The organism is Planktothricoides raciborskii GIHE-MW2, from assembly GCF_040564635.1.
Classification (GTDB): domain Bacteria; phylum Cyanobacteriota; class Cyanobacteriia; order Cyanobacteriales; family Laspinemataceae; genus Planktothricoides; species Planktothricoides raciborskii.
On sequence record NZ_CP159837.1, the window covers coordinates 2,529,983 to 2,587,527 of the forward strand.

The window sequence follows — 57,545 nt, forward strand, 5'->3', positions numbered from 1 at the left end:
CCATGACCCCAATTGTAGGCATGGCGAGCTACTCCTGCATGGCGAGCAAGTTGTTGCTGTTGGGTTTGATTGATTTTAAGTTGTGTTTTAAACCCTAATAACATGGAGTCATAATTCCGACGCGCTTAACCAGATCCAATCTTACCACAACTAATGACCAGATTGAGCATTCAGTTTCTAAAAATATTGCTCGATGCTCTGGAAATTTCTGACGATTTGAGTAAGTTTGGGTAAGATTGGGTAAGTTTTCGGCTTCTGTAGTTAACCCTCTCAATACTCAAAGCGATTGGAGTAGCGCTTCGGGGCTTCCCTTGAAGAACGCTTTTTTCTCCGTCAGGAAGCGAGTTGACTAGATCGCCCACTTGGGAGTATGATTATTCAATACTTAGTAATCACTTAGTCGTCAACCTAAAATAGACTCTTAGGTCTTAAGCATAAATTAGCAATACTAAAACAATATTAACAATAGTTGAAAGATTGATGTGCCAACAATTGTCTTTAATCGACTGTATAGTTGCAGGGAATAAACTAGAAATTACTCCAAAAGTTAGAGGATTTCAGCTTCACTTTAGTCATCCTAATGGACAACTTTATCAAGGCGACTCAATTGACTGGTTGAGTTCCCTTGATTCTGAATCTGTAGACTTAATTTTTGCCGATCCTCCGTATAATATCAAAAAGGCAGAATGGGATAATTTTGCCAGTCAAGAAAAGTATATTGATTGGTCAATGCAATGGATTTCACAAGCCGCCCGAATTTTAAAACCTCATGGAACTATGTATGTCTGTGGTTTTTCGGAAATTTTGGCAGACATAAAACATCCAGCGATGAATTTTTTTAAATCTTGTCGTTGGTTAGTCTGGCATTATAAAAATAAAGCTAATCTGGGTAACGACTGGGGGCGATCGCATGAAAGTTTACTCCACCTGAGAAAAACTAAAAAAGTGCAACTAAACATAGATGAGATTCGGATTCCCTATGGAGAACATACTCTGAAGTATCCAGTGCATCCACAAGCTAAAACCAGTCAATATGGGCAAGGAACAAAGCGGAAAAATTTATGGACTCCTCATCCAAAAGGGGCAAAGCCCAAAGATGTCATTGAGGTTCCTACAACCTGTAATGGAATGGGTGAATCAACCCCTCATCCGACGCAAAAACCCGAGGAACTGGTCAGAAAATTTGTCCTGGCTTCTTCTCATAAGGGTGATACTGTGCTAGATCCTTTTTCGGGTTCTGGAACAACTTTAGTAGTTGCAGAGCAATTAAATCGCAAATGGCTCGGTTGCGAGCTTGATGAAAAATACAATGAATTGGCGATCGATAGACTAAATCATGTCAAAAGAATGACTGTAGAAGATTGGATTCAGTTCGATCGCAAAGTAGCTGAACGTCGGGAGAAAATTCGATGAATATAATGGACATAGTAGAGTGGGTTATTGACAAAGAAAACTTTTGTAAAATTGAAGATTACATAGACTTTACAAAAGATTACTTAGAGTTTGTTAAAGAAGGGTTACAGGCTGTGATTGTTTCTCAAAACGAAAATCACTACGAATTTTATCAGTATGATCGTCAGGCTGATTTTAGAATTACTCGTCCGTTGAACTCTTCCTTAATGTATAGTGCTAATGAAGAATCAGAAATTAATGAGTTTTTGGAAATCATAAAAAATATCAGGGATATCCCAAAAAATGACTTTTACAGACGCAAAGTTATCATTCGTTCAATTTACACATTTCAACAATGTATTGGAGCGGCACTTGATGCACTTCCGGTAGGCCAGTCTAATAGAGCCAGGAAAATTAATGGTGATTTATTTGAGAGATTAATTCAACTCTTAATAAAAAGAGTTGGGGTTCATTGTCGCACGGGAACCATCCAAGTTCCTGTTAAAATTGATGGTCAAACAGTATTTAATATGCAATACCAGCACGATCTACTGATTAACGCTCTGGAAAATCCCCAGGAATTAAGAGCGATTGGTTCAGTAAAAACCTCTAGCAAAGATCGGATTGGTAAGATATTTGTAGATAAATTACTTTATTCTAAACTAACAGGTACATCTCTACCTCATATTGCTATTTTTCTGAATGATGTTCAAAGAAAAAAAACTTCTGAAGAAAATGAATATGGGATAAATTCTACTTTTTTATCTGGGCATTTCAAAGGTTACACCGTTAACTTAAACCCTTTAGATGGGGTTTACTACTGTGATATTAGACCTAATATGCAAACAGAACCAATACTCAAAGAACATATTAAAACAATCGATCACTTTTTTTGCTCCGATCTTTGGTTGTTAGTTCAATAGAGCCAAACCATTCGCTAACATTGAGTAGGAATAGCAATATTTACTCAGAGGAACAAGAAGAATAAAAATAACAATAAAAAACCCGGTTTCTTGAAGAAACCGGGTTTTTCTCGATAATAAACTGGGTTTCTATCTATTCAGAATAGGCGTCCATTGGTACGCAAGAACAGACAAAGTTGCGATCGCCAAAAGCATTATCAATCCGACCCACGGACGGCCAGAACTTATGGTCTTTAGTCCAAGGGGCGGGATAAGCAGCGGCTTCCCGGCTATAGGGATGATTCCATTCACTGACCATCAATGATTCCGCCGTATGGGGGGCATTTTTCAGGGAGTTATCGGCAGCATCCATTTCCCCGGCTTCAATGGCGGCAATTTCTCCACGAATGGCAATCATGGCATCACAAAAGCGATCTAATTCTTCCTTAGATTCACTTTCGGTCGGTTCCACCATCATGGTTCCGCCAACAGGCCAAGAGACGGTGGGGGCATGAAACCCATAATCCATCAGCCGTTTAGCGATATCATCTACTTCAATATCCGCAGTTTTCTTCACCCCGCGCAAATCTAAGATACATTCGTGGGCGACTAAGCCATTTTTGCCTTTATATAAAACGGGATAATGCGCCTCTAAACGACGGGCGATATAGTTGGCATTGAGGATGGCTACTTTGGTGGCTTCGGTTAAGCCATCAGCGCCCATCATGGCGATATACATCCAAGAAATTGGCAGAATGCTGGCACTGCCCCAGGGGGCGGCGGAAATTGCCCCAATGCTTTCTTTGCCGCCTAAGTCCACTACGGAATGACCGGGCAAAAATGGCACTAAATGAGACATGACCCCAATCGGTCCCATCCCTGGGCCGCCGCCACCGTGAGGAATACAGAAGGTTTTGTGTAAGTTGAGGTGGCAAACATCGGCGCCAATGTCTCCGGGACGGCATAGACCCACTTGGGCGTTCATGTTGGCCCCGTCCATATATACTTGACCGCCGTGGCTATGGATAATTTCGCAGATGTCTTTAATCTGTTCTTCAAAGACTCCGTGGGTGGAGGGATATGTCACCATGAGGGCCGAAAGGGTTTGGCTGTATTTTTCGGCTTTGGCTGTTAAGTCGTCAATATCTATGTTGCCATCTTTGTCGCAAGCCACGGGGACGACGGTCATGCCGCACATCACTGCGCTGGCTGGGTTGGTGCCATGGGCGGAGGTGGGAATTAAGCAAACAGTGCGATCGCTTTCTCCCCGTTGTTGGTGATACTGGCGAATCACCTGTAAACCGGCATATTCCCCTTGAGAACCGGCATTCGGCTGCAAGGAAATGCCATCAAAGCCGGTGATTTCCGCTAACCATTCTTCCAGTTGTTGGAACATGATTTGATAGCCTTGGGTTTGCGATCGCGGCGCAAAGGGGTGTAACTTGCCAAATTCTGGCCAAGTCACCGGCACCATTTCCGCTGTAGCGTTCAGTTTCATGGTGCAAGACCCTAAAGGAATCATCGAACTGTTGAGGGACAAATCTTTGGTTTCCAGGCGATGAATATAACGCAACATCTCGGTTTCCGAGTGATAGCGGTTAAACACCGGATCGGTTAAATATTGGCTTTGACGGGCAAAGGGGGCAGCAAATTGCACCTTCACTGACCCTTGCAGTTCTTCCAGGGTGAAAGGTAATTCTTCACTTTCGGCAAAAATTTGCCATAAGTTGAGCAAGTCGGCGGCGGTAGTGCATTCATCTAAACTAATGCCCACGGAAGTTTCATCAAAGAACCGCAGGTTAATTTGTCGAAATCTTGCCGCTTCTTTAATTTTGGATAAGTTGCCTTCTGGACAGTTTACCCGCAAAGTATCAAAGAACGGTTCCGAGGCGATCTCATATCCCAACCGCTGCAAACCTTCCGCCAACAAAACCGTCATCGTATGGACATTTTGGGCAATCCGCTTCAGTCCTGCGGGGCCATGATACACCGCATACATAGAAGCCATCACCGCCAGCAAAACTTGGGCGGTACAAATATTACTGGTAGCTTTATCCCGGCGGATATGTTGTTCGCGGGTTTGCAGGGCCAACCGTAAAGCAGGCTTACCTTGAGCATCTTTAGAAACCCCCACAATGCGACCGGGAATTTGCCGTTTATAGGCGTCCCGCGTGGCAAAATAGGCGGCATGGGGGCCACCATACCCCATCGGCACCCCAAAGCGTTGGGTATTGCCCACTGCAATATCCGCGCCAAATTCCCCAGGAGGCGTAAGTAGGCACAAGCTTAATAAATCCGCAGCCACAGTCACCAAAGCTTTGGCATCATGGGCTTTGGCTACAATGTCCCGATAATCATAAATGGCGCCATCGGTGGCTGGATATTGTAATAACACCCCAAACACCGAGTCATCAAAGGTAAATGTATCGTGATGACCCACTACCACATTAATTCCCAGGGGAATGGCACGAGTTTGCACCACTTCAATGGTTTGGGGATGGCAGTCCTGGGAGACTAAAAAGGTGTGGGCGGCTTTCTTTTTACATAGACCATAACTCATGGTCATGGCTTCTGCTGCCGCCGTGCCTTCATCCAGGAGGGAAGCATTGGCAATTTCCAAGCCGGTGAGGTCGATGATCGTGGTCTGGAAATTGAGCAAGGCTTCGAGGCGCCCCTGGGCAATTTCCGCTTGATAGGGAGTGTAAGCGGTGTACCAGCCTGGGTTTTCCAGGATATTCCGTTGAATCACTGGCGGGGTGATGCAGTCATGGTAGCCCATGCCAATAAATGAGCGGAATACCTGATTTTTACTGGATATTTCTTTTAAGTGAGCTAATGCGCTGGATTCGCTGCCAGCTTCGGGTAACTTAAGAGATTTTTGTAGCCGGATGACCTGGGGGACGGCGCGATCGATCAGTTCATCCAAACTGGCAAATCCCAGGAAATCTAGCATGGATTTAATGGCCGCTGCATTGGGGCCAATGTGCCGTTTGGCAAAGCTATCAAAGGCTTCAGCGACTAATTCGGCGCGATCGCTGCTAGAAGAGTTGAGGGTTTGATCCACAGGGGGTTGTAAAGTTGTTGGCATTTTAGCGATTCAGTAGGTTGGTTTAGCAGGGTTCTTGAATTATCAGTCACTTAAGTGAATAAAATGCATTGCATTTTTGTGAGATAAGGGGAGAGATTGTCACCGTCAATGGACAGGCGATCGCCTTTGGACTGATTTGGGACTTAAGCACCTAGGCAATCAGGGGACGGGGGGATTGCCCATACCTCAATTTACCCAGTTTTACATATCTCTTTATTTTGTAACAATTCTTGACCAGATGAGTGGGGCAATATCCCAAGCGGCTTTCGTGATCGCGATCGGTGGTGACAATTTTTTATGTTGAAAAGAGATGTTTCATGGGTGATAAGCTTTTGGATGACATATAATCAATCTCTGTCAGAAGAGGCAAAAAAATGACCCAACCTAAGCATTACTGGGGATTCGACGAGACTGACGGTGTTGCCAAAGACACTACAGGCAACGCCAACGGCACCTTAACTAACGCCATCCGTGTTCCTAACGGTCGTGTCAGCGGCGGCGGAGTGGTTCAGATCAATGGTTCCAACAATTCATTTGTCAGCTTTGGTGGTGGTGTCGGTCAGTTTGGCACCAGCAACTTTACGGTGGCGCTGTGGTTGAAAACTACTGAACAGCATCGGTATTTTGATTTAGTCGGAAATCGCACAGCGGGCTCCCACGGGAATTTCTTCTGCCTGCGGATGACCGGCAAACATGAATCTGCACCTGCCGGTCGGGTATCTGCGGAAGTCGATCAAGATGGCAATGGCGCAAATTATATCGGGGTCGAAGCCAGCACCACCGGGTTAAACGATGGCAATTGGCATCATGTGGCGGCAGTTCGCCAAGGCACATCCCTGAAACTATATATTGACGGCAAATTGTCTGGTCAAGGAACATCGGGTGGTGTTGCTAATATCGCTAATGGCAACTCATTCAAACTCGGTCAGTCATATATGGGCGAAAGCAAGTTCGCGCCGAATGCCCAATATGATGATCTGTGCGTTTACGATGTGGCCTTATCAGACCAGGAAATATCCAATTTGTTCACGAATGGACCGATTCCGCCAACGGGGGTACAGATTAAAAGTCTCGCTAATGGTGCGGTGTTGGATGTTGCCGGTGGTCAAACCAATCCCCAAACCAATATTTTGGTATATGCCAGTAATGGTGGGGACGGCCAAAAATGGGAGATTCAAGCCAATGGCGTGATTAAGAGCAAGTTGGGTAATTATGCTCTGGATATGAAGGATATTCCCAACTTTGAATGGGCAAAAGAATTAGTGCTTAATCCGATCAATGGTAGCCCCACCCAGCAATGGACAATTGGCGCCGATGGCACGATTAAAAATAAGAGCAATGGTTTTGCGATCGCCCTCTATGATACCGGCACCTATCAGGTTGCCCTGGTTTGGTATTTGGGTGCTCCTGCCAAACCTTATGAAACATGGCAAGTGGTTTAAATCTGCTTTATAGAAGGGTTACGGTATAACTAATCAGATTCAGGTTTGATGGCGCTTTACTTTTTGGGGAAAGCGCCATTTTTACCGAGGAAGCGATCGCGGTTGAGGTGGTGAGATGCGATCAAGATGGGATAAAATTAACTAAATCTAATGAATCAACGTGAATATTAGACTTACCGTAGTGAGGAAAAAATCATGCCAGTCGATTATTTTTTTGGATCTGCCTACATTTTGCAGACTGATTTAGGGTCAATGTTGAATAATCCCACGATCGTCGGGGGTTTAGCTGTCCTAGGTTTGCTCGTAGGCGGGGGATTTTATCTGCTAAATCAAAAAAAACCCGATGCTCTCGATCCTCTGAAGGATCAAGGAAAACTCATCCAAAGTAAAGCCACGAAAATTGGTGAAGTTGCTTTAGACAAAATTGATGATGTATTGGAGCAATACCAAAAAGTATTACCCTATCTAAAAGAATTAGGGCTGAAAGTCGAGGGTTTGAGTATTGAAGCTGGGTTATTCCCCAAAATTAAAACGTCCTTAATTGCTTCCCTAAGCGCTATTGAAGTGGCAGCAGTCGAACGAGTCAAAGAACAAAATAAATCCAATCAGTTATTAGTGGCTATTCTCAATGCGGTTTTATTAGCCAAAAAATGTAACGATCGCTTGGATCAGGCTTCGATTTCTTTGTTTAAAGATATGATTGTGGATATAGAATTAGGGATTCCTCCCGCGATTTCTGTGCGGTTTAAATAAATCATATTTTGCACAGAATCCAAGCTGAATCTTAGCGGTTTAACTCCCCAAATTACCGACTGCGCCTTCCCAGTTAGCGGCAGCGCCGATTTTGTTGATCAAGCGATCGCGGTTGAGGTGGTGAGATGAGATCGCGATCGCTGACCACGAAGACCACTGACCGCTAACCTGTAAAATTTGCCAAAAACATGAAAAATTTACCACCCACATTATGAACGAAGACTTAGGCATTTTTCTGATTAGCATCGCCGTTTTGATTCTCTATCTGATTTTTTCTGCCATGACGGAGATGGGAACTAAATGGCCGTGGCGGAAATAAATTTTTTATTTTTTATTTGTTATTTGTTATTTGTTGTTGGGTAGGGATTCTTTGGTTGTTGGTTGGGGAAAATAATTAACAATTATGTTGCTTGTTGCCTGTTCTTTACTTGTTTTTTGTTTACCCCCCACACAGGAAGCTCCCCCGCGTTCGCGAAGCTCAGGCGAGGGAATCGCGCATCTGGGCAATATGCCTGATGCAAGATAGAAAGATCAGCCAAATGGCTGATGTCAAGATTGCCAATATCTAGCTAAAGTCAAGAAAAGCTTTGATCCAGGGAAATTTCAATCGATTAATTTTTTGGTTACTCACTGGAAATATAGAAAAATTTTATGCACAAACAATCAGGGTTCTTTGCATTATTAAGTTCGGCGCTCATGGCTGATGAATCTTCCACCACCGCGATCAGAGAGTCTTTATTACCCGATGAACAACAAACTTTAGCTAGATTAACGAATCAGTATCAGCGCTTATTTGAGCGATTAGATAATCTTGAGCCAGGAAATCCCACCACATTAGGGCAGTCAGATAGTTTAGCTAAACAATATGCTGCGGTATTTTCGGCTTATCAAGAAAACATTGAATGTACTAAGCATTTGTTGTCAAAGCAGCAAGACCTGGCGGGTCGATATGAAAGATTGTTGCAAAAATATGCCCAAAAACTCAATCAAAATAATTTGTCAGACAAGCAACGGTGTACTTATAAGAAATTGTACAATCAATATGCTCAGTTGTGCAAACAACATAGTCAGGCTTGTTCAGCGGTGTCAATTCATCTAAAATTATCAGATTGCTCTGAAACGAATTCGGGCATTTACTTGAATTAAAAATTTTGTAGTGGCGATGATTATCGTTCAATAATCTGTTGCTTTTTCTCAGAGATTTATCCCCATAACCTTCGCCCCTACACGCCTATCCTATTTATCGCCTATTTATATTTACCCCATCATCCTCCCCATCTTTTTGCCTTCTGTCCTCTGCCGTCTATTTCTGATGACTATCACGAAAGTTTAGCCATTAGATTAGCCGTTAAACACTTCAAAAATTTTATGGCAAAAATTTTTTAGCTTTTGGGCTACTTCGGGGGTAGGTGCAGTTGTCCCAACAAATCGCCAATTTTCAATAGTGGAAAATCGCCATTGTTGCCCTTGATGATCGTAACCAGCAGCTTCAACCCCGATCGCCCGTCGATGTTTTTCTAAGGGATCTTCATAAAACCGAATTTGCACTAAAATACTGCGACTTTGGAAAGAGTGACTGCGCCCTGGAAAATGGAAACCAATATCAATAGAATCTGGATCGACCAGTTCTTTGGTTTCGGGATCGTTCATCCAGGGTTTGAGGTCGGATCTGACATCAGGAAACTCTGACTTAAACAGATTGACCACAGCGGCAATTTTGCTGGCGAGTTCAAAGTTTTTCACTTGTTCAGCGGCGTTCACGGTTTATCCTCCGATTAACGAGACTTAAAAATCAGAAATTCGTAAAAAAATTGATAATTTCGGGGGTTCCTGGGTTGGTAATTTGTGGATTTTCAGATCGCAAGTCACCAATCGTCGATGTAGGAACTGGGAGGTTGATGTCTGTCTTGAAACAAGAAATGGTATGAGTGATAGATGGATATGTGAGGTTGGCAGTTCACTCTTATCAGCATAAGAGGTGCTGATCGCACTGTTTCTCCCAGCGAGGTACTAGGATCCACTAACATGGCAATACCCTGTCACATCATTATCGAAGGAAATTCGGCGATCATCTATGCTAGTCGCAATGGCGCCCCGGAAAAAGTTAGACGCTTGCTTCAGCCATTTCTAGCAAAATTTTGGCAAGAAAGAGAAGCGGCTGGGGAATATCACAATACTCCTGAGTGTTTGGCCGCTCAGATTATCGTCCGACTTGGCTTTGAAATCTGTGAGGATGATTACTCAAATTTGCGAATCGGCACCAATGTCTATGACCCTGATGTGGAATATCTTTATGCGATCGCCTTGGATCAAAGCGTGACTGTTTGGGTTCCCCAGGAGGAATATCGGCAAAATCCCAGCTTGGGTTTAGCCGCTTGTCGTCAATTAGAAGCAGAGGGCTGGAAATCTGAATAACAATTGCTTGACCTACAGCGCTTTCCATTCTTCACGAACCACAAACACTTGTAGGGGCGAAGCATTCCGGCAGTAGGGGCGAATGGCCATTCGCCCCTACAATGCTGAAAATATTAATCTTAGTACCGGAATGCTTCGCCCTACCGTGGTTTATTAATCTGAAAAACGCGGTAAACCAATCAAGCAATTGTTCAGAAGTGTTACTTAGGGCAGGACGCGGACACGAGCAAATTTGAGACCAGTCACTCCTTGGAGAGGTTCAACATTACCGGATTGAATTTTCGGTTCGACCCAACCCTCTCTGGATAAATAACAAAGATATTTTTGGTATTCTTCCCATTCTTTGTTCGTGGAGTAAACCAAGGTTAACATTCCCGGTTGAGTGATTCGTTCTTGCGATCGCTGATCGACCCCTTTGTCAATGCGTTTTTTGACAATCTCATAGCGAGTGTCTCGCGTTCCTCCCACATCAAACAACCGTTCCGTCTTTTCGTCGTGAAAAATATCAATGGATGTGTCTTGTACCAAAACTAAATGGGTCAGTTTCAACTGGGTATCATAATCTTGCTGAATTTTGAAAGCCGTCCGCGCACAATCACAAACTGCTTTCAACTGTTCATAACGTAAACTCCGCAAATGGAATAAACAAAAGTCCCCGTGAATCGATTTCCCCACATAAATCATGTGATCGATGCCATCAGTGCATTCAATATCACAGTAATGGGGAATAATTTTTTGCATCTTTTCTTGCCAAGATTCCCAAGTTTCCCGTAAACACTGATTAATCTGATTCACCGCTTCGTCATACCGCGCTCTGGCTTGATAAACACATTGATGTTCGTTAGCACAAGCTTCTGTATAGGCTTGCACTGCTTCAGCGGCAGGAATACCACATTCGGCAAAATAATCAAAATAAATTTCTAGATTATTTTGTAAATATTCAGTAGCGGTTACTTCTGAATCAACCGTAATCCCTTCTTTTAAATGCTCAATTTGCTCAAGTAAATCAAGGCGCATTTGTTGGACTAAATCGCTGTTTTGGTATTCACAAACTGCATCGACAATTTTAATCCCAAGGCCATATTGCGCCAGCAAATCTTTTTGAATTGCCCGATTTCGTTCTTGAGACGAGCCTCGAATATCGGAAATCCCGTAAAGCGGATAGACATTCTTAAACACAATCGGTTCGGGAGGTAAACCCCAACTTCTTCTTTCCGCTTCTTGTAAAAATCGCGCTTCTACGGAGGGATGAATATTATTAAAAGAAGTTGTTCTTTGTTGTAAAGCTTGACGCAATGCAGCGGTAAAAGGCGAAATCAGTTGTTTGGCATTGTGCAAATCCCCCTGATTAAAGTGATTCGGCTGACTACTGGTTAATACCACTAATCCCATCGGCTGCTGATGGTTTTCATCATAGTTTTCATAATTATGGCTGATGCCAATGACCAGGGGAATAAGTAATAGAGAGCGAACACCGCTTTCGAGTAGTTGGCGATCGCATTCGGTGGGAGCATCTAAACGCAGATCCGGGATCTGACAAATTTGATTGGAGTCTGCGGCTTTTTGGAAATGAGATCCCTGCAAAAATTCTAGGGAATAACTAATCACACTGAGTTCTTGAAATTCGGTTTCACTAAATAAACGAGCCGGGTCTTGTTCGGCACTGAGAAACAGAGTTTTATCCGCCAGAAATAGCGATCGCATTTCCCGATCGAGTTGGCGAAATCCTTCTGGTCTGAGAATAGATTCTCGACCTGTGAGCCTTTGGATAACTTGCTGCATCTGTTGCTCAACGGTGACATCAAAAGCTTCCCAGAGCAAAAAACCTTTAACTCGGTAATGATCTAGGTTCAGCTTTTTCATCAAACTTTCTAATTGTTCAGCGTCACTCAATTGATCTGCTATAATTTTTTCTGGGGTTACAGATGACGGCAAAAAATTACTTAACTTACTTAATTTATCGGTGAGTTGCTCCGCCACAGAAACTTTTAATCCTTGAGAATTTAGCCAGAATTTTATTAACCTCGGTTCTGGATATAAAACACTATTAACGCTGAGGGTAATAGATTCGTCTATGTAGCCCGGTTTGTGGCAAACCAGACTAATTAACTTAAAATTCTGTGATACTATTAATTTGTCTAGAGTCAAGCCTTTAGCATCTAACTTTGTAGGTGCTAAAAAGTACACTGTAAGCACCGAAAATGCACCTTTAAAATCTAATAAACAATTAGCAACTATATGACTAAAGTCAAAAATGGCGGCAACCCGGCTAAGTCTTTGGAAGATGTCAAAGCTGAGATTAAAAATCACAACTCTGATATAAAGGCAAGATACGGTGGTCGGGGTGTCTGTACGCTCAAGGTTAACGATCGCTCGATCAGCAACGCAACCTTGACTTTGATATTTACCTACCCGGTAAACCGTGATGGAATTCAGAAACCTGAACAATATAACGTAGGCATGGGTAGCGCTCACATTCCATTGCAAGTAACTAAGGCTAAAAACGCTAGTAACTTACTAACCCACGTCTTGAAAAACAATCGCTTTTCTGATAACCCTATTGCATTTTGGGACTATCTTGATTATGATGTGTTGGGAAAGGTAAAAAAAGGGATAGCACCAAAGGTTATTGGTGACTTAATAGAAGCTTACAAATTAGCTTTTATCGCTGATAATAAGGATGCTAAAAGTTCAGAAAGTAAGTGGAATAATTATCGGGGTCGTTATCTTGAAAGCTTACCTAGTGACGCTGTACTGACTTCTAAAGTGTTGATAGATTTTGTTAACTCTTTAGACGATAACAGTCAAGCGACAAAAGCAATTACAGCAGTCAAAGCATTGCTGCAATATCACGATTTAGAACGCGAGCTTGGTAACGCTTTAAACTGCCGTAAGTTCACTGGTAAGGATAAAGAAGAACGCGAGACTTACGTCCCAACGGATGACGAAATCATCTATGTCTGGGAAAATGGTTTTAGTCTTTATAAAAAAGACGGTCATAAAAAAGGTGGTAAGCAGTTACACGGTACTAAAGCCCATCAATTCGTGTTCGGTATCATGGCTACCTATGGTATTCGCGCTCATGAATTTTGGCACGTTCTAAATTGGCATAACCCGGTTAACATTTCGTCTAAAGAGTGGGTTCAAGTCGATTCTGATGATTCTGACGATTCTACTGATAGTGAGTACGGCCTAGGCCGGGTTCAAATTGAGAGCGATCGCATAATCCCCGCGTTCTTTGACCCCGACAATGAGTTCCCAGTCCTGGTTATCAGTGACGATACTAAGACCGGTAAACGATTGGCTATGCCACTGTCACCTATCGGCGATAACTGGTTAGAACGTTTTCATCTTAAGGATGAGTTGATATTGCCAGATATCAAAGAACCGTTGAAAGTAAGGAAAGATTATCAATCAAATGGTGCGGGCGCGATAATTCGTGGGCTAGGTTGTGGCGAAAAATCAACGATCGCGTGGGAATCTTTGAACGTTACCAAGTTCTCATCCCATAAGTTGCGTCACGCCTACACCCATCGGGGCCGTTGCCTAGGAGTCAATCCCTGGAAGCTTGCCCAAAGTCAAGGTCACACCTTGTCAACTGCTGAGAGTGTTTACGCTAAAAACTTAGCGAGTCAACGAACGGCTGCAATGCTAAAAGAGGAGTGGCAACGGGTTTATCAGCAGAACAAATTGCCACAATTGACTAAAGAGCAAGCTGTCAAGATATCTGAGAGTTTAAAGGCAGAAACAACAGATATTAACTTGATTGTAAGTAAGTTGCTAGAGGCTATCTACGGATAGGTAGTGATTATTTTTTTGACGAACAGAGCGCATTTGCTTTAATTGCAAAGAAGTGTCGCTTGACCCGACACACCCGACATCCTCAGTCACGGCAAGGGTTTCATCCGACATTCCACCCGACATTTCACCCGACATTTCATCCGACATGGGAATCTCGTTAATGCCCAGCATAAACATCGACTTAGCGGGTAAGCGCTCAGAATTGCGATCGCTTTTCTGTTTATCCAGGTCCAGGATGCAGCTTTGTACAGAAGTTATCCGGGGATGACTCCCCGAACATTGGCCAACAAAAAACCCCCCAAGGTAGGGGGGGCGATAGCGCATCCGCGCCGCGAAAGCGATGTTGCATCCGCAACGCTACGCGATCGCATCTCTTAAGTTTTTGGGGGTTATGCCGCGTCAGCTTTGTCTGGCACATATTCTATTAAATCCATCGGAGTGCATCCCAACGCTCTACATAAGTCGTTTAGATCATCTCCGCTCATGGTGGGCATTTTGTCCTTTTTTAATCTAGGGATGCTGGTTTCGTGTTTTCCCAACCGTACCGCTAGATCACGATTTGAGATATTGTAACGTGCCATTACCTCTCTGCACTTCCATCTCAGCATTGTAGGTTCACTCATTAACTTACTCATACTTATCATATCCCTTATGGTCTTTGTATAGTAGTTTAGCATATATCGCTAATTATTTTGACAAAAACTATTAACATTTAGAGAAAATTCATATATATTAAGAACATGGCAAGCAACAACACCCCTACCGCAAATGGTCGGGGGGGGCGCGGCTAAGAACCGCAGTTGATGCAACGCCATAAGCCAACCAAGACTCAACGCCCAAAGATAGCCTTTACACCATCGCCCCTATCCGGGAATCAACTAGATAAACCGTCCAGGGCCGCCGGATAACCAGAAAGCGGGTAAGGCAGAAAAATCCGATAAGCGGGTACGCTTGCCAAAGTTACGGGTAAGGCCGGATGAGTGCCGTACTGAGTTAGGTTATTTCCACAAAAACTTTAAAACCCGCATCAGCGCTCATTCTTGGCGGAATACGCTGACACGGGCAATCCTGCACCTAGAAAAAGGTACGTTACCTATGAATATAACACAAACCGTCACCATTCAGGTATCCCTGGGGGATGAACTTGCGTCTCTCCATGACCTGACAGTGTTTACCTATGACCAGTTAGAGGCACTACTGGAAGCTTGTAGCTCATCTCTGAGAACGGGATGCAACATTGCGGCAACGCTTGAAGAATGTGGCACTGCATCATATTTTGATGATGATTTTCTCGAGTCGGTGAATACTTTTGCCTATGACGATCCGCGCCAAGAATTAATTGAGGCGATCGTCTTTATTGCTGCCCGGTTGCATCAACTGGAAACTGATGAGGTAGCAGCATGAGCATCTTAAGTAACGCCTTCTCTTTTAACAGCACTGAGCAATATTTAGAAGCTTGGGACAAATGTGACCAGGTACTTTCTAATCTGTCTGCACTTATTTCTTATATGGAAAGTGCAGCGACTTTAACTGATTGCTCGGAATCATATTTAGCCAAAATCAGAGAATCTGAAGCAACCCTAAGAGAAGCGATGAATTTACTCTGCCAGGACTGTGAACGATTTATGAATGGCAAGGATAAATGAAAAATCATCAGATAAAGAATGCGCTTACGCTGCTAAAATTTCTTCTGAATTGGCTAAGAATTCAGTACCAATTGAAGAAAGCAGGCATTGTCCCAATTGTGGGTCAAGGGCAGTTGACTTCTCATTTTTCGGGTATTACTGTCCCGATGAAGAATTCGGCAAATATTGACCGGAAACGGAAATGAGGCGGCATAACTAACAGGGAACACCCTCAAAGCTATTGCCTAGGGTGTTCCCCTTTGATTCAAGGATTTAAGTATTATGAAAAGACTTTACGCGGCCTTTAACATCCGACAGTTAAAGGCTAAACTTTCTCATCTCAGTCGGACATCTTTCAGAATCACTCGCAACTTTTTCAAGTCCAGACTAGGCATCGTCAAGCGGGACTGGTCACGGTTAACCAAGGCTGAAATCATCCGAGTTCTAGATTATTATTACGGTTCTTTAGTGCCTGACTTAGCAAAAACCTAAGTGATTACCGTTTTCAAGTAACAAGCCCAAACAACTTTCTGAGCGTGTTGCCTAAATTACGCCGTGAGTCAGGTCAGCAGTGGCGATTAATAGAACCGGCCAAAAAGATAGATGAGTTGAGTAACTCTGGGATTTCCTTATATTTGGCTCAGTTCAAAAAAGTTTACCCCAAAAATTATCAACTGGACATCTGGGATAACCCAGAGTGTTTTCTGGTAGTTGCTGAGATAGGTACAGACCTTTATATCTATGTCTCTCAACGTCATTTTGACGTGACTGAGTTCTTGGAACAAATCAAGCAAAAGTATGCAGAGTTAGTGTTTGAACTGTCATCCCGGTTCATTTCGTTTCGCGGTGACTTTCGCGGTGACTTAGGGGTGATCGTGACCTGAAAAAGTCACCGTTGCACCTTGCCGGTGCAAAAGCTTACACCTTTGATGTGACTAGGTTTCAAGCATTTCAAGGCCACGGTGCGATCGCCAACGGTCAAGACGGGTTTTCAATGGCCTGTCTTATCTCGTTGGCTCGCTGAAGAATAGTAGCAGCAGATACAAAAAAGTTAGTTACAAACTCATTGCCAGTGCCATTAAGTAGCTCTACATAGTTTGTACCTGTATTGTCTGCTGTTAGCTTTTTGATACTCGTTTTGTACTCAACACCCATAAAAAATAGCCTCAGATAATCGTGTACATCTGTGAGGGGACTAATCCCCCGATAGACATTCGTATATCTCCATCCTTAACGCTATGACGGATAACCATCAACTTAATTGCCTCCCCGAAGAGGTCACAGAAGGCTTAACGCCTCAACAAATAGAGCAGGTAACAATGATTGCTGTTTACAATTATGAGGCTGCCCTTAAATATGCAGAATTGATTAAAACCGAAAAGTATCAAAAAAAGCTTAAGCGAATAGGGCGCTACGGCATTGACCCTTTGGTTCCTGATAGTTTCGCTAAGGGCGTGTTGCAAAGACTCCAGAATTACACTCCAGATGTCACGCAATGTTGTTGCTGTGAAGATAAGGTTCCTAAAGGTCAGAAGTTTTGTTCAGTCCAATGTAGTGACGTAACTGACAAAATACTAAGCGGCAAACAAAAGCAGGTGAAATTTCCGTTTGCAAAAAAAACGGACCATTGGCGGAAAAAAGTAGGGAGACAAGCCTTACCTTACTCTAATGAATTTTCTGATTAAAAAAAGACTGTACAATGAATTAAGTTTGCTGGAAGTGGCAATTACTGATTCATTGTACAGTCTTTTTTTTAGATGTTGACAGATTTAAGTTAAGTTGATTAGCTATTTTTTTTGAACTGATAATCTGTTAACGCTAACAAAGTTAATAGCTACAAAAAAAGCAACTATGTCTACTCAATCTATCTCTAAAGCAGAAACGATCATGAAAATTTCCCAGCCTGACAAAATTCTATTTGACTTAAGCTCAAGTAATAATTTTACCACTAAAGATGAGCTTGTCAACCTATTTAAAGGTGCTCATCCATTGATTCCAGATGATTTACTGGAATGGATGGCGGCAGATTTAAGCGCCAGCGCGATCGCCCCTGAAATCGCCTTAGCCAATTTTGAACCAGTTTGGGACAACAAAAAAATTGCACAGTTCCTAGGCTGGAAAGCTTATAAAGGGGAACCAGGTTGGCTGAGTGGTGATTCTTTGGAACGGCAATTTAAGCCCATGAAACCGCTTCTTCTGGATGGCAAACCAGCCAAGTACCTTACTTCCAAGGGCGGCTATGATGCGGCATTGCTTAAGGGGATTGACTGGGATGCGATCGCTGACGACCCCACAAAACCTATTATCATCACTGAAGGTGCCAAAAAAGCAGCAAGTTTAATCAGTCAAGGACTGATAGCTGTTTCCTTGCCCGGTGTTAATATGGGACATCTTAAAGGGGGATGCGGCACAAAGCTTGTCCCTGGTCTTGACCTTTTGGCTAGATCAGGACGACATTTTTGCATAGCTTTTGATGCGGATATCGTCAGTAAGCCAGAAGTGAGAAGCGCACTTAAAAGTCTTGCTGAAACACTCATCAACAAAGATTGCACCGTGAGTATTTGGACCTGGGATATCTCAATCGGTAAAGGTATAGATGATGTAATTGCTAACGGAAAACACAACCAAGTGAAAGAAACTCAACACGATGTCTGGTTAAAAAAACTGGAGAAGCAGTTTAACTCCGAGTCCCGGAAAGGTGACTCAAAGCGTTCTGCCGTCCGAAAAAATGACAATAATTTTGCTGATGAGATTGCCGAAGAATACCAAGGCAAACTTATCTGGGAATCTTACCCTAGCCGTTGGATGATGTATGGCAAAGAGCAGAACGGGATGTGGTCAGAAATTCACTCCGATTCTGTCAACCGCATGATCGTGTCTTATCTGGATGTCAATAATGAGGCTTACACAGATAAAAAAGTTAAATCAATTTCTGCCTTGCTAAGAATAAAACTCAGCACCGATAATTGGAAGATGTCGCCCGACCTGATCCCATATCGTGATGGAGTTTTTGACCTTAAAACCAACCAACTTAAATCCCATTCCCCTGGTTATTGTTTTACGTGGCAATTGCCCTACCCATATCAGTCTCAAAATGACAACTGGAAAAAAATTGATGAGTGGCTAGATTTCGCTACTCAAAACAACCAACGAAATAAACAAACTTTAATCGCTTACATGGCGGCCACTTTGCGTGGACGTTCAGACTTGCAAAAGTTTCTGTATTTACAGGGGCATGGTGGTAGTGGTAAAGGGACTTTTATTCGGTTGCTTGTTGACCTCATTGGTAAAAATAATATCCATTCCAGCAGCCTGAGTGACTGGAATGGCAACCGCTTTGAGACCGCCAATGCCTATCAGAAACGTCTTACGGTGTTCCCGGATGAAGACAGCAAAGTAAACAACTATGCTAAATTTCTCAAGCTGACGGGTCAGGATGATTTAAGAGCAGAGGAAAAAGGAAAAAAAGCATTTTGTTATCGATATGACGGAATGGTCGTCATGGCATCGAACAAATCTGTGTTTGTGGGGGGTGCCAGCAGTGCGATCGCGCGTCGAATGATTCTCGTTCAGTTCAATGCAAAAGTTAACCCCACTCAGGTACGTGACCTTAACGCTGACTTCCAAGATGAACTTCCTGCGCTCTCTCGTTACTTGCTGAGTCTGGATGACAGATGGATATCCCGTACTCTCAAGGGGGACAGCAGTTGTACAAAATTGATTACGTCAGATTCATGGGAAACTCAATTTAATTCTGATGGCCTAGCTGCATGGTTTGACGAGTGCGTGGTCGTAGATCAAGAAGGCCAGGAACAAATTGGCAGCAAAAAAGCTGACTCAACGAGCAGTCTGCGAGACTGCACTACGCTTTACGAGAGTTACACTTTGTATTGCTATCAAAACAACTATCAACCCAAAAACAGTCGAAATTTTAGCGCTGATTTACTTGAATTAGCGCAGTGTACCTTGGGTCTAGATATCAAAAAACAACGCAACCAATCTTACCGTGTTATTACAGGATTGCGTTTACGCAATTTCCAATCTGACACGAAAATCCCCACTTACGGCGAAATATTAGAATCTGCCAACGAAGCTCATCACCACGCCATGTCGGATGAAATGTCGGATGGAATGTCGGGTGAAATGTCGGGTGAAACCCTTGCTGTGACTGAAGATGTCGGGTGTGTCGGGTCAAGCGACACTTCTTTTCCTGGTGAAAATACGGCGGTCACAAAAACAGAGACAAGCACTTCTGATGAAACTAACTCGATCAGGAAAGAAGTGACTTTTTGCACAACATTTCTCATCCAAGAACTTGAAAAGCATGGAGTCTCATCAGAAGAAGTTCAAAGTAAGCTGACAAAGTGGTATGGAGTAAAATATCGCCCACAACTTAACATTCAGCAGTTAGTTGACTTTAGCGAGAAGTTGCGTACTTGGCTCAAAAATTTGCGATCGCATTCTTAGCAAGGGTGACTTGTATCTGGTTAAACTGGATACAGGTTACATGGTTGTTAACAGTCAAGACAAAAAAAGAAAAGTATTATCACTATTTGTGCTTAATGATGGTATCTATTGTAAACTGAATAGAAACTGATTAAGCGCAAATAGCGTGCAAGCAACTTGTTTGTTACGGGTAATTTAGATACAAAACTGACGCTAGAAGTATCAGCCAAGGTACAAAGTACGGGTAAGAAGATTTTTGAGTGCTTAGGATGTAGTCAGGGTATGGGTTTATAGTGTATTCATTGCTGGTTTGTGGCCGTCAATGGCATATCGTTGCCGGAGAAATTGATAAAGCAAATGGCGGCGATACCATTGCCGCACTTTTGCTTCTTCTAAATTGCTAAATAGATCGAATAAAGTAATTTCTTGGTGGAGAAAACCTGTGCTGGTGGAGGAAAGGCCAAAAAACCGGCAAAAATAATCATTGGCATAAGTGACGCGAAAAGTCTCTGGGGCGATCGCGGCCATCAAGACTCGACTCGCTTGCCGTAAGGTACTCAGCCACCCTAGGGCTTGCTTCCAGGCGTTGAGTTGCTCCATACCTGGGGCATCGGGGAGTTGCGAGGCTAAAGTAGGCAAAAATGCTTCCAACTCTAAAAATTCTGGATCCGCTGCGGATATTTGGTTTGTTTTCTCTGGATCGGAATCAATGGTTAGATAGCCATTTTCTGGGCTTTTCTTTTCTGGATAATTGGATGAAGAATTAGACATAGTGGGTTCCCTGAACGCTTCATGTTTGACATCAAAAGTTTTCCAAGGGTGCGATCGCGAATTGCTGACTCGATTTTTTGAGTGATTTTCCTTGACTTCACTCCCGGACTGGCGATCGCAATAATCATTCACCTGGGTAAAAACCACTGCTTTGGCAGTGATTTTTGGTAATTTTTTCTGATTCTGACTACTTTTTATCCTGATTTTGAGGGGATTGTCTAGTAGCAGTATTTATTCCCGGTAATTTTTTGCTCATATTAATAGCCTAACATTGCTGATTAAATCTGGTATGGCCATGAGGAAAATTTCGGCAGCATCTCCTAATCTCCTAATCTCCTAATCTCCTAATCTCCTATTTGCCAAAACACGGATGCCTAAATTTTCCGGCATCTCCCCTCTTGCCTCTCCCCGCTTGCCTCTCCCCTTTGGCAGCTTCTTTTTTCTCTTTTACCGAAAAATTGATAAATTCTGCCCCTTGGTCGGACGGGATCCGAAAAATTGCCTAAGTCCTATTTAAATTTTACCAAAAAAATTACCAAAAAATATTTACTGTTATGAAATACTCTCATTTAAGCGTGCTAACGGTTGGTATGTTACTGGGTCAAGATTTGATGGGTCAAGCCCGTGCAAATCCCCTTTGTCCTAGTCAAAGCCTATTGGATAATTCATCCCCTGAATTTAATCATTGTTTGCCTAATCCAGCCGCAAATTATGCCCCAGATTTAATGGCATCGATTAGTTTGCCAGAAACGCTGAATTCCCCCATCCATGCTGGTGGTTTAGACCCATCTAATGCCGAAAATACCCAATTAGTCAGTTGGTTAAATTCTCCATATTTCAGTAAAAATCAACATTTGTCTCATGGGCAGATGACTGGGTTAAGCACTTTGCTGTTGAATTTTATTTTATCCCCCATTGGGGCGATCGCGTTTTTGTGGCTGATTAAACCTTGGATTATTCAGAATATTATCAAAGAAATTCGCCAAGAAATTTCTGAATTAGGAGAATTAGAGTTACAACTGAGTAAGGCTAGTCAAAAAGCGGAAATGTTATCAAAAATTTTTCAATCTAAGTTAGAAACTTTAGCCTCCGGGTATGAGCAAGAGGTTGGTAAATTTCGCAATCAACTGAATCAGCAAGGTTTATCGGCTCAACAGTTTGAATCGATTAAATCTGACTGGTTGACCCAGTTACAACATCTAGTATTAGAAGTGTATGATGCCAGAGATAAAGCTTTAGAAAAAATTGCCAAAATTCATCCCGATACTTTAATGCAGAAACTTTCCGACCAATTTTATCAGCACTATGAAAATCGCCCACTAAACCCTCAAAGTCAGGGTTTAGTGAATTCAGGGAAAGTGAAGGTTGAAGATTATCTTCATCAAGGCAATCAACTGTCGCAGCAAGGCTATTATGCTGATGCGGTACTTGCCTATAATCAAGCGATTTCCCTGAATCCGAATCATGCTGAAGCTTGGTATAATCGGGGGCAGGCTTTGGGCTGTTTACAACAATATTCCGAAGCATTAGCGGCTTACGATCGCGCGATCGCCCTGCAACCGGAACGGGCAGACTTTTGGGTAAATCGGGGGCATATTTTAGTTAGATTACAACAGCATTCAGAAGCGATCGCCTCTTATGACAAAGCAATTGCCCTGCAACCAAATAATTCTGAATATTGGCAGCAGAAAGGCAGTTTATTAGCCCGGTTACAAAAATATGCTGAAGCCCTGACCGCTTATGAAAAAGCAAGTTTATTAGCACCTGAAAAATATGAAGTTTGGCATTTAAAAGGCAATTTATTAGCCAAGTTGCAACAAACAGAACAAGCGGCGATCGCCTACAAACAAGCGGTGATTATCGACCAGAAAAAATATGAATCTTGGTATAATTTAGGCAACGCTTTGGGTCAATTGCAGCGATATGTTGAATCCGTCAACGCTTATAATCAAGCCATTGCACTGAGAAATGATGATTATAAAGTGTGGCATAACCGAGGCTTTATGCTGGGAAAAATGCAGCAGTATGAAGCAGCGATCTCTTCATACCAAAAAGCCATCACCCTCAACCAGCAAAATTATGAATCCTGGTATAATCGGGGCAATTTATTAGAACAGTTGCACCGATATAATGAAGCGATCGCCTCCTATGATAAGGCGATCGAAATTAAACCCGACGACCCAAGACTTTGGTATAACTGCGGCAAACTATTAGAAAAATTGCAAAGATTTGAAGAAGCCGTGGCTTCTTATAAACGGGCGATTAATATTCAACCAGAACAAGCCGAAGAAGCGCGATTAAGTCTGAACTATTTAATGGCCAAACTGCACCATGAAGCCGCCGCGTAGGAGTGGGTGCGGGGGTGCAGAGGAGCGGGGGAGCAGGAGAGGAAAGAGGATAGAGGAAAGAGGATGCATAGGTGCTAATGATGCTTCTGAAAATTCTATGCATCTCTCTTATCTTTTCTATGCATCTCTTTTGTCTCTTCTATGCCTCTCTATTCGCGGGGTGGCGGGGCGAAAAGAAACCCGGTTTCTTGGTCTTTGGGGGGGGTTCAAAAACCGGGTTTATTTTCTTTGTGAATCTTTGTGTCTTTGTGGTGAAAAATCACAATTTTTTTCTCAAATACTATTGACAAACGCCAAAATTTACTTGAAAATAGTATTGCTATTATCGATATGCCGACATATATAACTAAAACGAATCGATCCATCTCCCATCCCGGAATCAACAATGCAGAAAGTTGACACTACCCAAGCAACAACTGAGATTTCTTCTTGGCTGAAATCGGCTCTAAATGGTGAAGAAATTATCATTACTCAAAACAATCAACCTATTTTGAAACTGAGTCAGTTTTCCCCAGGTACAAAAAAAGGCAACGGGGCAGCGCCAAAGGTCAAATTTGGATATCTCCAGATTTTGATGATCCCTTAGAAGATTTTCAGGAGTATATGTAGTGAAGCTCCTCATCGATACTCATATATTTCTATGGTTTATCAACGATAGCCCCAATCTTAGCCAGAATGCCATTGATTTGTTGGAATCTGATAATGAATACCCGTGCTGAGGAAATTTATTTAGCCCAAAAGACCCTTGAGTAAAAGTTTTTGCCAAATCGGTGCTAATGCTGCTTTGAACACAATATCCGCCACCACAAATCCGAAACCAAGCAACAAAAATCTTTGAGGAAACTGATGGTTTGGGACTTGTTTTTTCAGCAGACTAATTAGGTTTAAACCCCCAACAGTGAGGGCAACTCCAGTGTAGAGATACCCAATGACTCGCAACATAGACCAAATTGGCCAAGCGATCGCCCCTGAAAGCCAAGGATTCACACTCAGTTGGATCAATTGGGCCACATAAAAATTCATATAATTCAGTTGGTAAGTCCCCAAAATCAACGCCCCACTTCCACAGGTAATCAGAGACAAAATACAAAAAACCAGGTAGCTTCGCAAGTGAGTTGGTAAAAACAAACGCAGCGAACCTTCTGCCCCGGTTCCTGTCCGAATCCAATGCAACATTTCTGCGGTGGAGGAAGTGCCACTAAGAACCACTTGAGCCGCTTTTTCTGGGGCGAAAGTAGTGGCAACGGCAACCGCGACACTTTGACACAGAGCCCAAAACAACATCCAACCGATCGCGCTTCGATGGCGATCGCGCTGGACATAAAATAGCAAAATCGGATAAGAAACTGCCGCACCCAAAATTGGCATTAACCAAGGATTTCCCCATCCAAAACCGGCGATCGTGCTTAAGACTGTACCTACCGCTAGAAAAGCCGCTGTCAAAGCTGGGGTTTTGAGTGGATTGGGAAATCGAAAATGTTTTCTTGAATTCACTGAATGCTGATTCATACTTAGGGTTTGAATTGCGATTGACTTGCACTTCAACCAATACTTGCCCATATTTTTGCTTAGAATATGAGCGATCGCCTAGCTATCAACCAGTCCGTAAGAACTTGCCAGCCTAAAGCAGGGGTAAAATTATGCCCTGCTTTGCTATAATGCATCGAATAGTAAATTGTGAATTAATTCGCTCTGGACATCCAGCCATTTATCGTAAATCGACTATCCGCAAAAGCTTTAGACTGACAGTTAACGGGCAACACTTCGTGCTCGTAACCACTAAAGAAAAACACAATACTATTGTTGCGGGGTTCAATGGTGGTAAATCCTTCCCCTCGCGTCCAATAATGGTTTTCAATTTTATTATTGTACATTCTTAATTCTCCCCCAGTAAATGATTTTGGTTCTCGATAAAAGTAATAGACATAGGTAAGCTGTCGAGTCGCCGTCGGCGGGGAACTATTGTCATCATGGATTTTATAAAATTCCCCATCATTACTGGCGGTTAATTGGCTATCGATTCGGGCAATATTAAAAGGAGATAAGCCTAACTTTGGCAAAACTTCTGGCAGCAATGCATGAATTCGATTCAGCAGTGGTTGCAGGACATTTGCATCGGGAGAATAAACTACTTTAGACTTGCGATAATCACTCAGATTATTGGTAGTGGTACTGCCGACAAATTGGGATTCAGTTGATATGGCATAAGTCAAAAGTTGCTGATGTTCTTCCCCAGACAAAAAGTTATCAAACTGGAGATATTGGGCGCCTAATGCATAAGTTGAGGGGATTTCCACGTTGTGAAAATGTTTTAAAATTAAACCCGTGCTATCTAATTGCATCGGCGGAGAAGTGGCGATACTAACAATAGATTCACTGGGAATATACATGGCCGATCTCCCTTCATCTAGGGGAATTTTAAAGATGCGATTGGCGGGTTGATTTTGCGATCGCTTAATTAACGCATCAAATAGTTCACTCAACAGGGGATCGTTCGCGGAGTTGAGTGCCAAAGCACATTGATGCCCTCCAGCAAGACTCAACATTACATGAACTTTATCGATATCATTCGGTAAATTCGCTAAATTTGGCTCAGTCATAAGCTCAGTCATAAAGTTAGATATCTGAAAATTTAAATTAATACTTTACCATCAGAGTAAAGCATAAAAAGAGGATATTTGGCAACGGACACTCTAGATTATACCGGCATTAGTTCTTCCATAATCATTTGAATTTGCGCTGCATACATACCGTGAAGCTCTACTTCAGCTTCTCCCTGTGCTTGTAGTTTCTCCAAGTCTGGCACTAAAGCTTCAGCCACCTGTGCAATCTCAGGATTTTGCTTAAAGTGTTGCAACTCACGGAGAATTGATAGCAAATCGTTTAATTCCGCTTGGGTCAAAAAATAAGGCTGGCTCTCCGGTTGGGGAATAATTTTGTCTAAGCTTTTTTGTTCTTCGGCAGTCAAAGAATTCAAGATAGCTTCAATTTGCAGCGCTTGGGCGGTTTTGATTAATATTTCTGGTTTTTCTTGCCCGGTGAGAGGTTGGAGTTGTTGAATCATAAATTGAATCAATTGACTTTGTTGAGGTCTTAAATTTAGGGCAATAATTCCTTCTAAAATTAACAAGATTTGTTTAATTTCTTGGTTCGTCAAAACAGCCACATCGATTTTTGGTTCACCGATCGCCAGATCGATCTGCTCCATTTCCGCCGCGGTCAGTGATTCTAAAAGCGTTCTTAACTCCTCATGGGTTTTGGCGGCAACTTGGACGGGGAATTTTTTAGACCCGATTAACCGAGTCAGTTGTTGAATCACCGTGTTAATCAGTTCACTTTTTTGGGGTCTTAAACTTAACTTTTGAATCTGTTCGATTACTAACAATACTTGGTGAATATCTTCTAAACTGTAAGCTTGATTGGGGTTGGGTTGGAATGCCATATAGAAAAAGTTTCCGATGATGATTATTTAAGCCATTATAAGCAATTTTCAGCCATGTTTTGACAAAACCAGGTTAAATTTACCCAAAATATTAAATAATTTTGTTGGTGAATAACCCGATAAATTACTCGGATTGTACGGCTTAATATTTCGCCATGACCGACTATTTTGACTGGAATAAGTTCCCAGTTATCTGCCGAACAATCTTATTCATTGTAATTCATTGTAATTCATGGTAATTCATTGTACAGGGTTACTCACCGATAAACAACTAGGGCCTGGGGGTAAAAATCAGAGACACGGGATTCGCAAGTGAGTTTTTTGACTAGGGATTCTCTGTCTTCAGCTATCCACGATTACTGGTCAGAGATGAGTGACTTACCGGAAAATCAGCCGCAAACTAGCCGCAACCGACTGACTACTGATAGCTTTCTGCGGATGATTGTATTATGATTTGTGAGGTCAGGAATTTTTTGGCATCAGATTGACCCAGGGTCTGAAGGTTTCCCGTTGTGCGATCGCCACAAGCAAGCATTGAAATCCTAGGTATCATTGCCCATTCCTGAATTATCAATTTCAAAAAAATCATCCAGATATGACGACGAAACCGAATCCTTATGAAACCCTGGGGGTCAGTCGCAGCGCTACCCAACAAGAAATCAAAGCATCTTATCGCCAACTGGTGAAAAGATTTCACCCGGATAGTCACTGTGATACGGCGAATCACGAGGATATTATTAGAATTAATGCCGCTTATGAAATCTTAAAAGATCGACAACGCCGACAAGACTACGATCAAGAAATTCATGGTTCAAAATACCGGGAAAATTCTCGGCAAGAGCGCACAGTTTATGCTCAAAATCAGTATCGGCAGCAAAAGCAAAACGAACGAGATACTGATGCACATTTTCATCACTGGATTAAACAAGTTTATACCCCGGTTAATCAAATTATCCAGCAAATTTTATCAGCTTTGGATGATGAAATTGACCAGCTATCGGCGGATCCTTTTGATGATGAACTGATGGCAGACTTTCAAGCCTATTTAAATAGTTGTCGGCGGTTATTTAACCAGGCGCAAAAACATTTTCGCGCTATGCCCAACCCGAAAAATGTCGCGGCGATCGCCGCTAACCTTTACTATGCCCTAAATCAAGTCGGTGATGGCATTGAAGAGTTAGAATTTTTCACCCTTAACTATGATGAACACTACTTACATACTGGTCACGAGTTGATGAGAATTGCCGCTGATTTAAGCGACGACGCCCAAGAAGCAATTCGCCAACTCTTTCGCTAACTTTTTGGATTAGCAAAATCTAGCAAAATGTAGCAAAATGTAGGGTGTGTTAGGCTGGCAAGTATTTTAAGACATAAACAATTAACTCCTATCCCAGCCTAGACGCACCACATTAGGGTGTGTTCGCGGAAGTTTAAGCAAAATGTAGGGTGTGTTAGGCTGGCAAGTATTTTAAGACATAAACAATTAACTCCTATCCCAGCCTAGACGCACCACATTAGGGTGTGTTAGCAAAATGTAGCAAAATGTAGGGTGTGTTAGGCTGGCAAGTATTTTAAGATATAAACAATTAACTTCTATTCCAGCCTAGACGCACCACAGCTTCGCCCGTATGAAATGAGGATAATTTATGGGGATAAGTTATTGAATGATTATCCCGAAAACACCGAGGTAATCATTCAATATTCAAGCGGAAAGATTAAGCAACTTGAGCAATAATAGTTCGATGGCGGGGACTATTAATGGTAATCCGAGGGGCTTGGAAACCAGCGTCAATAATTGCCTGGGAAATATCCAAGGTAAAATACTCATCCATATAAGGTTCCGTACTTTTGAGTAAGGTGAAAATATATGGCGGCATTTGGGCAAAAGCTGCGGATTTGGGATTCATATCCATAATCGCCAAATGTCCACCGGGACGCAATAACCGTCGGGCTTCTTGGAAAATTTGCCGACTAGGTTCTTGGGGCAGTTCATGGAACATTAAACAAGCCGAAACTAAATCACAAGAATTTTCTGGTAAACCTGTGGATTCTGCCGCTGCATGAACCCATTTAATCGGAATATTTCGCTGTTGTGAACGATATTGCGCTACCGCAAGAAAATATTGGGATAAATCCACACCAGTGAGAGATGCTTCGGGATAAAGTTCTTGTAAGGCAAAGGCGCTCATACCCACGGAACACCCCAAATCAACAATATCGCGGGGGGCTTGGGGTAATTGGGATTTGAGAATATCGTGGTAACTTTGGCGCAGTTTGGCATCACCGTTAATCCCCGCTTCTGGCCAAATTTTCGCATGAACTGCGATCGCGGCTACTTCCACCTCACTGGCAGCTTCCCAGCTTAAATTGCCGGTTTCATAAGCATGAAACGAACAAACATAATAGTCGGGATAGACTAATTGGGGATTTTGTACTTGGGCCAATTCCGCGTCCCAGTTGCGGTTTCTCAGGGTTTCCGCTTCTTTACGCCAAGATACTCCCATTTTTTCGGCGCGATCGATCATCATTTGACGGGCTTGATGTTTGGCATAGTTCGCCAATGGTTTAATCGCGAGTAAGCCATTGACCAAGCGAGAAGCGAGTCCAGGATTTTGTGATACAGCAGTAGTCATATTTAGTATCGATCGGTGTTAGGTGATTAAGCTGTTTTTGATTGAAGTCAGTAGATAGTTTATCAGCTTATCTGCCCAGAGAGTTTTCACCACAGAGACACAGAGATCGCCGAGAAAATCCTCGTGTTCTTTGTGTCCTGGTGGTTTTAGCCGATGCTCCCAGTCACAGAAAATCACTTCTCCGTGAGCAAATGACAAAGGACAAATGACCAAAGACAATTGCTCTCAATTAATTTTCGCCTTTCTCCAAAAATGTTTAATCTTAAATTAATCTATAATTTTTTTCAAAAAATCCCAAAATATTTTAAACTATTTAACTAACTTCAAACTCTGACTCAATTCAACACAACTATGGCTAAAAACATCATCCAACAATCAGGTTTACCCAAATATATCCATCTCTGGCAAAGCACAATGAATTGGCAGCCTGATGAAGGTCATATATTAGAATTCCAAAGCTTTTATGACTTTATCCTGGAAGCCAACCAGCAGATGAATTTAACTAGAATTGTCGAACCTAAAGAGTTTTGGGAAAAACATTTGTGGGATTCTTTACGGGGAATCTCGCCCTTTTTACAAGGGGATTCCATCGCCACAGAAAATGAAATGCCGGTACAATTAATTGACATTGGTACAGGGGCAGGTTTTCCCGGTTTACCGATCGCGATCGCCCGTCCCGATTGGCAAGTCACCTTATTTGATTCCACCAATAAAAAAATTATTTTTATTAATAGTGTCATTCACCGATTAGGCATGGAAAATGCCAAAGCAATCACCGCTAGGGCTGAAGAACTGGGGCAAGAAGCGGAACACCGCTCACAATATCATGTCGCCGTCACCCGCGCCGTTGCTGAAGCCTCAGTTTGTGCCGAATATGCCCTACCACTATTAAAAATTGGCGGACTAGGAATTCTTTATCGAGGCAACTGGACTGATGCCGAAACAGACAGCCTAGAAATTGCTGTGAAAAAATTAGGTGGGGCAATTGATTTTATTGAAAAATTTGAAACCCCCTTTAGTAAAGCGATCCGTCATTGCATTTACTTACGGAAAATTGCCCCAACCCCAGAGGAATATCCCCGGACGGTGGGGCTTCCTTCTCATAAACCCCTGTAGGGAGCCGCCATCGTGCAGGGGGGCTTTCGGGGCAGAGGAGCCCGCCGTCGGCAGAGGGGCAGAGGGGAGAGTGAATAGTGAAAGGGAGGAAAGAGGATGCATAGGAAAGAGGATGCATAGGAAAGAGGAAGCATAGGAAAGATATTCTCTCCTCTCTTTTCTCTCCTCTCTTTTCTCTCTTGGCCATTCGCCCCTACGACTTTTCACTCTCCCCCGCTCCCCCGCTCCCCCGCTCCCCCACTCCCCCGCCTCCCGGCTTAACTCTGGGATAAACGTTTCACTTCTTCTCCCCCCAGTAATTCATGGGTTTCTAGCAGAAGTGCGGGAATTTTATCCCGGTGAGGACTGTTGGCTAAACATTGACTTAAATCTAATTTTTTGACTTTTTTGGCATTGGCACCGGGAAACCAATGGCCGCCATTTCCGAGCAGGTTATAACGCATTTGGCCATAAGAAATCATGTCATAAGCTAAGGCCAAATTTCTCAGCCATAAAATCACCGGAATATTAATATTTCCCGGAGTTTCTTCCGGTTTGGGCAGGCCAATTTCCCAGGTATTTAACCAGTCTTCTCCTAAACAGGCGATCGCCTCTTGTTTCAATCGTTCTAAAATTGGCGGTAAAACTTCCTGGGCTTTGTCTAACCAGGGCAAAGTTTTCAAATGTTCATCAAAATCCGTCGGTTTTGTCGGCCCAATACTCAGGGTATGCACTTGAGGGTGACTGAGACAAAAGAGATTATTAAACACAATGGGACTCAAAGGAGCGCATAAGTCCACTAATTTTTGGGGTGGTTCATAGAGTTTTCCTCCTTTATCGGAAGGACTGATAATAAATACTCCCATATCGTGTTTAGTTGCCGCCTCGATCGCTGGCCAATTCCCCTGATTAATATAATACCAATGGAGATTAACATAATCAAAACAGCCGGTTTCAATAGTTTTGACAATTACATCCGTAGGGCCATGAGTTGAAAACCCAATAAACCTAACTTTTCCCTGGGATTGCAACTTTCTGGCCACCTCTAAACATCCCCCAGGACGCATCACCTGGCCTAACAATTCATGGGTATTAATTCCATGTAGTCCTAACAAATCCACATAATCAAGTTTCAGGTTTTTTAAAGAAGTCTCAAACTTTTTGCTAAATTCTTTGGGATCTTCCAAAGAAGTCACTTTGGTTTGGACAATCATTCTATCGCGAGTAAATTTGGGTAAAATTTGCCCCAGTTGAATTTCTGAAGTGCCATAAGCCCTCGCCGTTTCAATATGATTAATTCCCACTTCTAGAGATCGTTGAATTGTCGCTTCCACAATCTCCTGATTTTTTGCCGGAATCATCAATTTTGGTACATCTTGCCAAGAATGTTGGTAGCGCATCCCTCCACAGGAAAACACTGGCATTTGCAACTCTGTGCGGCCAAACCGTCGGTATTCCATGATTATTTCTGGATCAAACAAAATAAGCAACCAGGAAAATTATAGAACATTTTCAGGTAATTTGGTTATTTTTTTAGATTATTGATGGCTGATTAATTATTTGTTTCAACTAAACTAAGATTATTTAATTAATATTTTTGTTTAAATTAAAAAATGTCAATTTTTTAATTTTTAAATTTTTAGATGATTATTTAAGATAATTTAAATATTATTTAATCAATAAATTTTTATGTTCATAAAAACTAGGCAATTTAGCCTAGTAATCTGAAATAAACATGATTCACTATGAAATCGAAGTTCAATCAACTCCAATCAACTCATTTAGCCTTGAAAGCGTTCTACTAACAAAGTAATGCCTTGGCTGCCAACCACTGAAACAGCTTCATTGGGCAATAAAACGAATTCGCTTTTGGCACAATACAATTGAGCAGGCCAAGAACTGCCTTGGCAGGCAACTCGTCCCGGTTGATTGTCGGATATTTCTTGTTCTACCCAACCAACCACAGGTTCGGCAAATAGTTGCACTTTGTCAGGGCGAAATAAGTGACTCATTACTTTTTCCTCTAATTGACGACTTACAATTTTTGAGATACCCATCCAGATGACTAAATTTGGTGATTTTTTGTTACCTAAATTAGTTATCTAAAAAATATTAATCAGCATATTCACTAAGTCATCCGGATAAATTAAATGGTCAGATTGTAAATTTTTGTGAAAAGACCAGGGGGTAATCACAGTTTTTCTGGCAGTTTTTCTGGGTTAGCAGGAAATTCACCGGCAGTGATTGTGGGTGTATCTTTATAGTACGGTCTTTACAGTACGGCAATTTTCTGCCATCGGCCTTGGACAAATATCCACAGCAAGATCGCAGACCGAACGATCCAGTCACAGGTGGAACCCATCCAAACACCGATTAAGCCGAGGTGAAAGATAAAGACAAATAAATAGGTGGCGATCATGCGGACTAAAAACCAACCGGCTAAGGAGATATAGAAGGCTGTGCGAGTATCTCCGGCACCCCGGAGGACTTGTTCGAGGACGATGCTAGTGGCCATGAATGGTTGCGCGATCGCCACTATGACTAAACAAGGCACCCCAGCAGCAACAATTTCTGGATCTTGGGAAAATACCTCTAAAATTCCCTGGGGAACGAGTAAAAACATGATGCTGCCAACACTGAGGACAGCGATCGCCAACCCCAGGGACACTTGTCCACCAATTGCGGCACTTTTGAGAGATTTCGCCCCTAATTGCTGAGAAACGATCGCCGCTGTAGCAATGCCAAACCCTTCGGCAATCTGATATTGAATTAACTCGATACTTTCGGTGACTTCATAAGTCGCCATCGCTAAATCACCCAGGGTGGCCAAAATCGCGGTAAAACCCAAATAACCCAAGCTGCGAAATAGTCTTTCACTAAAAATTGGGGCGGACAAATCCAAAACCCGACCGAGGGCAGCGAGTTCCCCACCCCGACGACGGGGAGAAATAGTCTGAAGGTGACGATAGAGAATTCTCCCCAAGACGATCGCATTAACCCCCATTGCCACTACGGTGCCGATCGCCGCACCCCGCACTCCCAACTCTGGCAAGCCAAAATGCCCGAAAATCAGGCCATAGTTGATGGCGAAGTTCACCCCATTAGCGATCGCCGCCACAAAAAAAGGGGTTTTGGTATTCCCCGAACCTTGGAGTAACGCCGCAGCCATCATCGAACTCAACTGCAACGGCATCCCCGAAAGGACAATTCTGAGATATTCGTGGGCGGCAGTTTGCACTTCCACGCTGCCGAAGGGAAACCATCCGAGTATATCGTCGAGGGCAAACCAACTGAAGATAGCGATCGCCATGCCCAGAATTAAGGAAAATAGCCAACAAACCCGCACCACCGCAGCAGCTAAAGCGGGCTTATTCGCCCCCACTGCCCGTCCCATCAAAGCGATCGCCCCCACGGACGCCCCGGAAAACGTGGTAGAAATACACCAATCCAGGGAACTACTGACTCGCATTGATGCCAATGCCGTAGTCGAATAATGGCCTAGCATAATGCGATCGAGCAAAAACACTAAGCTTTGCAACAGCAATTGGGCGATCGCGGGCATCGCCAACCGCAACACCTCCTCACCCATACTTCTCGTCAACGGGGGTTTCGCGTAATAAAACTGACTCACCTCACACTCCCAGAAAACTCTCTCAAAAAAATCTGTTGCCTTTTCAATAGACGCGATACACCCCTAAATCGCCTCAAACCTAAATCGCCGCAACCCTAAATTAATAAATAACTATTTAGTGATATCTAATTCGGGATACGAGACAAATACCTAATCCCTTGCCTAATCCCTTCTCTGTTATAGCCAAACATCTGCACTAAAATTTAGACAGCCAGCCTGAAGACAAATCATCATAAGGATCGGCCAAAATTATGACAGCAATTTTAGCGACCCAAACCAGTAACAAACCAACCACCGAATCAAACCCGGAAATCCCGGAAATCCCGGAAATCCCGGAAATCCCGGAAATAATTTATCCTAGTTCAGATGGTAAACCCGTGGCAGAAACTTACGACCATTTATATGCAATTCTGATCACCTTAGAAGTATTAAGACAATACCTCACAGGTCAACAAGCCACCGTATTAGGCAACCAATTTCTTTACTACTCCCAAGGATTTCCCAAACTACGCATCGCCCCAGATGTGATGGTAATTTTTAACGTACAACCCGGAGGCAGAGATAACTATAAAATCTGGGAAGAAGGACAAGTTCCGGCAGTAATTTTTGAAATTACTTCTCCGGGGACAAAAGATCAGGATCTAATTTCCAAAAAAGACTTGTATGCCCAATTAGAGGTGAAAGAATATTGGTTATTTGACCCCAAAGGACAATGGATTACCGAAAAATTACAGGGCTATCGGCTTCGGGGAGAAACTTATGAACTCATTACCGATAATCTGAGTGAACCATTACAACTACGGTTAGCGGTAGAAGATAAATTGATTGGTTTCTATCGCCTTGATACCGGAGAAAAATTGTTAATTCCCTCGGAATTAGCCACTGCTTTGGAAGAGGAAACCCTTGCCCGTCAGTCGGCAGAAGCCCAAGCGGAAAACGAACGCCAACGGGCGGAAACCGAGCGCCAACGGGCGGAAAACGAACGCCAACGAGCGGAAACCGAGCGCCAACGGGCGGAAAACGAACGCCAACGGGCGGCAACTGAACGCCAACAACGAGAAGAAATTGAAGCCCAATTAGCTCGCTATCGGCAACAATTTGGCGAATTACCTGAGTAAAAAAATCTGGTGGGCTAAAAGCCCACCTCCTCAGAGCGTATTTAGCGCATTCATCATAATTTATTTGGTCTGAAGGTGATGAAATTTAACCCACCCAAAACCCAATCACAAGTAATACCAATTTACCCTGATCTGGCTATAAGATATGACAGCAATTTTAGCGACCCAAACCAGTAACAAACCAACCACCGAATCAAACCCGAAAATCCCGGAAATCCCGGAAATAATTTATCCTAGTTCAGATGGTAAACCAGTGGCAGAAACTTACGACCATTTATATGCAATTCTGATCACCTTAGAAGTATTAAGACAATACCTCACAGGTCAACAAGCCACCGTATTAGGCAACCAATTTCTTTACTACTCCCAAGGATTTCCCAAACTACGCATCGCCCCAGATGTGATGGTAATTTTTAACGTACAACCCGGAGGCAGAGATAACTATAAAATCTGGGAAGAAGGACAAGTTCTGGCGGTAATTTTTGAAATTACTTCTCCGGGGACAAAAGATCAGGATCTAATTTCCAAAAAAGACTTGTATGCCCAATTAGAGGTGAAAGAATATTGGTTATTTGACCCCAAAGGACAATGGATTACCGAAAAATTACAGGGCTATCGGCTTCGGGGAGAAACTTATGAACTCATTACCGATAATCTGAGTGAACCATTACAACTACGGTTAGCGGTAGAAGATAAATTGATTGGTTTCTATCGCCTTGATACCGGAGAAAAATTGTTAATTCCCTCGGAATTAGCCACTGCCCTTGAGCAAGCCCAAGCCCAAGCAGAACAAGAACGCCAACTGGCGGAAAACGAACGCCAACGAGCGGAAACTGAACGCCAACAACGAGAAGAAATTGAAGCCCAATTAGCTCGCTATCGGCAACAATTTGGCGAATTACCTGAGTAAAAAAATCTGGTGGGCTAAAAGCCCACTTCCTCAGAGCGTATTTAGCGCATTCATCATAATTTATTTGGTCTGAAGGTGATGAAATTTAACCCACCCAAAACCCAATCACAAGTAATACCAATTTACCCTGATCTGGCTATAAGATATGACAGCAATTTTAGCGACCCAAACCAGTAACAAACCAACCACCGAATCAAACCCGGAAATCCCGGAAATCCCGGAAATCCCGGAAATCCCGGAAATAATTTATCCTAGTTCAGATGGTAAACCAGTGGCAGAAACTTACGACCATTTATATGCAATTCTGATCACCTTAGAAGTATTAAGACAATACCTCACAGGTCAACAAGCCACCGTATTAGGCAACCAATTTCTTTACTACTCCCAAGGATTTCCCAAACTACGCATCGCCCCAGATGTGATGGTAATTTTTAACGTACAACCCGGAGGCAGAGATAACTATAAAATCTGGGAAGAAGGACAAGTTCCTGCGGTAATTTTTGAAATTACTTCTCCGGGGACAAAAGATCAGGATCTAATTTCCAAAAAAGACTTGTATGCCCAATTAGAGGTGAAAGAATATTGGTTATTTGACCCCAAAGGACAATGGATTACCGAAAAATTACAGGGCTATCGGCTTCGGGGAGAAACTTATGAACTCATTACCGATAATCTGAGTGAACCATTACAACTACGGTTAGCGGTAGAAGATAAATTGATTGGTTTCTATCGCCTTGATACCGGAGAAAAATTGTTAATTCCCTCGGAATTAGCCACTGCCCTTGAGCAAGCCCAAGCCCAAGCAGAACAAGAACGCCAACGTCGCGAAGAACTCGAAGCGCAATTAGCTCGTTATCGGCAACAATTTGGCGAATTACCTGAGTAAAAAAATCTGGTGGGCTTTTTTTGCCCACCCACCCTAGGGTTTCTAGCGCATTCACCCTCACCCCAACCCCAACTAATACCCCCAACTAACACCAATATAAGGATCGGCCAAAATTATGACAGCAATTTTAGCAACCCAACCCAGTACCAAACCCAGTACCCAACCAACCACCGAATCAACCAGCAAATCAACCCCGGAAATCCCGGAAATAATTTATCCTAGTTCAGATGGTAAACCCGTGGCAGAAACTTACGACCATTTATATGCAATTCTGATCACCTTAGAAGTATTAAGACAATACCTCACAGGTCAACAAGCCACCGTATTAGGCAACCAATTTCTTTACTACTCCCAAGGATTTCCCAAACTACGCATCGCCCCAGATGTGATGGTAATTTTTGACGTACAACCCGGAGGCAGAGATAACTATAAAATTTGGGAAGAAGGGCAAGTTCCGGCGGTAATTTTTGAAATTACTTCCCCAGGAACAAAAGATCAGGATCTAATTTCCAAAAAAGACTTGTATGCCCAATTAGAGGTGAAAGAATATTGGTTATTTGACCCCAAAGGACAATGGATTACCGAAAAATTACAGGGCTATCGGCTTCGGGGAGAAACTTATGAACTCATTACCGATAATCTGAGTGAACTGTTAAAACTACGGTTAGCGGTAGAAGATAAATTGATTGGTTTCTATCGCCTTGATACCGGAGAAAAATTGTTAATTCCCTCGGAATTAGCCACTGCTTTGGAAGAGGAAACCCTTGCCCGTCAGTCTGCGGAAGCCCAAGCAGAACAAGAACGCAAACGAGCGGAAGCCGAACATCAACGAGCAGAAACTGAACGCCAACGGCGGGAAGAAATTGAAGCCGAATTAGCTCGCTATCGGCAACAATTTGGCGAGTTGCCGGAATGAAAATCCTGAATTAAAAATTGGCAGAGTGGGTTATTCCCACTCTGCCATTACATCTACAACTTAATCATGGATTTAGCCGATCGCGTAAATGCTAGATTGCCATTTCCAAACCAGATCCGAACATATAGTTGAAAGCATCAACCTTTGAGACCTGATCGATCGCAGCAACGCCGTAGTATTGAATCAGTTTATCGGTGTTAGCCGCGATATAGGCTTCCAAGTCCACCTTATCATAAGGCAGATGGCCAGCTTCCAACCCAGCACTCAACATATACTCTAGGGTTTCGGTATAGCTCACTTCTTCCAGGGAGGTAGCGTCATAGTAGGTCAGCAAGTCCTGAGCCGAGGCGGAGCCTTCGGCACGAAAAGCTTCAAAATCAATCAGTGCCGATGGGTTGAGACCTTTCTCTAAGCCTACGCCAGTCACATAATCGTAGAGTTCGGCATTGTCCACCTCGCCGTTGCCGTCAATGTCAATGATGGCCTTATCAGCTTCCAGTTCTGCCGCGTAGTTAGTGCTATACCACTCCAGGTCGATCTCGGGGGACGCATTCAACCCGGCATCGATACCACCTGTGACCATATAGCTGAAAGTGCTTTCTGCGGTGAGGGTCTGGGATATTTGTAGTGACTTCTGTATCCTCAAACAGTTGAGGATTTAATAATACCTGAGCGAATTCTTTAGTCGCCATTAAAAACTCTCCTTCCTATTTTGAACTATTTATGAAATAACCAGTCTGGTAACTTTTTATAATAAATGCCAGGTTTTCCGGATTTATTTGCTTGTTTACGCTGATTTTTGACAAGCGGCACCCCTGGTAAAATATTATATCTTGTTTAGGCAAAATTATATTATATTTTTTATGTATAAAAGTATAGTTTTTTAAATGAGCGATCGCTGATGTAAATGTCCGGCAATCTTGGCTAATCGTTTTGCTATGCCAGGGTAATAAAATTGGGATCGCATATCTATCCCATAGAAGCCATAAACATAACGTTATAATAAGTAGGTGGGCAGAAATAAATGCAGACCATATCAGAGGAAAGAGGATGCACAGGAAAGAGGATGCTAATGAAAATTCTCTATTCTCTTTCCTCTCTCCTATGAACCTTCCTACAAGCGGGAATCCAAGGATTTACGGTGGGGAACGAAAAGTGCAATTAATTATGTTACCCTAATTATTTAGACAATTTATTTTGATTAGTTAAAAAAAATTGCCTAAAATAATTTAGGCCAGCCTAAATAAGTTGGTTGCTGATAAATGCGCTTCAATGTATTGATATCTCGCGGGGAAATTTGCGGCGAATTTCTCACTTGAGCCAAATACATGACATCGGTTTCTAGGGGACTATGCCCCCAAATGCCCAAGGCATGACCGAGTTCATGTTTTGCCGCTGATTGAATATAAGAACCTGTTTGCGTGGGACTCAGTAAAATTGTAAATTTATGAGCTAAACTTTCTGGTAAATTATCTGGTAAATTATCTGTTGAATTATCTGATTTTTGCTGAGATATATGATATAATTGATAATTAGCTTCCGCCGATCGCGCTGGCAGAATTTCCCCGGTTTCTGAAAGTCTTAGACCGGGGCGGCGCCGCCAAATAGCGATATCGGCGGTTTCTGGATCGTCAATGATTTTTAAGGGAAAATAAACGCTCCATTCGGCAACGGCTTGGGAGACAAAAGTCACCCAGGTTTGCAGACTTTTGCCTTCAAAAGTTTCTAACTCTTCCAGTGTTGGGGTTTGAATATAGACGGTGACGGGAAATTTCGACCAAATCAGATAGCCTACGGATGAAATCGGAGCAATTTCTGAGAAATAATCGCCGCTGGAGTCTTGCCACTGCTGCAATGTTTCTGGCAAAGGATGCGGTTTGGGCAGGATATTTTCTGCGTCTGATGCTGCATCTGATGCAGTTTTTGGTAAATTGTTTATTAGGTTGGTTTGAATGGGTGAATTGTTGAATGAATTTTTGGCGATGATGGGATGATTTGTCAATATTACAGACAAAAAAGTTACCCAAGTTAAAATGAGCAAAGTTAGGTGTTTGGGCAATTTTTGGGGTAATTTAGACTTTTTCACAATTAGACTGAAGGTTAAACGAGGTTTGAACGATGTTTGGCCGTTGAATTAGATTAGTCTTATTTTCACCCCTAGGGATACATTTCCCCGTGATATTTGTTGGCAACTGGAGTGAGTTTTATTCCCATCCAGGGATGATAGGGATCTAAGCGCAGAGGTGACAAGGCGAAAGCCCATGTCCTATTCTAATTAGGGCATCAATAAAAAAATACCCCCTCACCCAGATGGCAAAGGGGAAATCTTTTTTCTGGAACTGCCCAGTTTTGTCACCAAGGGGGTCGTTGACTAACTCCTTGGCCTTGGGCCAGTAAAGCGATCGCTTTAACCAAGCCAACCGGCACTGAGAATAATCGTCAAACCCATAAACAGGATGGCAAAGGTCCAAGTAACCCGGTTTAAGGTAGTTTCGGCGCTTTTGGTACTGGTAAAAAGTTGGGCTTGTCCGCCAATTCCACCAATGCCATCACCTTTGGGGCTATGTAGCAGAACCAAGACCACCAGCCCAAATGCCGAAATAGTCCAAATCACTTCTAGAAGAGAGTTAACCGTCATGGAGAAAACCTAACGAAATTTATGTTTATGAAAACCCGGGGCGATCGCATTATACGATTATGGGAAGATTATGGGGAAGCGATCGCATGATCCCCGGCTCGATCAATCAACCTAGACAGATAAGGGGACAGGTTGACGTGGGAGCAAAATTTGCACCTCAGCTGCGGCAATTAAAGAGCGACCTGTCATTTCTGGCGGTTGGGGGATTTGCAAAATATCCAGGATGGTCGGGGCAATATCTGCCAGACAGCCGTTTTCCCGGAGTTTGACTTGATTGCCATGTCCAGAGATTTTCACCCCTTCCCCTTCGATCAGGATTAAAGGCACGGGATTGGTGGTGTGCGCTGTCCAGGGTTGACCAGTTTCATCACACATTAACTCCGCATTGCCGTGGTCAGCAGTAATCAGTACCGTACCGCCCACTTTGCCGATCGCCTCTAGTAGCCTTCCCAGACAGCGGTCTACGGTTTCCACCGCTTTAATCGCCGCATCCATCATGCCCGTGTGACCCACCATATCTGGGTTGGCATAGTTCATCACCACTAAGGAATAGATGCCTTTTTGCAGGGCAGCGATCGCGGTATCGGTGACTTCTTCGGCGGACATTTCCGGCTGCTGGTCATAAGTGGCGACCATTGGCGACGGAATTAACTCGCGGTCTTCCCCCTCAAAGGGTTCTTCCAGACCGCCATTAAAGAAATAAGTCACATGAGCATATTTTTCCGTTTCCGCCGTGCGTAGCTGACGCAGACCGCGATCGGCAATCACTTGGCCTAAAATATTGTTCAAGTTCTGCGGTTCAAAGGCGACCATCACCGGCAAATCTTGATCGTATTGGGTGAAGGTGACAAATGATAGGGGTTGAATTTGCTCCCGTTCAAAGCCGTTAAAATTAGGGCTCATAAACGCCCAAGACAGTTGTCTGGAGCGATCGGGCCGGAAGTTATAGAAAATAATTCCGTCTCCCGGTTCTACTGCCCCATTGGTAATCCGGGTGGGGTTGATAAACTCATCGGTGATATCTTGGGCGTAAGATGCTTTGAGGACTTCAGCCGCTGACATTCCATTGCCAGACCCATCAATGGTTAACAGATCGTAAGCCCGTTTGACCCGATCCCAACGGCGATCGCGATCCATTGCATAATAACGACCCGTAATTGTGGCAATTTTACCGACACCAATCTCCGCGATCGCCCGATCGATTTGTTCTATATATGAAACCCCAGAATTAGGCAGGGTATCTCGACCATCGGTAATCGCATGAATGCAGACATCAGAAATGTTTTCCGCTTTGGCTAGTCGGAGCAATCCGAACAGGTGGCTCAAATGAGAATGCACACCGCCATCGGAACATAAGCCAATTAAATGCAGTTTGCCTTGGCGCGATCGCACTTCAGCGCATAATTTCACCAATGCGGGGTTTTCTAGCAGAGAACCATCCTCTACCGCATCGGTAATCCGCATTAACTCTTGCTTAACGACTCTTCCCGCACCGATATTGATATGACCCACTTCGGAATTTCCCATTTGACCAGCGGGCAAACCCACTGCTTTTCCCGAAGTATGAATTAAGGTTCGGGGATAGGTTTCCCAAAGGCTATCCATCACCGGAGTATGACCAGTGGCAATAGCGTTTCCATCATTTGATTCGCGGTAGCCCCAGCCATCTAAAATAATTAGCACTACCGGCGATCGAAATCCTTTTGGCATAATCAAGTCACCTTTCGGTTGAATTCTTGCTCATTAATGATAACAAAATCCGCGACCTTTCTCGGTTACAAACAGCAATCCGCCGCGAAATCTCTAATTCTGCCAGCGATCTAACACCGTCCAGGACAGAAAATCTCAAAATATTAATCAAAATATTAAATTGATTTATTGGAAACTATATAGTAATTTATAATACCATTATTAATTATACCATAATTATCCTCATATAGCAATGGTTTTTATCAAGAAACCATCACAGTTTGGTTAATAATCGATCGCCCGCGATTATTTTAGTATAATAATATCGTTAACAAATGAAAAAAATAGTCACAGAGCATTATGAAAGTATCTCGACCTAATAGCCAACCCCTATCTCCAGCGGAATTAACAGACCTAGATAAGCTGAAACGGCTGATTGAAAAAGCCACTGCTGATGGACTGGTTTCTGAAGATGAAATGAACTCAATTAAAACCTTTATGGCGTCTGATGGAAAAGTCACACCCGAAGAGTTAGATTTATGTCAACAATTAATTTGGCGTAAAATTCAATCGGGGGAATTAGAATATGAATGGGAATCAACTTAAATAGCCAGCCAATCGCCACGGATTTTCATCCGTGGTGACATTAATTAATTAAACATTGATCGCTACGTCTCGTAAAAAATAAAAGCGATCGCTCTTTTGGCCATGATTCCCAGGAATCCGGCCTAGATATCCGGCAAAATAAGAAGAAAGTTCTAGTAAAATTTGGTATAATTGTTGTTGGTCTAAATCTTCGGGAGGATTTGAGTAGGGATAAGCCCCATAAATCGTCTCTAGCCCAATAAATTTAGCATTGGTTTTGTTGAGATGATTTTTCACCAGTTGGACTATATGCGATCGCACCTTAAGTTGTTGTTTCACTTGATCGATATATTGGGCGATCGCCTGGTCACTTTGTCCGGGTTCCAGGTATTCTTTCAGTTTAAATAAGTCAATGCAACGGGGACATTGACTTTCTAAGGTGACTAATTCTTTCAGGGTTTCGGGGCTAATAATAGACATTTTATGAACCTTTGCGGCTTGTAATAGTTGTTGGGTAGGTTTGCCAGGGCCGATAATCAGTTTGACAGCTTGGTCCCGTAACTTAGAGTCTTGGAGGCGAAGAGTGGCTAAGTTTAATAATTGGACGGCGGTATCATTGGGGATACTTTTACCAGACTTACATTCCCCGACCAAGAGATAAGGGGCAGAACAAAATAAATCTAATCCTCCTGCGCCACCTTTATGACTATAATCAATCGTAAAGCCTAAAAATTCTAGGCTTTGGCGGACAATATTTTCAAAGTCTGTCCCCGCTTGATAGTTACTTTTGCCCGTATCTTCTGCTTGGCTACGATTTCCTAAATCGGTGATAGTTTTAATCCAAGCTAAATCGGGATTTTCGGGAATAACTGGGGCAGGTTGATTTAAGCCTAAAAACTTTAAAAGTTGCTGATAGAATGAATTAGCCGCCGAGTTGGTGGTGACTAATTGAGTTAATGCGGGGTATAAGCGATCGAACGGTGGAGGTAATGGCGGAATTATCGGGGGCGGTGGGGTGAATGGTTCCCTCGGTTTTCGTTCTTGCAAGTTTTGGTAATATTGGCTAAACTGGTCATCAGTTAATATGGGGCGATCGCTGGATACATTTAACTGGAAACTGATAAAATTTCCTTTAGAATTGGCCGGGGCTACGGTGGGATTTTCTAGATGATACACTCGTAAATAAGCTAAAAAAATATGACGACGTTGATTCAGAATTGCTTGCAGTCCTGCCGGTGTCCAAATCGTTGCCTCGGATAATGGGGCGATCGCATTTACATCGCTGACGATTTCACAGGATTCGCATCTTGCCCATGCTTTAATAACCGTGTCATCATTTAAACCATTAAAAGCAGTTTCGGCGTACTGTACAAAATCCGATTGGTAATACTCTTCCGAAGGCAATGGATTGAGAGAACTATCCCCAGGATAAAGGGAAAAAGTCCGTCCGGCGATAGACATTCTGGCGATAATCGCCACGATTTTACCTTCAATTAAAGCATCCACCTCTGGGGCGGGTATTGGTACGGCGATCGGCAGAGAAAAATAGTTACTCATAGAAAATGTTAATAGGTTGATCTATTGTAGGTTGGGTTGAGGAACGAAACCCAACAAAAGCCAAAAATATTACGGCAACCGGGGCACAGTATGAGATTCGCGATCGAGTAATTCATTGAGTAAGACTTGACCATTTTGATAAACTTGCAAACGGATTGTATCGGGGTCTGAATATTGGAAGGAGGCAACATAGGTGACATCTTTATTAGTAAATCGATATTGTGGTCGTCTGGTTGTCCCGGCTACATCAAAATCGATAAGATCAATTCGACTGCCATCATATCGGCTAACCCCTACATACCGATAAGCAGCAGGTTCCCACATAGACAGATAAACTCGCCAATTTTCGTTAGCAAATGTTCCGGTAATTGATAATGGACAGTTATTGATTTCTTCGTAAGAATAGGCTTCTCCTGGCGTATCGACTGTATAAGCCCTACAAGGTTCATCTCGTTGAGAGAGTGCAGGAGAAGATAAAGAAAGAGATAGGGGTAAAGATAACCCGATCGCGATCGCAATTGAACTACATTTTTTTGAGATATTCACACTTATTTCATCCATCAGATAAATATGTAGGTTTACCAATATGTAAGTGATAAATTTGATGAGGAAAAATCGTTATTTCATGTAGGGGCGCAATGTTTGCGCCCCCAACTTATGACACTTTCCCTGGGTTCAAGGGCGCAATGCTTGCGCCCCTACAAGTGTAGCTTTTCATCTTCCTATGTCAGATCCTCATCATCGTTATCATCATCGGTGTCAAACAAACCTCCGATATATATAAAGCCATTTTCATCGTCATCGCTATCATCATCAAAAAGCTTAATGATATCCTCAATAATCGCCGTAGGACTGCTTAAGATTTCCAACAATAAAGGATTCTGAATAATCTCCGGTTTGCTAAACTCGATCGCTTGCTGTTCACTCAGACCGTAGTTTTCCCGTTGCTCATTAACAAAATAAAACTCAAGCAGGGGTTTAATTTCCTGTGGTTTTAAATCTGCCCATTCGCCACCGTTTTGTAGCAGGGTTTCCAAATAACCAGAAGAATGCCAATTTTTCAGGATTTTTTTCTCCGCAGACCGCACCAAACAGCCACGAGTCAGATCAAAAGTGTCATAGTCAATTAACCGCTGCATTCCGGCACCGACGGATAACCCATGAGTATGTTCGAGAACGGCCACCCCAAGTTTAAACCGCTGACCATTTTCTTCACCCACCAGTTTAAAATTAATCCAGCCGGAATTTTTAGATTTGGGGGTAATTTCTTCAACGGCAATAATTTGCACATTATTTAAGGGCTGACCACTGGGCGTTTGTCCGGTGAAGGTTTCGCCGATTAAAGTTTGAAAGCTAAACTTTAAAGCTGCGCCAATTGTTTGACTAGCCTCGCTATCCTCTAAAGTATCTAATGTTTTAACTTGATTGCTAGAGCGAACTGCTTGTAAGGCTAATTGAAATCTCTCTACTGGATCCGATGGCAAAGGCGGCTTGTCTGGGGCTTTAAAGTTTTTGGCACACCATTCTAAACCTTCCCGAACTGTGGGTTTATTTTTGCCATAATTGAGCAGATCACTTTCTTGGAAGGGATAAAGAGGATCCGGCGGAACTAGGTTGTGTTTTTGGTAAAACTCATTCAGCCATAATTTTACCAGGTCTACAAATAAACCTCCATTGAGCGGGTTTAATTCCAGAGGTTGATTATTAGTATATGTCGAAAATCGGTGGGTAATTCCCGATCCTAAATATTTAACCTCATTATTCCATTTATTTGGGATAAGTACAGTCAAAATAACTACTCCTTGACCAACGAGTTCCACTTCTAACTGATCATAAAGAGTGCTGACTAAATTAGCTGCTACTTGAGCCGTCGTAAAACCTGCATCATTTATTTGATCGATGTCAAGTTGATCGAAACAAATGACCACTGGGTTATAGACACTGATCAAATTTAAAATGTGCAGAGTTGTGATTAATGCATCATTTTCTTTTTGCTGATTGGTTTTGTTGGCATTGGCAGGTAAACCCATCTCGGCAGCAGTTGCGGGAGCCAACTCTTCACCGGATAACCATTTCAGCGCAAAGGGGGCTTTACTTTGAGACAGTAACCATAATGTCGCCCGGACAATATAAGGATCTTCTTGGGGTTTGCTTTTGAGAATTTGCTCCTGCAAAATATCGATTAAATTTTGCTTTTTTGCCAATCCTTGCTGATATACTTTGTCAAAATTTTTAATCAGCTTGGCGGGGTCTTGTCTTTTATTTTTCGGATTCAGGACTTGCAAACCATCATTCGCCAAGGATGCGGCAACTTCCTGGAATTGCATCACTCCTTGACTGCCTGGGTAGCTGAGACTTTCAACTAAACTGTGTTGAAAGTTGTATTTAACCAAATTGAGATCGCTGTAAGTATCGAAACTGCTGTAAATAAATAAACCATCGCCTTTTTCTTTCAAGTGATGGCGAATCCGACTGATAATATGAGTTTTGCCGACACCAACTGAACCCATTATCGCCAGAGAAGTCACTTTATCTTTGCGGTCTTTACTGCTTTTAACGGTTTCCAGTGCTTCCAGCACTTTGTCTGAGGCTTTTTGATGTAGAACGGTTAAATCAGGAAAATCTTTACCCCAAACATTCTGTTTTTTTACAATTCCCGCATTGAAAGGATTGTTTGCTTGAATGGCGCTGTTGATTTGTTCGATTGGGGAAGCTGATAAATTATCCATAGAGAGTTTCAGAGGTGAGGAGAACGAAGGTTAAGAAAATTTTGATAAATGCCTTGGTGATTGTCTTAGCGATCGATCCGCTTGGCATAATGGCGCAGACCCACATCGGGAATAATCACAGAATCTTCCCGTTTGTCCGGGGTCATATTAGGCATATCCCCAGTCATCAATTGCAAAATATCATTGGCTTGCATTTCGATTAGCCAGTCGGTGAACTGGGAACGAGAAACCCGATCGCCTATTTCTCGGCGCAAATGATAAATCGGCACCAAATGCTCATAGTTATAATCCCGGTTCAGTTGGTCATAAACTTGTAAAACCACTTTGGTAAACTGCTGATAAGAAGCGATTCCCGGAAGGGATCCGCTTCGCGGCACCGCCCCTTCAGATTTTGCCGATTTTGCCGGTTTAGCCTGAGATTTGGTTGCGTCGGGAGTTGCGGGGGTTGCAGAAGCGGCAACCGTGGACAACCGGGCGCGATCGCGAATCCACTTCAGCAACGCATTCGCCACTTTTGTCCCAATAATACTGCCGGGAAACTCAAACGGGCCGTTTTCTCCCTCACCCAGAGACAACTCCGCACTGGTCAAACTTTCGTCTAGCATCCCCAAACCGCGATCGCTCAAAGATATCTGATTACCTGCCACGGCGATCGCGCCTTTCGCGACCAACTCCTCCAACACCGGATCGTAATCAGCCGATCGCTCATTAGAATTCTTCACCCACTTAATCACTTCGCCTTTCTTCACCGGGTTTTTCGTCGCGTCCAAATCCCACAGTCCTAACAAAACCCGAATTTTCGCCTTAGCAACGCTATCTCGTAAACCTGGCTTCGCACTTTGTTTGGCATTTTGTTTGTATGGCATATTTAAATGGCCTAATCTCTGGTATATGTCGATAAATTATACCAGCCATTATTATTAGTTAACAATTAAGTTTATTTATAGAAAACTTAAATCACACCACCGCATAACCTACATTTTTATCCGTATTTTTTCGGAGACTGCGATTCGCCTCCTTTGACCTCCGACTGTAGATAAATCAGTCCTAACTCTTTTCCGTTCATTATTCGGGATGGGTTGATTTTTTATTCAAATAAAAACCCGCTCAAACTTAAGCAGAAATAATACAATATAAAATTTATTTATATACATTTAGTCTTTACATTTACTAGAGTTATGCTTAAATAGGAATATATCGCAATCCGTACAGGATTCATGGACTATATGAGTCCTCCTCTCCCGTTCTGGGAGAAATAACTTAAGACCGCTAAGTAGGTGGGCAGAAATAAATGCAGACCATATCAGAAAAAAAACTGTCATTCCCGCGAAGGCGGGAATCCAAGGATTTACGGTGGAGAACGAAAAGTGCAATTAATTATGTTCACCTACTTATAACAACCTTTAACTACACAAAATTACCCAAAACCATGTTAAACCTCATCAAAATTGGCCAAAAAATCATCGCCACTCAAACCATTTCTAACCATAAACCGTTTAAAGCCTTAAATCCCATGCGGCACTGGCTGAATCAACTGAAAATTGACAATGCAAAAATCGCCCATTTAATCTGTCAGGTCATTCCCACCCAATGTCCCTTTGAGAGAAAAATTAGCTTATTCGGTTACACCATCCATATTCCTCCCTTATGTAAACTCAATCCCTTGTATGAAGAACTCATTAGTCTACGGTTTCGTGCCCTCTGCTACTTAGCCGATGAATGTCAGGAAGATATCCGTCACTATTGTTAGAATGGCTAGAAAATCATGGGTAGAAAATCAGCAACCGGGTTTTTTCACAAAAAAATATTTGCCGAAGTCCAAAATTAACCTAAAAACCCGGTTTATTCCTAGCTTTTTTCTGGCCTAAAAAATTATATAACTTACCTTTTTTATTGAAACAATAGCGGTTTTTTTGATAAAAAAATTTAAAATTTACCCAAAAAATCGCTAAACAATCTGAAGAACAATTTTTAAATACAGCATTTACAAACCCCTACAAGATTAGCTTTTTAAGGGGGGTTGGGGGGATCGAGATATTTATTTTGCCAGAATTGTCTATTCAAGGTAAAAAAGAAATTGCTCTAAATCTTCTCAAGTCAGGGATGACTATAGAGCAAGTGGTGAAATTTACAGGTTTACCTGTGGAATTGGTGCAAAATCTCACTAAAGAGATTACTTCTTAATTGAGTTCAAAAACCGGGTTTCTTTAGACCATCTTTGCCGAAGACAAAAATTCACCTAGAAACCCGGTTTCTTTTTTAAGCCGCATTTACCCATCTTTTTTCCCATACGCCTTAAACACAGGATTCACTGTAAAAAAATTAATTTTATCTTGAGGAATATCCTCAACTAAAAACCGGCGTTTCAGGGAATGCATCACATTAAATAAGTCTGTTGAGGACATCTGGATTTCCTGAAAAATTTGCCCCAAACTCACGGGTTCTGCTGCCTGTGAAATGTGATATATCGTCGATTTTTCAGCCTCGGTCAAACGTTCCAAAGCATCGTCTAACAATTCTGCCAAAGAGTCACTAATAATCGGCATTTCAAACTGTAAAAAATCCGCCACTCTACCACCGCATAATTCGTGAATCAGGGTGGCGGTGAGTTTTAGCCAGTGGGGGTTGCCTTGGTAAATCTCAATTAAACTTTCCCAGCTTGACTCATCGCTTAAATTTTGTTGTCTTAATATTTCTTCAGCTTCTATTCCTAAACCGGATAAAACTAAGCTGCGACAATATTTATTTTCTTTTTCGTAGTTAGCAATTTCTCGCGGTTTTTCCGAACCAATGAGAATTAAACAACTATTGTGAGAAACTTCGGCCATGAGTTTAAAGAAACGTTGATAATTTTCCCCGCCGATTTTATAGTGTCCTGCCAGTTTTTGAGCAGTGAAAAGCATTTGCACATCATCAAGCACAATCAAACAGCGATATTGCCGCAGATATTCGAGAAGTTGGCAAATTTGGGTTTCTATATTATTGGGAATGTCTGAAGGAGAGAAGATTTCTAGCAGGTTGCTCAGGGTTGTTTCTGGAGTCGGGGAAAAACGCAGACTACGATAAATAATATAGTCAAATTCCGGTTTTATTTGTTCGAGAAGTTGAAGCGCGAGGGTAGTTTTGCCGATGCCTCTGAGTCCTAATATGGCAATCAATCGGCTGTTTTTTTCTAGAATCCAGTTTTGCAGGGTGGCAAGTTCTTCTTTGCGTCCGTAAAATGCGGTAATTTCTGGGGCATCACCGAGGTTTAGATGTTGTTTTGGTGTTTTTTTTTCCGGTTGTTGGTTGCCGGTGGTTGCTAGTTTACTTTCGCGGCAAAAGTTGAGGTTATTAACTGTTACATGACCTACGTTATCTGCGGAAAAATTCTTAAATTCTACTTTTTCAATAACTGCTCGAAAATTTGATTTATTAATTTCTTCTTTTAATTCTGCTGATAACACTTTCCAGAGTTCCGATCCAGTATTCCTGACGTGCCCTTCGCTTTGATAAGTTTCTGCGGCGATTTCGGTATAAGTTTTCCCTTCAAATGTTCCCTGGAGGACAGCTTTTTGCAGATGGTCTAAGTGCTTGCCAGTTTTCATAAATATCAACGCTTCTGCGAGGTTAAGCACGTCTGTGATGTCCATCAGATTAAAATAAATGGTTGATTTTGGGAATTTTGTAGGGGTAGTGCGATGGCGGTGCCTACCCCGAAACGGTGTTGGTGCAACCACAAATATTGGGGCAACCACAAATATTGGGGCAACCACAAATATTGGGGCAACCACAAATATTGGGGCAACCACGGGGGGATTGCCCCTACCAGATTAATTTCTGGCAATTATAACCGACATTGCTGACATTGGTGACAATTTTTCTGACATTTCTGATGGGGTGTGGGCGTGAAATGGTGACAGCACTGTCACGGTTCCTTACCTACAATAGTGGAAAGAATCATTCTGAGGCTATTTCCATGAAAAAATTTCCCTCAGTCAGGCGGTGGCTTTCGATGGGGATGCTGTCTGCCATGCTAGGAACCGCCATGCCACCAGCAGCCCAAGCCCAGCGCCCGATTTATTTACGCGACCTGGAATGTGTTACGGTTTGGCAAGGTTACACCAACATCTTCACTTCTGGGGCAGATATTTCCATAGGTAGAGAGCTATACACCAGTTTTATGTCAACAGGCCCGGTGGGAATTACCTGTAGGCTTCCAGGAGGACCCGGAACAGTAGAAATACAGTATGGCGTTCCAGATAGATCTAGCAAACCACCAGCCATCATCCAAGTTTATGTGGATGGCAGTGAAGTTGCTAGACAGGAGGGGGAGTCGGGAAAGATCAATACATTGCTGGTGGATGTGAGTAACGGACAAAGCCTCGCTATTGATATTAATTGTTCCAGACAAGAAAACTGTCGTGATCATCAGCGTTACCACTTCTTCAAATTCCATCTGAACCCGGGCGCTAGTTCTCCAGGGAGTCGATAAATTATGAGTCTGAGTCGTCACCTAAATAGTTAAATGAAATATTGCCAGCATATTTTTATGAAAAAATTTCCCTCAGTCAGGCGGTGGCTTTCGATGGGGATGCTGTCGGCGATGCTAGGGACTGCCATGCCACCAGCCGCCCAAGCCCAGCGCCCGATTTTTATATTCGACCTGTCATGTGTTTACGTTCTGGGTTGGGCACATTCTCGGGGGCGTGGAGCAGATATTTCCATCGGCAGAGAGCTATACACCAGTATTATGACAATAAGCCCTTTTGAGATTACCTGTAGACTGCCAGGGGGACCCGGAACCTTAGAAATACAGTATGGAGTTCCAGATACATCGAAATTACCTCCAGCCATTATCCAAGTTTATGTGGATGGCAGTGAAGTGGCTCGACATGAAGGGGAATCGGGAAAGATCAATACATTCCTGGTGGATGTGAGTAACGGACGAAGCCTCGCTATTGATCTTAATTGTTCCAGACAAGAAAACTGTGAGTATAGTGGTTCTTACCACTTCTTCAAATTCCATCTGAACCCGGGCGCTAGTTCTCCAGGGAGTCGATAAATTATGAGTCTGAGTCGTCGTCAAGTGAATCGGATGATTATCTGGGGTGGCGCTTCTTTTGCGGCTTCCACAACTTCTGGGATTTTTTTCCCTAAACCTGCTGAAGCCTATTCTTTAGAATTTCCCCTCAGCGCCTTTTCCGCTAATGGGGTTTTTAGCGGATTGCAACAATATTGTGGGGTACAGCCGGTTTCCGGGGTTTTATCTTCTATTTTGGAAGGAAATACCAATGTTGGCAGTGACATTCCCCCTGATGCGGCGAACCGCATTCGCATGGCTGATACAGAATTTGTTAGGCGACGTTTTACCAGCAACCGCACAGAATTAGCCCAACATGGGACTGGCGGCGTGGACTCCAGTATTAGTCGCTTGTGGGGTCGGCAAAAACAAGAAGATGTGGGGGCAAATGTTGGCTTTGGTTTTGTGCAAAAATTTCAGGATCAATATAGTGATGCCAAAATTTCTGGGCCAACGTTGTGCGGTATTCATAATGCCCAAAAAGTTTTAGCGGATCAACGATTAACCCCTCCAGATATTGCCAATCTTTTGTTACCAATTCGCTCGACTTTTGATGATTGGGGTTCTTGGGGTGGGGATACAGATACGGCGGTTGGCCGAAATCCCAATGTCGTTTTCAGTCAATATAATTCATTAGCCGGAACTGTGACATCTCGCTATGAGTTAGTGGAACCGGGGCCAAAGGGTTTTGGTAGAGTGGAGTTTACGGTTGAAGGCAGAAATCAGCCTAGACGGACAATATTGTTGACCGTAAATTTTTAGGATATTCGGTAGGGACACGGCATTGCCGTGTCCTTAATTTTTGTTTTGAAAAAGCCCAATTTTTTGCCTGGGTGAAGCATTTTGGGAATAATACCATTTACAATTAAAAATGCAACAGTAGGGGCGCAATGCTTGCGCCCGAAAAAACCTCGCAACTGTAGCAATAATTTTTTAAAATTGGTAATCAATTTAAGCCTTTAACCATACAGCGGTTTTTAAATTAATAAACCACATTAACCGCCAAAACCGCCAATTAACCGCCAGGGAATTAATCGCCTGTCAATTAACCGCCAGGGAATAAATTCCCTGGCTAACAGCACAAGTCGGTTAAAACCGACTAAAATTCTGTACGGGTCAACAGCCGTTGTACGGGTCAACGGCCGTTGACCCCTACCAAGTATGATTAGTCGGTTTTAACCGCCTGTAGGGGTCAGCGGCCGTTGACCCCTACAGGCGGGGATTTTAATCCCCGACGGGTGTGGTTTACAAGGGCAGAAAACCGCTGTAAATCTCTGCTTGGGGCAACCACCGCCATCGGTTTGCCCCTACAGATTTTAATGTTTGGGTTAACCACGGAGGGCGAAGCATTCCGGTAATCAATTTAAGCTTTCAACCAGAAATCTCTGCGGTCATGCTTCGCCCCTACAGACCGCGACCCTACTCACTGTTTGACTTGCTATGATAAGTTTGGATAGCACCTCGCTTATCGGATTGTCTGTTGTGGCTAAAGACCGTTTTCACGATGTTGTTAAAATAGCACTCACAAAAGAACAGTGGGTCATTACCCAAGACCCTTTTGGGTTCAAGTATGGGAAAGTTGACTTTCAAATTGATTTGGGTGCAGAAAAATTACTGGCCGCTGAACGGGAAAATGAAAAAATTGCTGTTGAAATTAAAAGCTTTCTCAATCCTTCTGCTATCACCGATTTTTATGCTGCACTAGGACAGTTTCTCAGTTACCGTTTGGCACTAGAAACTATTGACCCAGAGCGTACCCTATATTTGGCTGTTCCCTTAGAAAGTTATCAAACCTTTTTTCAACTGGATTTTACTCAAACAGCCATTCAAAAATACCAAGTGCTTTTAATTGTTTACGATCCAGTCAAGGAGATTATTATAAAATGGATAAAGTAGAACAATATCGAACAGCGATTCAAAGCCTGCTCACTCGTTATGCAAACTATGAGTATTACCCGTCAAATCCTGAAATTGAAACACAACTCATCTTTGATACCCAACGAGATCATTATCAATGGATGGATGTGGGTTGGCAAGAGCTAAATCGGATTTATCGCTCGATTATTCATTTTGATATTAAAGATGGTAAAATTTGGTTGCAACAAAACCTCACCGATTGGAATCCTGCGGAGGAATTAGTGGCAATGGGAATTCCTCGCGAGGATATTGTCCTGGGTTTGCATCCCCCCTACAAGCGCCCTTATACAGATTATGGTGTGGCTTAGACAGTCGTCCGCCTAATCGGTTAGGGTGGGCGAAGCATGACCGTAATAAATTTAAGTTTTTAACCAGAAATCTCTGCTTGGGGCAACCACGGAGGGCGGCGAAGCATGACCGTAATAAATTTAAGTTTTTAACCAGAAATCTCTGCGGTCATGCTTTGCCCCTACAGATTTTACAGATTTTTATTCACTGGGAAAACGCGATCGCATCATATTTTTATATTGATATATTGACGCTCGCCTTTACCGTTGCAGTTGACGAGCCATTTCTAATGCTTTTTCGGCATCGGCATTCATGCCTTGGGCTTGAAATAAACGAGCGGCTTGTTGTAAGTCGGAAATTGCTCCAAGCCGATCGCCCATTCTGGCTAAAGTAATGCCTCGATTGGCATAAGCTTTGGCATAATAAGGGTTTAGTTGAATGGCTTGAGTGTAGTCAGTCAAAGCCGCCCGATCGCTGCCAATTCTAAACAGGGCTAATCCGCGATTAAAATAAGTATTCGATCGCCCCGGATTGATTTGTAAAGCCTGATTAAAATCATCGATCGCCTGTTGTTGGTCGCCTAAATCTGACAATGCTAACCCGCGATTATTATAAGCTGCGGCAAAGGTTTGATCCAGACGAATTACTTGGGTGTAATCATCAATTGAACCGAGGCGATCGCCCATTGCCGCACGAACTAACGCCCGATTATAATAAGCATCCACATAAGCGGAATTAATCTCAATGGCTCGATTATAATCCGCCATACTTTCGGCAAACTTATCTTGCTCAAAATAAGCCAGACCGCGATAAAAAAAAGCTTCTGAGTAATTTGCCTGACTTTGAATTGCCTGAGTAAAATCGGCGATCGCCCCAGAAAAATCTCCTTGGTCAAAGCGACTTAATCCCCGAACATAAAAAGTTTGAGTATTATTAGGATTATTTACGGCGACTGGGGCATTCGTAGTCGGCGAATCGTCGATCGCGATCGCGGCAGCACTTAACCCCGCTTCGGATAGTTTAGCGATAAAAATATTAATGGGAATTGCGGAATTAAAGCCAGTTTTTGTCGCCACTCTGCCGGTACGATTTCCTTGACCATCGGCTACAGTATCATAATCGCGATCACCTTCCCCGTGAATGCCAATTACTCGTCCTTCTGAATCAAATACCGGCCCGCCACTCATGCCACCTTTGGTGACAGCATTGTAGCGTAAAGTATAACCTCTAGGATGGTTGTTCAGACGGCTGGTGACAAACCCTGGAGAAAACTCAAAATTACGACTACTTCCATATTTATTATTCAACACATTCGCGGGATATCCAAACACAAAAATTTCTGAACCAACGGCAGCGCGATCGGAATTTCCCAAGGTGACAACTGGATAGGATTCTGCACTGTTAAAGGTGACAACGGCTAAATCTGGTTGATTGTCATTTTTTTGTAATATGACAATATTGGTTACGGCATAGTCTTGTCCTGTATTCGTGCGAATCTTATAGGTAAATTGAGCATCTTTAACCACATGATTACAGGTGAGAACGGTATAAGTTGTTCCTTGTTTCGCAATAATAAACCCAGACCCACTACTGGTAGCTTTGGCAGATTCGCCATTAATTTGAACGGTGACAGGAATCGCTAATTGAGCAATTTCTTGGGCAGATTTTGCCAAAAGCGGTGACGGGGCAAAAGTAACAATTCCGGCAACGGTTAAGGTTCCTGCCAGAATAGCAGTGAGAGCATCAAACTGCGAATAACCTCTACTCATAGCTGATTATTGGTGTGGGGTGATAATGATCCACCTTAAATATTAAAGGCGAAATTAAAAGATAGATTTCCGATCGACCCCTTCCTCAGATTTTTCTGACAATTCTGACATTTCTGACATTACGAGTTTAAGTAAATTGAAGCGAGCGGAAAAACTTGTCATATTTTTCCTAAAGCAATGAGTATTCGTAGGTTGGGTTGAGGAACGAAACCCAACAGAGGGCAACAGAGAAACCGGGTTTCTTTAGACCATCTTTGTCACCCAATCAAGAAACCGGGTTTCTTTAAGAAACCCGGTTTCTAACCCGGTTTCTTTGCTTGTTTGCTTGAGTTTGTATGGTGCGTTACGTCGGGAATGAAGATAATTAATTTGAGTCATAATTTTTGCCCCGACTAACGCACCCTACCACTACCGGAATGCTTCCTTTAAACAATTAATTTTTCTTGGCCTGAATTACTTGTAAACTACCCCCAGCATAAAGGGTGGATTTTTCCACAACAAATCCCACTTCTGTGAGTAATTCCGGTAAGTTAGTTTTTAACAAATGCCATGCGGTTTCGGTTTCAAATAACCAGAAAAATATGGCGACCCCAGGCCAAAAAATCGGATTTGTGGGGGGATGAAAATCCGCTAAGGTAAAAATGCCCCCTGGTTTCAAGACCCGATAGACTTCTTTGAGAATTTGTCGCAACTGTTGCGGCTGCATTTCGTGAAGGGCTGCACTGGTATGGACTAAATCAAATAGGCGATCGCCTATTGGCATCTCCTCCGCAAAGGCTTCTATATATGAAGCCTGGGGGACATTTTTTTGCGCCCGTTTGATCGATAATGGGGAGGCATCCAGTCCGGTGACATCGGCAAAATTTTCCACCAGGACCCCAGTAGCTTGACCACTGCCACAGCAGAGATCCAGGACTTTGCTGTCCCTGGGGAGGTTCAACCCTTGCAAGGGCAGTCGGCGAAACCGGGACTCACCCCCCACCGCGAGAGACGCTAAACCGGAGATGCTGTCATATAGCCATTGGTGCTGATAACTTAAGTCTCTGAGAATTGTAGCCACGGCTTTTTCCTTGTTGTGAGTGCGATCGGCAATGCGAAATACTTTCTCAATAAATCTGATAGCATCTCAGCTTTTATTGTTACAATAGATTACGAAAATTAAAGTGTTTGGGAAATTATAACTATTATGGGCCGTGTAGGGGTATTATTACTCAATCTAGGTGGGCCGGAACAGCTTGAGGATGTCCGCCCCTTCCTGTACAACCTCTTTTCTGATCCAGAAATTATTCGCCTACCTTTTCCCTGGCTGCAAAAACCCTTAGCGTGGCTAATTTCCAGTCGCAGGGCAAAAACATCACAAGAAAATTATAAAAAAATAGGCGGGGGTTCTCCCCTGCGTCGGATTACAGAAGAACAAGCGATCGCCCTACGGCAGCAGCTAGAAGCCAATGGACATAATGCCGAAGTTTATGTGGGGATGCGCTATTGGCATCCGTTCACCGAAGAGGCGATCGCTCAGATCAAGCGCGATAACATCTCCAACTTAGTAATTTTACCCCTGTATCCTCAATTTTCCATTAGCACCAGTGGCTCTAGCTTCCGGCAATTGGAAACCTTGTGGGAACAAGACCCAGAATTACAAAAGATTGACTATACGGTGATTCCCTCGTGGTACAGACATTCTGGCTATTTGCAAG

Annotated in this window: 60 protein-coding genes (2 of these 60 running past the window's edge); 32 read left to right on the forward strand and 28 right to left on the reverse strand. The window is 42.9% G+C overall.

The window, feature by feature from the left end:
• Positions 1 to 104, reverse strand: the start of a protein-coding gene (locus ABWT76_RS10635) for a transposase (protein ID WP_354636055.1). 679 nt of this gene lie to the left of the window's left edge; the window shows 104 of its 783 coding nt (coding positions 1-104); its start codon is at positions 102 to 104; the stop codon falls past the left edge of the window.
• A 376-nt stretch (positions 105 to 480) separates the two neighbouring features.
• Between ABWT76_RS10635 and ABWT76_RS10640 the strand changes: the two genes are divergently transcribed.
• Positions 481 to 1,413: a site-specific DNA-methyltransferase gene (locus ABWT76_RS10640; protein ID WP_082349031.1), complete on the forward strand. Its 933-nt coding sequence runs from the start codon at positions 481 to 483 to the stop codon at positions 1,411 to 1,413.
• A complete protein-coding gene (locus ABWT76_RS10645; RefSeq protein WP_354636056.1) occupies positions 1,410 to 2,315 on the forward strand; it encodes a hypothetical protein in 906 nt (301 codons plus the stop codon). The genes ABWT76_RS10640 and ABWT76_RS10645 overlap by 4 nt, the downstream gene beginning before the upstream one ends.
• Positions 2,316 to 2,448: 133 nt before the next feature.
• Here the strand turns inward: ABWT76_RS10645 and gcvP are convergent, their stop codons facing one another.
• Positions 2,449 to 5,382: an aminomethyl-transferring glycine dehydrogenase gene (gcvP, locus tag ABWT76_RS10650; RefSeq protein ID WP_354636057.1), complete on the reverse strand. Its 2,934-nt coding sequence runs from the start codon at positions 5,380 to 5,382 to the stop codon at positions 2,449 to 2,451.
• A 374-nt stretch (positions 5,383 to 5,756) separates the two neighbouring features.
• Here gcvP and ABWT76_RS10655 point away from each other — a divergent pair, with 374 nt between their 5' ends.
• Both ABWT76_RS10655 and ABWT76_RS10660 read left to right on the forward strand, forming a co-directional pair.
• Entirely contained in the window at positions 5,757 to 6,824 is a 1,068-nt protein-coding gene (locus tag ABWT76_RS10655; protein ID WP_190880444.1) for a LamG-like jellyroll fold domain-containing protein, read from the forward strand.
• 195 nt (positions 6,825 to 7,019) lie between these two features.
• A complete protein-coding gene (locus ABWT76_RS10660) occupies positions 7,020 to 7,577 on the forward strand; it encodes a hypothetical protein (RefSeq protein WP_190880442.1) in 558 nt (185 codons plus the stop codon).
• A 39-nt stretch (positions 7,578 to 7,616) separates the two neighbouring features.
• Here the strand turns inward: ABWT76_RS10660 and ABWT76_RS10665 are convergent, their stop codons facing one another.
• Positions 7,617 to 7,781 carry a hypothetical protein gene (locus ABWT76_RS10665; protein WP_156332003.1) on the reverse strand — a complete coding sequence of 55 codons (165 nt, stop codon included), beginning with the start codon at positions 7,779 to 7,781 and terminating at the stop codon, positions 7,617 to 7,619.
• A 447-nt stretch (positions 7,782 to 8,228) separates the two neighbouring features.
• Here ABWT76_RS10665 and ABWT76_RS10670 point away from each other — a divergent pair, with 447 nt between their 5' ends.
• Positions 8,229 to 8,723, forward strand: coding sequence for a hypothetical protein (locus tag ABWT76_RS10670; protein ID WP_054469383.1), 495 nt, complete (start codon positions 8,229 to 8,231; stop codon positions 8,721 to 8,723).
• Between the two features lie 195 nt (positions 8,724 to 8,918).
• On the opposite strand, the gene ABWT76_RS10675 is transcribed toward ABWT76_RS10670, so the two are convergent.
• On the reverse strand, positions 8,919 to 9,338 hold the full coding sequence (locus ABWT76_RS10675; RefSeq protein ID WP_054469384.1) for a hypothetical protein: 420 nt from the start codon (positions 9,336 to 9,338) through the stop codon (positions 8,919 to 8,921).
• A gap of 264 nt (positions 9,339 to 9,602) precedes the next feature.
• On the opposite strand from ABWT76_RS10675, the gene ABWT76_RS10680 reads away from it, so the two are divergent.
• Positions 9,603 to 9,992 (forward strand): hypothetical protein, encoded by a 390-nt coding sequence (locus ABWT76_RS10680; RefSeq protein WP_054469385.1) that lies wholly within the window; start codon positions 9,603 to 9,605, stop codon positions 9,990 to 9,992.
• A 204-nt stretch (positions 9,993 to 10,196) separates the two neighbouring features.
• On the opposite strand, the gene ABWT76_RS10685 is transcribed toward ABWT76_RS10680, so the two are convergent.
• On the reverse strand, positions 10,197 to 12,188 hold the full coding sequence (locus ABWT76_RS10685) for a GAF domain-containing protein (RefSeq protein ID WP_354636058.1): 1,992 nt from the start codon (positions 12,186 to 12,188) through the stop codon (positions 10,197 to 10,199).
• A gap of 42 nt (positions 12,189 to 12,230) precedes the next feature.
• Here ABWT76_RS10685 and ABWT76_RS10690 point away from each other — a divergent pair, with 42 nt between their 5' ends.
• Positions 12,231 to 13,793 carry a hypothetical protein gene (locus ABWT76_RS10690; RefSeq protein ID WP_354636059.1) on the forward strand — a complete coding sequence of 521 codons (1,563 nt, stop codon included), beginning with the start codon at positions 12,231 to 12,233 and terminating at the stop codon, positions 13,791 to 13,793.
• Positions 13,794 to 14,182: 389 nt separating this feature from the next.
• Here the strand turns inward: ABWT76_RS10690 and ABWT76_RS10695 are convergent, their stop codons facing one another.
• A complete protein-coding gene (locus ABWT76_RS10695; RefSeq protein ID WP_354636060.1) occupies positions 14,183 to 14,470 on the reverse strand; it encodes a helix-turn-helix transcriptional regulator in 288 nt (95 codons plus the stop codon).
• A 418-nt stretch (positions 14,471 to 14,888) separates the two neighbouring features.
• Between ABWT76_RS10695 and ABWT76_RS10700 the strand changes: the two genes are divergently transcribed.
• The 7 genes from ABWT76_RS10700 (at position 14,889) to ABWT76_RS10730 (ending at position 19,885) form a co-directional block, all read left to right on the forward strand.
• The gene (locus ABWT76_RS10700) at positions 14,889 to 15,197 is read left to right on the forward strand and encodes a hypothetical protein (protein ID WP_354636061.1); all 309 of its coding nucleotides are present in this window, start codon (positions 14,889 to 14,891) and stop codon (positions 15,195 to 15,197) included.
• Positions 15,194 to 15,439: a hypothetical protein gene (locus ABWT76_RS10705; RefSeq protein WP_354635895.1), complete on the forward strand. Its 246-nt coding sequence runs from the start codon at positions 15,194 to 15,196 to the stop codon at positions 15,437 to 15,439. The genes ABWT76_RS10700 and ABWT76_RS10705 overlap by 4 nt, the downstream gene beginning before the upstream one ends.
• Before the next feature lie 261 nt (positions 15,440 to 15,700).
• The gene (locus tag ABWT76_RS10710) at positions 15,701 to 15,910 is read left to right on the forward strand and encodes a hypothetical protein (RefSeq protein WP_354636062.1); all 210 of its coding nucleotides are present in this window, start codon (positions 15,701 to 15,703) and stop codon (positions 15,908 to 15,910) included.
• 44 nt (positions 15,911 to 15,954) lie between these two features.
• On the forward strand, positions 15,955 to 16,302 hold the full coding sequence (locus ABWT76_RS10715) for a hypothetical protein (protein ID WP_354636063.1): 348 nt from the start codon (positions 15,955 to 15,957) through the stop codon (positions 16,300 to 16,302).
• A gap of 11 nt (positions 16,303 to 16,313) precedes the next feature.
• Positions 16,314 to 16,442 (forward strand): hypothetical protein, encoded by a 129-nt coding sequence (locus ABWT76_RS10720; protein WP_354636064.1) that lies wholly within the window; start codon positions 16,314 to 16,316, stop codon positions 16,440 to 16,442.
• A gap of 214 nt (positions 16,443 to 16,656) precedes the next feature.
• Entirely contained in the window at positions 16,657 to 17,103 is a 447-nt protein-coding gene (locus tag ABWT76_RS10725; RefSeq protein WP_354636065.1) for a hypothetical protein, read from the forward strand.
• Positions 17,104 to 17,269: 166 nt separating this feature from the next.
• Positions 17,270 to 19,885, forward strand: a complete 2,616-nt coding sequence (locus ABWT76_RS10730; RefSeq protein ID WP_354636066.1) for a phage/plasmid primase, P4 family — start codon at positions 17,270 to 17,272, stop codon at positions 19,883 to 19,885.
• Positions 19,886 to 20,152: 267 nt separating this feature from the next.
• Here ABWT76_RS10730 and ABWT76_RS10735 read toward each other — a convergent pair whose 3' ends face one another.
• Positions 20,153 to 20,782 carry a PAS domain-containing protein gene (locus tag ABWT76_RS10735; RefSeq protein ID WP_354636067.1) on the reverse strand — a complete coding sequence of 210 codons (630 nt, stop codon included), beginning with the start codon at positions 20,780 to 20,782 and terminating at the stop codon, positions 20,153 to 20,155.
• Positions 20,783 to 21,189: 407 nt separating this feature from the next.
• Between ABWT76_RS10735 and ABWT76_RS10740 the strand changes: the two genes are divergently transcribed.
• Together ABWT76_RS10740 and ABWT76_RS10745 are read left to right on the forward strand one after the other, a co-directional pair.
• Positions 21,190 to 22,983 (forward strand): tetratricopeptide repeat protein, encoded by a 1,794-nt coding sequence (locus ABWT76_RS10740; protein WP_354636068.1) that lies wholly within the window; start codon positions 21,190 to 21,192, stop codon positions 22,981 to 22,983.
• 558 nt (positions 22,984 to 23,541) lie between these two features.
• Complete coding sequence (locus ABWT76_RS10745; RefSeq protein WP_354636400.1) at positions 23,542 to 23,592, forward strand: hypothetical protein; 51 nt, start codon at positions 23,542 to 23,544, stop codon at positions 23,590 to 23,592.
• 120 nt (positions 23,593 to 23,712) lie between these two features.
• On the opposite strand, the gene ABWT76_RS10750 is transcribed toward ABWT76_RS10745, so the two are convergent.
• From ABWT76_RS10750 to ABWT76_RS10760, 3 genes are all read right to left on the reverse strand, one after another.
• Complete coding sequence (locus ABWT76_RS10750) at positions 23,713 to 24,492, reverse strand: hypothetical protein (RefSeq protein WP_354636069.1); 780 nt, start codon at positions 24,490 to 24,492, stop codon at positions 23,713 to 23,715.
• A 173-nt stretch (positions 24,493 to 24,665) separates the two neighbouring features.
• Entirely contained in the window at positions 24,666 to 25,583 is a 918-nt protein-coding gene (locus ABWT76_RS10755) for a 2OG-Fe(II) oxygenase (RefSeq protein ID WP_054469389.1), read from the reverse strand.
• Positions 25,584 to 25,681: 98 nt separating this feature from the next.
• Positions 25,682 to 26,425: a hypothetical protein gene (locus ABWT76_RS10760; protein WP_190879323.1), complete on the reverse strand. Its 744-nt coding sequence runs from the start codon at positions 26,423 to 26,425 to the stop codon at positions 25,682 to 25,684.
• Between the two features lie 312 nt (positions 26,426 to 26,737).
• Here ABWT76_RS10760 and ABWT76_RS10765 point away from each other — a divergent pair, with 312 nt between their 5' ends.
• Entirely contained in the window at positions 26,738 to 26,878 is a 141-nt protein-coding gene (locus ABWT76_RS10765) for a hypothetical protein (RefSeq protein ID WP_156332007.1), read from the forward strand.
• A gap of 142 nt (positions 26,879 to 27,020) precedes the next feature.
• Positions 27,021 to 27,722, forward strand: a complete 702-nt coding sequence (locus ABWT76_RS10770; protein WP_054469391.1) for a J domain-containing protein — start codon at positions 27,021 to 27,023, stop codon at positions 27,720 to 27,722.
• A gap of 418 nt (positions 27,723 to 28,140) precedes the next feature.
• Here ABWT76_RS10770 and ABWT76_RS10775 read toward each other — a convergent pair whose 3' ends face one another.
• Both ABWT76_RS10775 and ABWT76_RS10780 read right to left on the reverse strand, forming a co-directional pair.
• Positions 28,141 to 29,058 carry a class I SAM-dependent methyltransferase gene (locus tag ABWT76_RS10775; protein ID WP_054469392.1) on the reverse strand — a complete coding sequence of 306 codons (918 nt, stop codon included), beginning with the start codon at positions 29,056 to 29,058 and terminating at the stop codon, positions 28,141 to 28,143.
• Between the two features lie 18 nt (positions 29,059 to 29,076).
• Positions 29,077 to 29,277: a hypothetical protein gene (locus tag ABWT76_RS10780; RefSeq protein ID WP_354636070.1), complete on the reverse strand. Its 201-nt coding sequence runs from the start codon at positions 29,275 to 29,277 to the stop codon at positions 29,077 to 29,079.
• A gap of 195 nt (positions 29,278 to 29,472) precedes the next feature.
• Here ABWT76_RS10780 and rsmG point away from each other — a divergent pair, with 195 nt between their 5' ends.
• Entirely contained in the window at positions 29,473 to 30,174 is a 702-nt protein-coding gene (gene rsmG, locus ABWT76_RS10785) for a 16S rRNA (guanine(527)-N(7))-methyltransferase RsmG (protein ID WP_242053021.1), read from the forward strand.
• A 257-nt stretch (positions 30,175 to 30,431) separates the two neighbouring features.
• Here rsmG and ABWT76_RS10790 read toward each other — a convergent pair whose 3' ends face one another.
• From ABWT76_RS10790 to ABWT76_RS10800, 3 genes are all read right to left on the reverse strand, one after another.
• Positions 30,432 to 31,613: an aldo/keto reductase gene (locus tag ABWT76_RS10790; RefSeq protein WP_054469394.1), complete on the reverse strand. Its 1,182-nt coding sequence runs from the start codon at positions 31,611 to 31,613 to the stop codon at positions 30,432 to 30,434.
• 321 nt (positions 31,614 to 31,934) lie between these two features.
• Positions 31,935 to 32,165 carry an NfeD family protein gene (locus tag ABWT76_RS10795; RefSeq protein WP_156332009.1) on the reverse strand — a complete coding sequence of 77 codons (231 nt, stop codon included), beginning with the start codon at positions 32,163 to 32,165 and terminating at the stop codon, positions 31,935 to 31,937.
• A 260-nt stretch (positions 32,166 to 32,425) separates the two neighbouring features.
• Entirely contained in the window at positions 32,426 to 33,784 is a 1,359-nt protein-coding gene (locus ABWT76_RS10800; RefSeq protein ID WP_156332010.1) for an MATE family efflux transporter, read from the reverse strand.
• Between the two features lie 251 nt (positions 33,785 to 34,035).
• Here ABWT76_RS10800 and ABWT76_RS10805 point away from each other — a divergent pair, with 251 nt between their 5' ends.
• From ABWT76_RS10805 to ABWT76_RS10820, 4 genes are all read left to right on the forward strand, one after another.
• Positions 34,036 to 34,902 (forward strand): Uma2 family endonuclease, encoded by an 867-nt coding sequence (locus ABWT76_RS10805; protein WP_354636071.1) that lies wholly within the window; start codon positions 34,036 to 34,038, stop codon positions 34,900 to 34,902.
• A gap of 145 nt (positions 34,903 to 35,047) precedes the next feature.
• Positions 35,048 to 35,812, forward strand: coding sequence for a Uma2 family endonuclease (locus tag ABWT76_RS10810; RefSeq protein WP_354636072.1), 765 nt, complete (start codon positions 35,048 to 35,050; stop codon positions 35,810 to 35,812).
• Between the two features lie 145 nt (positions 35,813 to 35,957).
• Positions 35,958 to 36,698, forward strand: coding sequence for a Uma2 family endonuclease (locus tag ABWT76_RS10815; RefSeq protein ID WP_354636073.1), 741 nt, complete (start codon positions 35,958 to 35,960; stop codon positions 36,696 to 36,698).
• Between the two features lie 115 nt (positions 36,699 to 36,813).
• Positions 36,814 to 37,614, forward strand: a complete 801-nt coding sequence (locus ABWT76_RS10820) for a Uma2 family endonuclease (RefSeq protein ID WP_354636074.1) — start codon at positions 36,814 to 36,816, stop codon at positions 37,612 to 37,614.
• Between the two features lie 91 nt (positions 37,615 to 37,705).
• Here the strand turns inward: ABWT76_RS10820 and ABWT76_RS10825 are convergent, their stop codons facing one another.
• The 4 genes from ABWT76_RS10825 to gpmI form a co-directional block, all read right to left on the reverse strand.
• Positions 37,706 to 38,197, reverse strand: coding sequence for a hypothetical protein (locus ABWT76_RS10825; RefSeq protein WP_354636075.1), 492 nt, complete (start codon positions 38,195 to 38,197; stop codon positions 37,706 to 37,708).
• Between the two features lie 636 nt (positions 38,198 to 38,833).
• The gene (locus ABWT76_RS10830) at positions 38,834 to 39,628 is read right to left on the reverse strand and encodes a matrixin family metalloprotease (protein WP_197285386.1); all 795 of its coding nucleotides are present in this window, start codon (positions 39,626 to 39,628) and stop codon (positions 38,834 to 38,836) included.
• A 393-nt stretch (positions 39,629 to 40,021) separates the two neighbouring features.
• Positions 40,022 to 40,252, reverse strand: coding sequence for a preprotein translocase subunit SecG (secG, locus tag ABWT76_RS10835; protein ID WP_054469327.1), 231 nt, complete (start codon positions 40,250 to 40,252; stop codon positions 40,022 to 40,024).
• 111 nt (positions 40,253 to 40,363) lie between these two features.
• Entirely contained in the window at positions 40,364 to 41,962 is a 1,599-nt protein-coding gene (gpmI, locus tag ABWT76_RS10840) for a 2,3-bisphosphoglycerate-independent phosphoglycerate mutase (protein WP_054469326.1), read from the reverse strand.
• Positions 41,963 to 42,301: 339 nt separating this feature from the next.
• Here gpmI and ABWT76_RS10845 point away from each other — a divergent pair, with 339 nt between their 5' ends.
• Positions 42,302 to 42,547 carry a hypothetical protein gene (locus tag ABWT76_RS10845; protein WP_054469325.1) on the forward strand — a complete coding sequence of 82 codons (246 nt, stop codon included), beginning with the start codon at positions 42,302 to 42,304 and terminating at the stop codon, positions 42,545 to 42,547.
• 48 nt (positions 42,548 to 42,595) lie between these two features.
• Here the strand turns inward: ABWT76_RS10845 and ABWT76_RS10850 are convergent, their stop codons facing one another.
• From ABWT76_RS10850 to ABWT76_RS10865, 4 genes are all read right to left on the reverse strand, one after another.
• Complete coding sequence (locus ABWT76_RS10850; RefSeq protein WP_354636076.1) at positions 42,596 to 44,083, reverse strand: DUF1802 family protein; 1,488 nt, start codon at positions 44,081 to 44,083, stop codon at positions 42,596 to 42,598.
• Between the two features lie 69 nt (positions 44,084 to 44,152).
• The gene (locus tag ABWT76_RS10855; RefSeq protein WP_354636077.1) at positions 44,153 to 44,629 is read right to left on the reverse strand and encodes a hypothetical protein; all 477 of its coding nucleotides are present in this window, start codon (positions 44,627 to 44,629) and stop codon (positions 44,153 to 44,155) included.
• 176 nt (positions 44,630 to 44,805) lie between these two features.
• Positions 44,806 to 46,812: an ATP-binding protein gene (locus ABWT76_RS10860; protein ID WP_354636078.1), complete on the reverse strand. Its 2,007-nt coding sequence runs from the start codon at positions 46,810 to 46,812 to the stop codon at positions 44,806 to 44,808.
• Between the two features lie 65 nt (positions 46,813 to 46,877).
• Positions 46,878 to 47,678, reverse strand: coding sequence for a hypothetical protein (locus ABWT76_RS10865; protein WP_354636079.1), 801 nt, complete (start codon positions 47,676 to 47,678; stop codon positions 46,878 to 46,880).
• Between the two features lie 563 nt (positions 47,679 to 48,241).
• Between ABWT76_RS10865 and ABWT76_RS10870 the strand changes: the two genes are divergently transcribed.
• Together ABWT76_RS10870 and ABWT76_RS10875 are read left to right on the forward strand one after the other, a co-directional pair.
• Complete coding sequence (locus tag ABWT76_RS10870) at positions 48,242 to 48,562, forward strand: Mo-dependent nitrogenase C-terminal domain-containing protein (RefSeq protein ID WP_054469323.1); 321 nt, start codon at positions 48,242 to 48,244, stop codon at positions 48,560 to 48,562.
• Between the two features lie 293 nt (positions 48,563 to 48,855).
• Positions 48,856 to 48,996, forward strand: a complete 141-nt coding sequence (locus ABWT76_RS10875; protein WP_156331993.1) for a hypothetical protein — start codon at positions 48,856 to 48,858, stop codon at positions 48,994 to 48,996.
• Positions 48,997 to 49,082: 86 nt separating this feature from the next.
• Here ABWT76_RS10875 and ABWT76_RS10880 read toward each other — a convergent pair whose 3' ends face one another.
• Positions 49,083 to 50,444 (reverse strand): ATP-binding protein, encoded by a 1,362-nt coding sequence (locus ABWT76_RS10880; protein WP_354636080.1) that lies wholly within the window; start codon positions 50,442 to 50,444, stop codon positions 49,083 to 49,085.
• Positions 50,445 to 50,824: 380 nt separating this feature from the next.
• On the opposite strand from ABWT76_RS10880, the gene ABWT76_RS10885 reads away from it, so the two are divergent.
• The 3 genes from ABWT76_RS10885 (at position 50,825) to ABWT76_RS10895 (ending at position 52,636) form a co-directional block, all read left to right on the forward strand.
• Positions 50,825 to 51,286: a hypothetical protein gene (locus ABWT76_RS10885; protein ID WP_354636081.1), complete on the forward strand. Its 462-nt coding sequence runs from the start codon at positions 50,825 to 50,827 to the stop codon at positions 51,284 to 51,286.
• Between the two features lie 258 nt (positions 51,287 to 51,544).
• Positions 51,545 to 51,856 (forward strand): hypothetical protein, encoded by a 312-nt coding sequence (locus ABWT76_RS10890; RefSeq protein WP_354636082.1) that lies wholly within the window; start codon positions 51,545 to 51,547, stop codon positions 51,854 to 51,856.
• 3 nt (positions 51,857 to 51,859) lie between these two features.
• Entirely contained in the window at positions 51,860 to 52,636 is a 777-nt protein-coding gene (locus ABWT76_RS10895) for a Tat pathway signal protein (RefSeq protein WP_354636083.1), read from the forward strand.
• A 233-nt stretch (positions 52,637 to 52,869) separates the two neighbouring features.
• Here ABWT76_RS10895 and ABWT76_RS10900 read toward each other — a convergent pair whose 3' ends face one another.
• Positions 52,870 to 53,013, reverse strand: coding sequence for a hypothetical protein (locus ABWT76_RS10900; RefSeq protein WP_156331991.1), 144 nt, complete (start codon positions 53,011 to 53,013; stop codon positions 52,870 to 52,872).
• Positions 53,014 to 53,356: 343 nt separating this feature from the next.
• Between ABWT76_RS10900 and ABWT76_RS10905 the strand changes: the two genes are divergently transcribed.
• Both ABWT76_RS10905 and ABWT76_RS10910 read left to right on the forward strand, forming a co-directional pair.
• Entirely contained in the window at positions 53,357 to 53,770 is a 414-nt protein-coding gene (locus ABWT76_RS10905; protein WP_354636084.1) for an element excision factor XisH family protein, read from the forward strand.
• Complete coding sequence (locus tag ABWT76_RS10910; protein ID WP_054469319.1) at positions 53,758 to 54,099, forward strand: XisI protein; 342 nt, start codon at positions 53,758 to 53,760, stop codon at positions 54,097 to 54,099. Before ABWT76_RS10905 ends, ABWT76_RS10910 begins: the two co-directional genes overlap by 13 nt.
• A gap of 240 nt (positions 54,100 to 54,339) precedes the next feature.
• On the opposite strand, the gene ABWT76_RS10915 is transcribed toward ABWT76_RS10910, so the two are convergent.
• From ABWT76_RS10915 to ABWT76_RS10925, 3 genes are all read right to left on the reverse strand, one after another.
• Complete coding sequence (locus tag ABWT76_RS10915; protein ID WP_354636085.1) at positions 54,340 to 55,848, reverse strand: tetratricopeptide repeat-containing serine protease family protein; 1,509 nt, start codon at positions 55,846 to 55,848, stop codon at positions 54,340 to 54,342.
• 243 nt (positions 55,849 to 56,091) lie between these two features.
• Positions 56,092 to 56,226 carry a hypothetical protein gene (locus ABWT76_RS10920; RefSeq protein WP_354636086.1) on the reverse strand — a complete coding sequence of 45 codons (135 nt, stop codon included), beginning with the start codon at positions 56,224 to 56,226 and terminating at the stop codon, positions 56,092 to 56,094.
• Between the two features lie 55 nt (positions 56,227 to 56,281).
• Positions 56,282 to 56,908, reverse strand: coding sequence for a class I SAM-dependent methyltransferase (locus ABWT76_RS10925; protein ID WP_054469317.1), 627 nt, complete (start codon positions 56,906 to 56,908; stop codon positions 56,282 to 56,284).
• A gap of 126 nt (positions 56,909 to 57,034) precedes the next feature.
• Here ABWT76_RS10925 and hemH point away from each other — a divergent pair, with 126 nt between their 5' ends.
• Positions 57,035 to 57,545, forward strand: partial view of a ferrochelatase gene (gene hemH / locus ABWT76_RS10930; protein WP_054469316.1) — the 5' portion only. It continues 653 nt past the right edge of the window; 511 of the gene's 1,164 nt are visible here — the first part of the coding sequence; the start codon lies at positions 57,035 to 57,037; its stop codon lies beyond the right edge, outside the window.

Bases quoted from the DNA above. Each gene is read 5' to 3' on its own strand.
- ABWT76_RS10640 (WP_082349031.1), top strand. From the start codon at position 481: ATGTGCCAACAATTGTCTTTAATCGACTGTATAGTTGCAGGGAATAAA.
- ABWT76_RS10645 (WP_354636056.1), top strand. From the start codon at position 1,410: ATGAATATAATGGACATAGTAGAGTGGGTTATTGACAAAGAAAACTTT.
- gcvP (WP_354636057.1), bottom strand. From the start codon at position 5,382: ATGCCAACAACTTTACAACCCCCTGTGGATCAAACCCTCAACTCTTCT.
- ABWT76_RS10655 (WP_190880444.1), top strand. From the start codon at position 5,757: ATGACCCAACCTAAGCATTACTGGGGATTCGACGAGACTGACGGTGTT.
- ABWT76_RS10660 (WP_190880442.1), top strand. From the start codon at position 7,020: ATGCCAGTCGATTATTTTTTTGGATCTGCCTACATTTTGCAGACTGAT.
- ABWT76_RS10670 (WP_054469383.1), top strand. From the start codon at position 8,229: ATGCACAAACAATCAGGGTTCTTTGCATTATTAAGTTCGGCGCTCATG.
- ABWT76_RS10680 (WP_054469385.1), top strand. From the start codon at position 9,603: ATGGCAATACCCTGTCACATCATTATCGAAGGAAATTCGGCGATCATC.
- ABWT76_RS10690 (WP_354636059.1), top strand. From the start codon at position 12,231: ATGACTAAAGTCAAAAATGGCGGCAACCCGGCTAAGTCTTTGGAAGAT.
- ABWT76_RS10695 (WP_354636060.1), bottom strand. From the start codon at position 14,470: ATGCTAAACTACTATACAAAGACCATAAGGGATATGATAAGTATGAGT.
- ABWT76_RS10700 (WP_354636061.1), top strand. From the start codon at position 14,889: ATGAATATAACACAAACCGTCACCATTCAGGTATCCCTGGGGGATGAA.
- ABWT76_RS10705 (WP_354635895.1), top strand. From the start codon at position 15,194: ATGAGCATCTTAAGTAACGCCTTCTCTTTTAACAGCACTGAGCAATAT.
- ABWT76_RS10710 (WP_354636062.1), top strand. From the start codon at position 15,701: ATGAAAAGACTTTACGCGGCCTTTAACATCCGACAGTTAAAGGCTAAA.
- ABWT76_RS10725 (WP_354636065.1), top strand. From the start codon at position 16,657: ATGACGGATAACCATCAACTTAATTGCCTCCCCGAAGAGGTCACAGAA.
- ABWT76_RS10730 (WP_354636066.1), top strand. From the start codon at position 17,270: ATGTCTACTCAATCTATCTCTAAAGCAGAAACGATCATGAAAATTTCC.
- ABWT76_RS10740 (WP_354636068.1), top strand. From the start codon at position 21,190: ATGAAATACTCTCATTTAAGCGTGCTAACGGTTGGTATGTTACTGGGT.
- ABWT76_RS10750 (WP_354636069.1), bottom strand. From the start codon at position 24,492: ATGAATCAGCATTCAGTGAATTCAAGAAAACATTTTCGATTTCCCAAT.
- ABWT76_RS10755 (WP_054469389.1), bottom strand. From the start codon at position 25,583: ATGACTGAGCCAAATTTAGCGAATTTACCGAATGATATCGATAAAGTT.
- ABWT76_RS10760 (WP_190879323.1), bottom strand. From the start codon at position 26,425: ATGGCATTCCAACCCAACCCCAATCAAGCTTACAGTTTAGAAGATATT.
- ABWT76_RS10770 (WP_054469391.1), top strand. From the start codon at position 27,021: ATGACGACGAAACCGAATCCTTATGAAACCCTGGGGGTCAGTCGCAGC.
- ABWT76_RS10775 (WP_054469392.1), bottom strand. From the start codon at position 29,058: ATGACTACTGCTGTATCACAAAATCCTGGACTCGCTTCTCGCTTGGTC.
- rsmG (WP_242053021.1), top strand. From the start codon at position 29,473: ATGAATTGGCAGCCTGATGAAGGTCATATATTAGAATTCCAAAGCTTT.
- ABWT76_RS10790 (WP_054469394.1), bottom strand. From the start codon at position 31,613: ATGGAATACCGACGGTTTGGCCGCACAGAGTTGCAAATGCCAGTGTTT.
- ABWT76_RS10795 (WP_156332009.1), bottom strand. From the start codon at position 32,165: ATGAGTCACTTATTTCGCCCTGACAAAGTGCAACTATTTGCCGAACCT.
- ABWT76_RS10805 (WP_354636071.1), top strand. From the start codon at position 34,036: ATGACAGCAATTTTAGCGACCCAAACCAGTAACAAACCAACCACCGAA.
- ABWT76_RS10810 (WP_354636072.1), top strand. From the start codon at position 35,048: ATGACAGCAATTTTAGCGACCCAAACCAGTAACAAACCAACCACCGAA.
- ABWT76_RS10815 (WP_354636073.1), top strand. From the start codon at position 35,958: ATGACAGCAATTTTAGCGACCCAAACCAGTAACAAACCAACCACCGAA.
- ABWT76_RS10820 (WP_354636074.1), top strand. From the start codon at position 36,814: ATGACAGCAATTTTAGCAACCCAACCCAGTACCAAACCCAGTACCCAA.
- ABWT76_RS10825 (WP_354636075.1), bottom strand. From the start codon at position 38,197: ATGGTCACAGGTGGTATCGATGCCGGGTTGAATGCGTCCCCCGAGATC.
- secG (WP_054469327.1), bottom strand. From the start codon at position 40,252: ATGACGGTTAACTCTCTTCTAGAAGTGATTTGGACTATTTCGGCATTT.
- gpmI (WP_054469326.1), bottom strand. From the start codon at position 41,962: ATGCCAAAAGGATTTCGATCGCCGGTAGTGCTAATTATTTTAGATGGC.
- ABWT76_RS10845 (WP_054469325.1), top strand. From the start codon at position 42,302: ATGAAAGTATCTCGACCTAATAGCCAACCCCTATCTCCAGCGGAATTA.
- ABWT76_RS10850 (WP_354636076.1), bottom strand. From the start codon at position 44,083: ATGAGTAACTATTTTTCTCTGCCGATCGCCGTACCAATACCCGCCCCA.
- ABWT76_RS10860 (WP_354636078.1), bottom strand. From the start codon at position 46,812: ATGGATAATTTATCAGCTTCCCCAATCGAACAAATCAACAGCGCCATT.
- ABWT76_RS10865 (WP_354636079.1), bottom strand. From the start codon at position 47,678: ATGCCATACAAACAAAATGCCAAACAAAGTGCGAAGCCAGGTTTACGA.
- ABWT76_RS10870 (WP_054469323.1), top strand. From the start codon at position 48,242: ATGTTAAACCTCATCAAAATTGGCCAAAAAATCATCGCCACTCAAACC.
- ABWT76_RS10880 (WP_354636080.1), bottom strand. From the start codon at position 50,444: ATGGACATCACAGACGTGCTTAACCTCGCAGAAGCGTTGATATTTATG.
- ABWT76_RS10885 (WP_354636081.1), top strand. From the start codon at position 50,825: ATGCTAGGAACCGCCATGCCACCAGCAGCCCAAGCCCAGCGCCCGATT.
- ABWT76_RS10890 (WP_354636082.1), top strand. From the start codon at position 51,545: ATGACAATAAGCCCTTTTGAGATTACCTGTAGACTGCCAGGGGGACCC.
- ABWT76_RS10895 (WP_354636083.1), top strand. From the start codon at position 51,860: ATGAGTCTGAGTCGTCGTCAAGTGAATCGGATGATTATCTGGGGTGGC.
- ABWT76_RS10910 (WP_054469319.1), top strand. From the start codon at position 53,758: ATGGATAAAGTAGAACAATATCGAACAGCGATTCAAAGCCTGCTCACT.
- ABWT76_RS10915 (WP_354636085.1), bottom strand. From the start codon at position 55,848: ATGAGTAGAGGTTATTCGCAGTTTGATGCTCTCACTGCTATTCTGGCA.
- ABWT76_RS10920 (WP_354636086.1), bottom strand. From the start codon at position 56,226: ATGACTCAAATTAATTATCTTCATTCCCGACGTAACGCACCATACAAA.